A 56778-nucleotide genomic window follows, 5' to 3' on the forward strand; every position below is an offset into this window, starting at 1 on the left:
CCGTGTCAGTGGATGCGCATTATAGGGAACCGCTGATTTTGCGCAAGGGCTTTTTTGACAAAAACAGGCCTTTGGTGACCAACAGCCTAAACACCCAGCAAAAGCACAACTTAACCACAGAGTTACCCACAAAGGGGCCTCATTTCCCTCGCCAAATACGCTAACATGGCCGAATTAAGGTCTGCATTAAGGAAGAAACCATGACAACGCCACTCAAACACTACAACGGCATATACCCCACCCTTGGTAAAGGAGCCTTCGTAGAAGCCTCTGCCGTGCTGTACGGTGATATCACGCTGGGAAAAGACGCCAGCATCTGGCCGCTGGTTGCCGCCCGTGGTGACGTGAATACTATCCGTATTGGTGCCCGCAGCAATATTCAGGATGGTAGCGTGCTGCACGTCACCCGCAAGAGCGCTGCCCTGCCCGACGGGTTACCCTTGCTGATTGGCGACGATGTCACGGTCGGACACAAGGCAATGCTGCATGCCTGCGTTATCGGTAATAGGGTGCTGATTGGCATGGGTGCCATCCTGCTTGATGGCGCCGAAGTAGGCGATGATGTGATCATCGGCGCCGGCAGCCTGGTGCCGCCGGGGAAAAAACTTGAAGCCGGCTTTCTATATGTAGGCTCGCCAGTCAAACAGGTGCGCCCCCTTACACCAGCTGAGCGCGCCTTTTTGCCCGAGTCGGCGGCGAACTATGTGCGTCTTAAAAACGAGTACCTGCAACAATAGTGAGGAGTGAGGTGGAAGGCGTGAGGAGCACGGGAGAAAGGCCAGGCAGACCCGTCGACTTGTTTTAGTGACGGCATTGCACCTTGCACCTCATCCCTCACGCTTTTCCCTTCACTGTTTTACAGGTATAAGCCGCCGTCGGGCGCGAAGGCCTCTTCACCTATCAGCTCGGCGACCCGCTCTTCAATATCGAAACGCACCGCTTCAAATGCCAGCATGATATTGGCCTCATCTACCAGGCTCTGACCGGTCATGTGCTCGAGGTGGGCCAAAGCCAGAAAACAGTCGACTTTGCGGCCCTGCCAGTGAGCGGTAAAGGCGATGCCCTGTCGCTCGGGTTGCCAGTCGAGATCGTCGTCTACAATAATGTCCTGATTCATGTAGCTGCCTCCAGTTTGGCTCGCAATGATGTCAACACCGGCATAATGTCTGGCCGCACGCCACGCCAGAGATAAAAGCTTTCTGCTGCCTGCCCCACCAGCATGCCAAGACCATCATATCGATGCTCCAACCCAAGCCCTCTGGCCCAGGCGAGAAAGACGGTTTCTTCACGCCCATACATCATATCGTAGACTCGGGTCTCGGGATGGCCAACCGCCGCGTCCAGCGTTAGCGCCTCACCCTGCAGGCTGGCGGACGTGCTGTTGATGATGATATCGAAGCCGATGCCGGGCGCTGCCAGCGGGGCACTGACAATGTTACCCAGGTGACTAAAGCGCCGGGCCAGCTCATCGGCTCTCGCGGGAGTACGATTGGCGACCACCAGTTGCGTCGGCAGCTCTGCCAGCAGCGGAGCAATGGCACCACGGGCTGCGCCACCGGCACCCAGCAGTAATATTCTGGCACCCGCCAGTGTCACGCCCAGTCGCTTGAGATCCAGCACCAGGCCGGCGCCGTCGGTGTTATCTCCCAGCCAGCGTCCATCCGGTTGCAAACTCAAGGTATTAACGGCGCCAGCCAGCTCGGCACGCTCGGTCAAGACCGCCGCCAGCTCAAGAGCCTGGGTTTTAAACGGCACCGTAATATTACAACCCTTACCACCGTCGTCGGCAAAACGGTTAAGTGTGCCGGCAAAATCATCAAGCGGAGCGAGCAGGCGCCGATAATCAAGCTGCTCGCCGGTCTGTTCGGCAAAGTGGTGATGAATAAAAGGGGACTGGCTGTGTTTGATGGGATGACCGATGACGGCATATCTGTCCATGATGACGGCTCTCGTAGCGATGATGAAAAGTCGGGTAGGCGGCAATCATCATAATATTGCCACCGCCAACGCTTTTTTGGTTGCATTAATTGCTGAAACGAATAGATTTTGCGCTAACGAACAAAAATTTTGTGGCTAGCCTTGGATACTGAACTGTTAAAAACCTTTCTTGAAGTTTCTCGCACTCGCCACTTCGGCAAGGCGGCGGAGCACCTGTACCTGACTCCTTCTGCGGTCAGCTTTCGCATCCGCCAGCTCGAAAGCCAGCTGGGGGTCACGCTGTTTACCCGCTTGCGCAACAATATTCAGCTGACTTCTTCCGGTGATGCGCTGATCCCTCACGCCGAGTCCATGCTGCTGGCCTGGGCCCGGGCTCAGCACGAGGTAGCCTTGAGCGAACGCCAGACCCAGCAACTGGCGGTCGCGGGTACCGCCAACCTGTGGGATGCCTATCTGCAGGAAGGTCTGCACCGACTTTACTGTGAACTACCGGCGCTGTCGCTGCGGGCCGATATTCGCACTCCGGAGCAAATGACGCGGGCGCTGTTGGGTCGTACCCTGGATCTGGCGTTTCTGACCGATCCGGCTCGTATCGAAGGGGTTAGCCATGTCGCCATCCACACCATGGAGCTACAGCTGGTATCCAGTTACCAGAACCTGGATACCGCCAAAGCCATGGCGCAGGACTACATTCGTATCGACTGGGGAACCGCCTTCAATACCCAGCATGCCAAGCTGTTCAATACCGCGACCCCGCCTCTGCTGCACACCGGCTCGGTACGCATCGCCCTCGAATATCTGCTGCACCATGGCGGCAGCACCTTTCTGCCCAGCTCCATGATCAGCAACTACCAGCAGCAGGAGCAGCTGTTCATCGTGGCCGACACCCCCTCAATCAAGCGGGAAGTCTATGCCGCCTATCTGCCGGGCGGGGAACGCCAGGGGCTGATCGATCAGGTTATTACCCTGTTTGGCCCCCAGACCGTCGAAATTTAAACCCAGTCTCTCGGAACCAGAAAATCATTGAGTCGGGCTTCAGCCGTCCCCGGCTCCGGCTGCCAGTCATATTCCCAGCGCGCCAGCGGCGGCATCGACATCAAAATGGACTCGGTGCGACCGCCGGTTTGCAGGCCAAACAGGGTGCCCCTGTCATACACCAGGTTGAACTCCACGTAACGTCCGCGCCGATAGAGCTGGAATTGCCGCTCGGTATCACCAAACGCCGTGTCTTTGCGCCGCTCGATAATGGGGACATAGGCATCGAGATAGCCGCGACCCACGGCCTGCATGAACTCGAAGCATTGTTCGAAGGGCCACTGGTTCAAATCATCGAAAAAGAGTCCGCCCACACCTCGGGTTTCGTCTCTGTGCTTGAGGTAAAAGTAACGATCGCACCAGGCCTTGTATTCCGGATACACCTGCTCACCGAAAGGCGCGCACAAATCCCGGGATACCCGATGCCAGTGCTCGCAGTCCTCTTCCACCGGATAAAACGGCGTCAGATCGAAGCCACCGCCAAACCACCAGACCGGATCGGCACCCTCTTTTTCGGCAATGAAAAAGCGTACGTTGGCATGACTGGTGGGAACATGGGGGTTATGGGGGTGGATAACCAGTGAAACCCCCATCGCCTCGAAAGAGCGACCGGCCAGCTCGGGCCGGTGCGCCGTGGCCGAGGCCGGCATGGCGTCCCCATGAACATGAGAGAAATTGACACCCCCCTGCTCAATCACACTGCCGTTACGCATGACCCGGCTACGACCGCCGCCGCCTTCTGCACGGGTCCAGCTGTCTTCTTCAAAGCGGCCCTTGCCGTCCGCCTGTTCCAGCCTGGCACAAATGTCATCCTGCAACTGCAACAGGAAGGCTTTCACAGCCGTGATATCCGGTTTACCGCTCATGTCTTTTCCTCTGAGATTTATATTCAGGCCGGGCGTACCACGGCGCCGGTAATACCATCCCGGATCAACGACGGATTGGCTCGTCCATCCGTCTGCCCGGGCAATATATAGTCGAGCGCAGCACCCATGTGCTCCGCCAACTGCTGTTCGGTTCTTGCCGGCTGCTCGCCGGTTTTATTGGCACTGGTAGAGACCAGGGGCTTGCCGAACGCCAGGCACAAATCATGCACCTGCCGATGCGCCGTGACCCGAACCGCCAGCGAGCTGAACTGCCCCTTGAGCCAGGTTGGCACCTCGGGCCGGGCTGGCATGATCCAGGTATAGGGTCCGGGCCAGCTGTTGAGGATGACCTCGAGCCGCCCCTCCGGCAGCGCCGCCAGATCCAGATAAGGCAACAACTGGCTGAAATCGGCGGCAATCAATACCAGCCCCTTGTCGACCGGCCGCTGCTTTATTTCGAGCAACCGCCGTACGGCGTCCCCATTATCGGGATCGCAGCCCAGGCCAAACACCGCCTCGGTGGCATAACCGACGATACCGCCCTGACGTAATTGATCGAGCGCGACATTCAATGCTTGCGGATTCATTAACGGATGATTTCCTTCATAAAACGACTCAATGCTGGTAGCCACAACCCTTGTTGGGGCAATGCAGGCCACCCTTGCGCTCCACCAGGATGCCAAAGCCGCACTCGGGGCACGGCTCGGCCACCGGCCTGTCGTTAATCACATAACGACAGGCCGGATAATGGTTGCAGGCGAAGAAGCGTTTACCATAGCGGGAGGTTCTGGCCACCAACTGGCCCTTGCCACAACTGGGACATGGCGGATCAATCTGGCCCTGATCGTTGATATCGGCCACATGATGACAAGCGGGATAATGGGTACAACCGATAAAAAGGCCGTAGCGGCCTTTTTTGATGGCAAGAGGATATTCGCATAGCGGACACTGGCTGCCTTCCAGTACTTTTTCCACATCCTGATCATGTTCGATGAGCTTGAGTGGCCGCAGATAATCGCAGGCCGGGTAAGACGCACAACCGACAAAAGCGCCATGCTTGCCATGACGCAATTCCAGGGTACCGCCGCACCGCGGGCAGGGCTCATCGGCCCAATCGGGGCCATGATCCTGGGTGTTAAACAGACTGGAATCGATTTTCGACATACCGCGCCTCCGAATTCATTGACCGAATTCTACCAGCGCGGCCGCCTTCAGTGAACCGCCCCTTCCGGCTGTTCGAAAATCAGCTCTTCCAGTTGTTGATAGGCCGATTCACTGCCGGGCACATTGAACAGCACCATCATCACCACCCATTTGAGGTCATCCAGCTCGATTTCCGGTGGGTCCAGCTCCATCAGCCGATCGATGACAATCTCGCGGGTTTCGGCATTCAGCACCTTGATCTGCTCGAGGAACAACAGAAAACCACGCCCTTCGGCGTCGATCTTGTACAGCTCTTCCTGGGTGTAGATACGGAATGAATCCGGCGTAGAGCAAGCCCAGGACGGCGCGGCTTCTGCCTCCTGCAATTCGGCCAAACGCTCCAGCCAGGCCAGCGCCTTGAGGATTTCTTCCTTGTGAAAACCCGCCTGGGTTAATTCATCGGCGAGAGCATCCTGTTCCACCATGGCATCTACATCGGTATGGATGTAGGTTTCGAACAAGTACATAAGTACATCGAACATGCTCAGCTCCTTCTCGCTCTGACATAACCCCCGGGGACGGACTCCACCCAGCCGGCCAATTCCAGCTCGACCAACCGGGTAAGCACCTCCTGCACCGGCTGTTGACAACGGGACGCGATCAAATCTACCGCCGTTGTCTCTAAACCTACGTTATCCAACAACTCGGGATAAGGCAATAATTCCTCGGTGGCCGCTGGCCGAACTTTGATCGCCGCCACCGAAAATGCCACCAGTTCTTCGAGAATGTCATTGGCATTGGAAACCAGTTTGGCTCCTTGCTGGATCAGCCGGTTACAGCCACTCGCCTGCGGATTTTGCCGGGCACCGGGAATGGCAAAGACTTCCCGCCCCTGCTCCATGGCGTAACGGGCGGTAATGAGTGAGCCGCTGCGCTCGGCGGCCTCAACGATTAACACCCCCAGGCTCAAGCCACTGATAATGCGATTGCGACGAGGAAAATGATGCGCCAACGGTCCTTCCCAGGGGTAGCACTCGGACAACAGGGCGCCGCCGTTCTCGATAATCTCTGCAGCCAGGCGCAAATGACGCTTGGGGTAACATCGGTCCAGCCCCGAGCCCAGCACCGCCAGCGTGAGCCCACCGGCATTCAGTGTCGCCCGATGGCCGAGGCCATCGATCCCTATCGCCAGACCGGAAGTGATAACCGCCCCCGCCTCCACCAGCGGAGGCACCAGATTGTTGGTGTTTTCTCGACCGACATAAGAGGGATGGCGGCTGCCGACCACCGCAATTTGCGGCCGCGACAACATCGAAATATCTCCTTCCACAAACAGCAGCAGCGGCGCAGCGGACACGGCCCTGAGTAACTCCGGATAAGCGGGATCATCCCACGACAAAATATGACGATTAGGCGCCTGCTGCTGCCATTCCAGCAAGGGCTCCAGCACCGATGTGTGCGGTGTCTGCAGTTGCTCCTGCTGTTCTTCGCTCAGGCCTCGGGCATGCTGCAAAGAGTGGTACCACTGTTCGCCGAGTTGAGTACGCAGCCGAATGGCCCGCACCGGCCCTATGCCCCTGGTATGCTGCAGCGCCAGCCAGGGCAGCAGCGGATGCTGCTCAAGAGCCGAATTCGACATCTCTCACATGTCCCAGCGGATAATGGGTCTGCACCAGTTCGCTGTTGTCCAGTACCAGGGCGGCACTGGTTTGACTGTTCACCTTGAATACCATGATACGAGCTATCGCCTCTGCCGGCAGCTGCTCCGGCCGCCCGCTGGTACGCAGATAGGCACCCGCGCTGTCCGCATAGCGCAGCCTGCCGAAAGAGCCGGGAGTGACGTCGTAGACACCGGGCCCGGGTTTCATCACCGCATAAAGATCACCGGCACGAATCCCGTCCGCATGCCCCTTGTTGATAAAAACAACCCCATGGCGACCGGTAACGCTGCCCTCGGTACCCATGGCCAGAACATAACCCTGGTCGAGCGCCGGACCCGGTCGGGGGTAGTGAAAGGCGGCAATCCCCCCCGCCATGGTCAGGGGCAGTACCTTGTCGCCCTGACGCATCTCCTGCTTCATGCTGCTGACCCGGGCCTCGGTCACCTGATAGCCGCGTTGCTTTCCTGCCAGCAGGGTGCCGACCAGTGCCGCCTTCTGCCCAAGCTCGGCATGACTGAAGCGGTCGGTGAGCATTTTCCCCGGGCGATAAACCCCATAAACGGTGCCCGGGGTCAGCTGGCCACGAACATAGACCGACGAGTCTTTCACCATCGCCTCGCGACCTTGCTGGTCACCGAGAATGTAAGACGCCTGCTCAAATACCGCCGGTGACATGACGCTGTGGCTGTCGACGAAGTTCAGCATCGAAGCGAGCGGAATGGTCGCCACCGCGGAGTCGGTTCGTACCCGGGGGGAAAGGCGCACCACCTTGTCACTCTCTTCTTTCACCAACCGGGGCTGACCGTCCACCCAGATCAGCCGCAACACATCGCCCGGATAAATCAGGTGAGGATTGGCTATCTGTCGGTTGGCCTGCCACAGGGTTGGCCACAGCCAGGGAGATTTCAGGAAATGGGCGGAAATATCCCACAGGGTGTCACCCTTGCGCACCGTGTAACGCTCGGGGTAACTCTCGTTCAGCTCAAGGCCGCGGTTGTTCGGTTCAAGACTGTTGGCCTGCAGATTAAAACAACACCCCGCCAGCAACCCGAGTAAAAATCGACCTCTGCGTTTCATCACATCCGTGTCCTCAAGTTAACTCTGCTGTTTTTTATGCGCTTAAATGGCTAAAATACTATCAGTATCGATACAGTAACAAGCAAGGTAGTCATGGCAAAAGTCTTAGAAGTATTACGTTTTCCCGATGAGCGGCTGCGTACCGTCGCCAAACCCGTCACCGAGTTCACACCGGCATTACAGCAAATTGTAGATGATATGTTTGAAACCATGTACGCCGAAGAGGGCATAGGCCTGGCGGCGACTCAGGTCGACTTTCATCAGCAACTGATCGTCATGGATGTGTCTGAAGACCGGGAGCAACAGCTGGTGCTGATCAACCCGGAAATTATCGAGCGCAGCGGCAGCACCGGTATCGAAGAAGGTTGTCTGTCGGTGCCCGGCGCCCGCGCCCTGGTGGAAAGAGCCGAACGCGTCAAGGTTCGCGCTCAGGATCGTCATGGCCAGACCTTTGAACTGGAAGCCGACGAGCTGCTGGCCATCTGCATTCAGCATGAAATGGATCACCTGATCGGCAAGCTGTTTGTCGATTACCTGTCGCCGCTCAAGCGCCAGCGCATCCGCCAGAAAATGGAAAAGCTTGCCAAGCAAGAAGCACAATAATTCCAATAATAAAGGACGCCCCTTGAGCAAACTCAATATCATTTTTGCCGGTACGCCGGATTTCGCTGCCCGTCACCTGCAGGCACTGCTCGGCTCCGAGCACAATGTTGTTGCCGTTTACACCCAGCCGGACAGACCCGCCGGTCGCGGCAAGAAGCTGACCCCCAGCCCGGTCAAGGTTGCCGCCGAACAGGCCAGCATTCCGGTGTTTCAGCCCCAGAGCCTGCGCAACGAAGAAGCGCAGCAACAGCTTGACGCCCTCAACGCCGATATCATGGTGGTGGTCGCCTATGGTCTGATCCTGCCGCAGGTGGTGCTGGACGCACCGCGTCTGGGCTGCATCAATGTGCATGGCTCCCTGCTGCCTCGCTGGCGGGGTGCCGCCCCCATTCAGCGCGCCATCTGGGCCGGCGACCGGGAAACCGGCGTGACCATCATGCAGATGGACAAGGGGCTGGATACCGGCGACATGCTGCATCTGGCCCGCCTGCCGATCACCCCTGAAGATACCTCCGCCAGCCTGTATGACAAGCTGGCCAGTATAGGCCCACCAGCGCTGTTACAGGCTCTGACCCACATTGCCGATGGCAGCATCAACGCCGAGCCTCAGGACGACGCGTTAGCCAACTATGCGGAAAAACTGTCCAAGGAAGAGGCCCGCATCGACTGGCAGCTGCCGGCCGAGCAGCTCGAGCGCAACGTGCGCGCCTTCAATCCCTGGCCGGTCAGCTATTTCATGGTGGACGAGCACAACATCAAGGTCTGGCAGGCAGAAGTACTCGATGAAAGCAGCGACCAGGCGCCCGGTACCCTCATTCGTGCCGGCAAGGCCGGTATCGACGTCGCCACCGGCAAGGGTGTGCTGCGCCTGCTCAGCCTGCAACCGCCGGGCAAGAAAGCCATGACCTGTCAGGATCTGCTCAACGCCCGCAAGGACTGGTTCCAGCCCGGCAACCGCCTGGCGTGAACACACTCAACTTATTGGTAATCATATGAAAACCCGTGCCGCCGCGGCCAACATCCTTCATCAGGTACTCAACAAGGGCCAGTCGTTGTCTACCCTGCTGCCGCGTTATCAGCAGGAAGTAGCCGCCAAGGATCGCGCCCTGCTGCAGGAGCTGTGTTTCGGCACCCTGCGCTGGTACAGCCGACTCGACGCCATCGCCAAGCAGTTGCTGGACAAGCCGCTCAAGGGCAAGTATCAGCCGGTGCACTCGCTGCTGCTGGTAGGCATCTATCAGCTGCTTTATACCCGGATACCGGCTCACGCCGCCCTGGCAGAAACCGTCAACGCCTGCAAGCTGCTGAAAGCCGATCCCTTCAAGGGCATGGTCAACGGCGTACTGCGCAACGTACAGCGCCAACAGGACGAACTGACCGCGAAGGTCGACGCCCTGCCCCAGTTACGGCTGGCGCACCCCAACTGGCTGGTCAAGCGCCTGCAAAAGGCCTATCCCGAGCAGTGGCAGGACATTCTCGAGGCCAATAACCAGCATCCGCCGATGTGGATTCGGATCAATCAGAGCCATCACTCGCGTGAAGACTACCTGACACTGCTGCAACAAAATGGTCAGGAAGCCGAGTCCGACAACCTGGCCGACAGCGCTCTGCGCCTGGCCCGGCCGGTCGATGTGGCCACCCTGCCCGGTTTCGAGCTGGGCCACAGCTCGGTACAGGATGCGGCGGCACAAATGGCGGCTCAGCTACTGGACGCCGCCCCCGGCGAAACCGTGCTCGATGCCTGTGCCGCCCCCGGTGGCAAGACCGCCCATATTCTCGAGCGTCAGCCGGCGCTGGCCCAGCTGGTGGCCGTCGACATGGACGGAGAGCGTCTGAAGCGGGTGCACCAGAATCTGGAACGCATCGGGCTGCAGGCCACCGTGATTCAGGGCGATGCCGCCCAACCCGCCGACTGGTGGCAGGGCGAAGCCTTCGATCGCATCCTGCTCGACGCCCCCTGTTCGGCCACCGGCGTGATTCGCCGCCACCCGGACATCAAGTGGCTGCGCCGCCCGGACGATATTGCCCAGCTGGCCGCCCTGCAGGCGCAGATCCTGGACGCCCTCTGGCAGCAACTGAAGCCCGGCGGCACCCTGCTCTACGCCACCTGCTCCATACTGCCGGACGAGAACAGCGCCCAGATCCAGGCGTTTCTGCAACGCACCCCGAATGCCCGTCATCAGCCCCTGCACCCGGACGAGTCGGTCGAGCAACCGGGCTGGCAGTTGCTGCCGGGCGCCGAGCAGCGGGATGGCTTCTACTACGCCAAGCTGAGTAAATTGCCATGAAAATCATCATTCTGGGCGCCGGTCAGGTAGGCGGAACCCTGGCGGAAAACCTGGTGGGCGAGAATAACGACATCACCATCGTCGATACCGACGGCGAACGCTTGCGCGAGCTGCAGGACAAATACGATTTGCGGGTGGTCAACGGCCACGGTGCCTACCCCAACGTGCTGCGCGAAGCCGGTGCCCAGGATGCAGATATGCTGGTGGCGGTGACCAGCAGCGATGAAACCAACATGATTGCCTGTCAGGTGGCATATTCGCTGTTCAACACCCCCAACAAGGTGGCGCGTATCCGCTCGCCGGAGTTTCTGGCCGAGCGTGAACGGCTGTTTCTCAACGAGGCGTTGCCGGTCGACAACCTGATCGCCCCCGAGCAGCTGGTCACCGAGTACATCTATCGGCTGATCCAGTATCCGGGCGCGCTGCAGGTGGTCGACTTCGCCGAGGGCAAGGTGGGTCTGGTGGCGATCAAGGCCTATTACGGCGGCCCGCTGGTGGGCAATGCGCTGTCGACCCTGCGCGAACACATGCCCAACATCGACACCCGGGTGGCGGCCATCTTTCGTCAGGACCGGCCGATACGCCCCCAGGGAACCACCATCATCGAGGCCGACGACGAGGTATTCTTCGTCGCCGCCAGCGGCCATATTCGTGCCGTGATGTCGGAACTGCAACGACTGGAAAATGACTACAAGCGCATCATGATCGTCGGCGGCGGCAACATCGGTGCCGGTCTGGCCCGTCGGCTGGAGAAGAACTATTCGGTCAAGCTTATCGAGCATAATCCCAAACGCGCCGAGCAGCTGTCCGAGTTGCTGGAGAACACCATCGTCTTCTGCGGTGACGCCGCCGATCAGGAGCTGCTGGTAGAAGAGCATATCGATCAGGTCGATGTATTCATCGCCGTCACCAACAAGGACGAGGCCAACATCATGTCGGCCATGCTCGCCAAGAAACTGGGTGCCAGAAAGGTAATGGTACTGATCCAGCGCGGCGCCTACGTCGATCTGGTGCAGGGCGGCAGCATCGATGTGGCCATTTCGCCCCAGCAGGCCACCATTTCGGCGCTGCTGACCCACGTGCGCCGGGCCGACATCGTCAACGTCTACTCCCTGCGTCGCGGCGCGGCCGAGGCCATCGAGGCCATCGCCCACGGTGACAAATCCACCTCCAAGGTGGTCGGTCGCCAGGTGGGTGAACTCAAGCTGCCGCCGGGCACCACCATAGGTGCCATAGTGCGGGGCGACGAGGTACTGATCGCCCACGACAGAACCGTGATCGAGCAGAATGATCACGTGGTGCTGTTTCTGGTCGACAAGAAGTTTATTCCGGAAGTGGAACGGCTGTTCCAGCCCAGTCCCTTCTTCCTTTAATCGGCCGCCCGGCCGCCGGGCAGGGAATGCAGCGACCCTTCCTCGGCGGCGCGGGCCTGCAGGTGTTCGGGTAACGGCTTGGTGACTTCCACCCCCAGCTCGCGAAAGGCCTCGGCCTGGCGGATCAGGTTGCCACGACCGCTGCTCAGCTTCTTCATCGCCCGCTGATAGTTATCGTCGGCCCGCTGCAACGACTGGCCCACCGCCTCCATGTCTTCCGTGAACAGCCGCAGTTTTTCGTAGATCTTGCCCGCCGACTCGGCAATTTTGCGCGCATTCTGGTTTTGCCGTTCTACCCGCCACAGGTTCTCGATGGTACGCAGCGCCACCAGCAGATTGGTGGGGCTGACCAGCAGAATATTATGGTCGAGGGCATATTTTACCAGCCCCGGCTCCGCCTCCACCGCCACCAGAAAGGCCGGCTCGACCGCCACGAACATCAGCACATAGTCGAGGGTTCTCACCCCCTGCAGGTTCTGATAGTCCTTGCGCCCCAGCTCGCGAATATGGCCGCGTACCGAGGTCACGTGATCGCGCAGCGCCTGCTCGCGTTCGGCGGCATCGTCACCGTTGAAATAGCGCTCGTAGGCGGTGAGCGACACCTTGGCATCGATGATGATGTCTTTTTCCTGCGGCAGGTGCACCACCACATCCGGCTGGTAGCGCTTGCCCTCGGCGTTGTTCAGGCTGAGCTGGGTGCTGTATTCGTGGCCTTCGCGCAATCCCGACTCCGACAGCACCCTGGAAAGCACCACTTCGCCCCAGTTGCCCTGCTGTTTGCTGTCGCCCTTCAGCGCCCGGGTCAGGGCGGCGGTATCGACGCTCATCTGCTGGTGCAGCTCGGCCAACCGCTCAATCTCGAACTTCAGGCTGTGGCGCTGGCGGCTTTCATCGGCGTAGGTTTCCTGCATGCTGCGCCGAAAGCCTTCCAGCTGCTCGCGCAGCGGCGACAAGACACCGTCCAGGCTGTTCTGGTTCAATTCGCGGAAGTTGTGCGTTTTCTGCTCGAAGATACGCTGGGCCAGGTTTTCAAACTGCTGCCCCAGCCGGGTTTCACTGGCTTCGAACTGAGCCTGCTTTTCCGCCGCCCACTGCCGCTCCTGGCGCAACAGGGTCTCGTATTCCTTGAGCCGACCGTTCATTTTCAGCACCAGTTGCTGCTGCTGATCCAGCCGTTGACGAGTGTCCTGCAGCTCGCCGCCCCGCTCCTCCAGCTGCGCCTGCAACTGCCGGTTTTGCTGGGCCAGCAATTGCAGGCGAGTACCCAGGCCGAGCCGGGTCAGCCCCCAGCCGGCCAGCGCGGTTGCCGCCGCCAGCCAGTAAGGCCAGCTCGTTGCCAATAACGACGTCATCAGCGCCTCCGCTGTTCAAGCATGGCCAGCACGCGGCGGTTGAAGCGCAACCAGAGCAGCACATAAAGCAGGTACAACAGCATGATCAACCACTTGTGCTGATTCACGCCATTGTCGAATTCGGCCAGCGGCAGCCCCGTCAGCTGGCAGTACAACCACAGCAGCAACGGAAACATCAGCAATACCGACCAGCGCCAGCACTGGCCGAGCAAGGAAATAAGAAAGCCGTTATCCAAAATGTATTCCAACCGTCTGATAATCAGGCGCCAGCTTAACAGCGAGCGCGCGGGAAATCAGCCGCAGCGACGCAGATAACTCCTTAACTGCTCCGACGGAATCGAACTGCTGGAAGACAAGGTGTAGGCCGCCCACTGCCCGGCCTGGATCAAGGTTGCCGACATCGACAACCCGGATACCAGACCGTGGATCAGACCGCCGGCAAAGGCGTCACCGGCGCCGGTGGCATCCACCACCGACACCGGCCGGCTCGGCACCCGAATATGCTGTTCGGCCGAAAAGGCCTCGGCCCCCTGCTCGCCGTGGGTTACTACCAGCCATTGCAACCGCTCACCCGCCAGTTGCCGGGCGTGCTCCCAGAGATTGGGTTGCGGCGCCAGATCCGCCGCCGAGGCGATCATCACCTGACAGGGCCGGGCCCAGCGTCCGGCCTTGGGATACTGACTGACCACCAGGCTGTGCGACGCCATCTGCGTCATGTAATCGCCCACCTCACCGCCGTCATGATTCACATACAGGCAGTCCACCGGATCTATGGGCAGGTTGCCGGGCAAGGCCGGTCGCCGGTGCTGGCGCAATATGGTGCGTTCGCCCAGACTGTCCACCAGCACCAGCAGCTCACCGGTTTCACCGTCAAACTGCTCCACCTGCTTCACGTCCAGCCCCAGCTTGGCTGCCTGCCGGCACAGCCAGTCACCGGTGTCGTCGTTGCCTACCCGGGCGGCAATGCTCACCTGATGCCCGGCCCACAACAGTCCTACGCCGGTATTGGCGCCACCGCCGCCCAGCCGCCGCCCCTGATCCCGATACAACAGGCGGCCTCCGGCGGCCAGGGGGTCATTCAGCAGCAGCACATGATCACAATTCAGGTTGGCCAGCAGCCGTATTTTTGCCATTCAGGCTCCTCAATGAGAATGGCGCCCACGTCGGCGCCATCCTGGTAATCGATTGTCGATGATACGGGGATGATGAGTAAGCAGCTTACTCCACCGTCACTTGAATGAGTTCAGACATGATCGGTGGCTGATGCGGCGCATGTTGCGCATCGCCCACCACCAGTTGCAAACGATATTGTCCCGGCGGCAGACTGAGCCGGGTTTCGGTCTGACCACCACCAAAATGGCGCACCTGCTCGCTGGCCGGCAACGGCTGGGTCAGATCCGGCATGGGATCGGCGTTAATCAGCAGGTGATGGTGACCGGTGTTTTCCTTTTCCACCCCGGCCGGCGCCACGCCCATGCCTTCCAGGCCGAAGCGCACGGTAAACTCGCTACTCAGGGTGTCGCCATCGGCCGGACTGAGGAAATAGACCCGCGCGCCTTCCGGCGCCGGGGTGGCCGATACCGATAACGCCGCCAGCAGGGCGGCGGTACCGAACATGCTCGTTATTCTCATCATTGTCGGTCTCCGTGGGGATATCAGCCCCAAGCATAGCAGCGCTTTTGGGCTGATGGCGCATCTTGGCCAAGGCCGGACGCCGACACCATCTTCGATATCGATTTAAAAACCGGCATGGCAAATACACCTCATACGACTCCTTGTTGCCATGACAATTATCAATAAATTCACGATTTTAGGCGTATCGCTTTCCATATGGCGCTGATAATCTGATACAAGCTGGCGGCACTTTCGCATCATGCATTAGCCAGCCTGAATATAACAACACAAGCACGGGACGCTGCAACCTGATGTCTGGAACACCGGCACAGCCATGGCTGTTGTCGGCATCATCCAATGGTCACGGCTCATCCCCCACCCGGAATTCAACAGCAATAGCCAGTGGCGACCCGTCACTGGGAGGATGGACATGCAATTTCTGAATAATCTCAGTCTGCGTTACAAGCTGCTGGCCATGGTCGCCAGCCTGTTTATCGGCATTCTGCTGGTACAGGGTTCGGCCATGATCGGCCTGCGTCACGAGTTGCTGGATGCGCGCAAGGAAAAGGTACAAGAACAGGTAGAAACGGCGGCGTCACTGATCGGTTACTACTATGGCCAACGCCAGACGCTGGGCGAAGAGGAAAGCAAGCGCCTGGCCAAACAGGCGGTAGGGGCACTGCGCTATGGCAGTGACGGCTACATGTGGATCAACGACATGCAACATCGTCTGGTGCTGCACCCGATCAAACCCGACGCCGAAGGCAAGGACATGACCCAGGTGCAGGATGCCGATGGCCAGTACCATTGGCAGGCCATGGTGCAACGGGTCAAACAACAGCAGGCCGGTTTTGTCGAGTACAGCTACATAGGCCCCCAGTTCGACTCGCCGCAGCAGAAGGTGTCTTATGTGCAGGGCTTTACTCCCTGGGGCTGGGTCATCGGCAGCGGCGTTTACCTGAGTGACGTCAACACCCTGTTCTGGCAGCAAGCCACCAAATCGCTGCTGCTGATGGCGCTGGTCATGGTGCTGGCGCTGATTATCGTGGTATTGATCAGCCGCTCGCTGACCTTCTCGGTGGCACGGGTGCTGGAGGTGGTGCAGCAGTTCGGCAAGGGGGATTTGAGTGTTCGCACCGACTCGACCCGTGCCGATGAAATCGGTCAGCTGTCGCGTGGGGTCGATACCATGGGCGAACAGCTGTGTACCTTGCTGCAAAAGGTCCGCAACGCCTCGGCAACCCTCGATGATGAAGCGGAAGGACTGAGCGTCAAGAGTCAGCAAACTCGTGCCAGCATGCAGGCACAGTTTTCCGAGGTAGATCAGGTCGCCACCGCCATGAACGAAATGAACGCCACCGTGCACGAAGTGGCGCGCTACGCCAACGATGCCTCCCAGGCCGCCGATCACGCCAACAGCGAGGCCCGCATGGGGCACGACGACGTGGCCCGCAGTATCGATACCATGCTGCAGCTGGCCGAGTCGGTGACACAGGCCGACAACGCCATGCGCGAACTGGAAAGCCAGACCCAGAAGATTGGCTCCGTGGTCGAGGTCATCCGCACCATTTCCGAGCAAACCAACCTGCTGGCGCTGAACGCCGCCATCGAGGCCGCCCGGGCCGGTGACTCCGGCCGCGGTTTTGCCGTGGTAGCCGACGAGGTTCGTTCGCTGGCGCAACGCACTCAGGACTCGACCGGTGAAATTCAGCGCATGATCCAGCAGCTGCAGAGCCATGCCGGCACCGTGGTCGAGCATATGCAAAGCAGTCAGGAGCAGGCAGGGATCAGCGTCGATGTGGTACGCGCCGCCGGCAAGGATCTGGAAAAGATTCTGGACGAGGTGCAGCGTATCAACGACATGAACGCCCAGATCGCCACCGCCTCGGAAGAGCAGTCTGCCGTGGCCGAAGAGATCAACCGCAACCTGCTGCACATCAACGAAGGCTCGCAGGAAGCGCTGCAGGTGAGTGAGCTGATTTCACAAACCAGCCACCGGGTGCTGGGCGCCTCGCGCGATTTGCATCAGCAGATAGCGCATTTCCGGCTGCAGCAAACCAATGAGCACGGGATCGTGTTTGATGCCATCGAGGTCAAGACGCAACCCGCCTGATCCGGCACCAGCAACAACAAGGCCGCCCATTGGCGGCCTTGCTTTTATCACCCTATTGCATCACCAATCGTCAGCTCTGAGCTGTCTCGTCTGCCAGCACTATCTCCATGTTGTCCCACCCCGCCGTCACCCCGTTCGGCAAGGTGTGCTGTTGCAACCAGACATGAAAATCATGGCCGATATGGGTCAGGATCATCTGCTTCGGGCGCAGGCTGTCATGCAGTTCCAGCACCTGTTCCAGTGCGTTGTGGTTACGGCCCTGGCTGCCGGGAGGAAAGCTGCAGTCAATCACCACCGCATCCAGCGTTGGCTGGGCATGCAGCCAGCGGTTGCTGTGTTCCGGCAAGCCCAGAGTATCGGTGAGATACGCCACACGATGCTCGCCGAGACGGAAAACATAGCCCAGGGTAGGACGGGAGTGCACCAGATCGAGCGGCGTAATGCTCAGCTCGCCGAGCTGCCATTCCTGCCCGTGCTGCAGCGGCGGTTGAAAGTCCAGACAGCCGGGATGCTTGAGCAGATCGGCGCAACCGGACGAATCATCCGGGCACCACACGGGTATCGGCGCGCTCCGGCCCCAGCGCAGATGAAACAGCCCCTGCACATGATCGACATGAAAATGGGTCAGCAGAATGCCCTCCAGGCTGCCCGGCACAAAGCGCCGGTGCAGATCCATCAGGCCACCGTCGATCAGCAGCCGATTGCCCTGCCATTCCAGCAGGGCCGAGCACGGCGCCCGACCCAGCGCCGGTTCACGCTCGGCCTGCACACAGCTGTGGCAATCGCAGCCATACAGCGGCATGCCCCCGGCCGCCCCCGTGCCCAGCAGGGTCAGCCGCATCATGCCGGCAACGCCTGTCGATAGCGCCGAAACTGCCGCAGGGTATCGGTCAGGGCACCGCTGTTGTCCAGCCGCCATACGCCGTCCGGCAAACCGCGATTCAGGGCCGAGGCCCGCTCCAGCCGCCGGATGATGTCTGCTTCGCTTTCCCGCCCCCGGGCCCGCAGCCGCCTCTCCAGGGTCTTGGTATCGACGCTGATCATCACCGGCACCAGCCGCTCGGCAAACCTCACCCGGGCCTGTGGCAGATGCTCGCGAGAACCATTGACCATCACATCCAGGCCCGAGGCCAGCCAGCTTTCAATTTCTCGCCCCACCGCATAATGATGGCCGTTGGCGGCCCAGCTGAGGGCAAACAACCCCAGTTCCTGACGCGCACTGAATTCCGGCTCGGACAACTCGATATGGTTTTCTCCCCCCGCCGAGGCGGCCCGGGTGATGTAACGATGCGCCACCAGCAGGCCTTCGCCCCAGTGTTCGCGCACCGCCTGCATAAAGCTGTCTTTGCCGGCGCCCGACGGCCCCATCACATAAAACAGGCGTCCTGTTCCGCTGCTCATCCTCGCGCTCCTGTCAGTAGGCCAGCTCGCCCCGGCACCATACCCGGGTGGGATAAACCTGCCCCTGGTGGCGCTGCACCAGCACCAGATCGGCCCGGCGCCCTTCCGCCAGCACGCCCCGGTCGGTCAGCCCCAGAGAGCGGGCCGGATTGGCGGTGGCCAGCCGGGTGGCGGCGGCCAGCCCCAGCGCGTTGCGTTCGTCGTCGGCCAGCAGGAACACCGCTTCGAGCAGACTGCCCGGATAATAGTCGGACGACAGCACATCCAGCACGCCCAGCGCCGCCAGTTCATGGGCGGCAACATTACCGGAATGCGAGCCCCCGCGCACCACGTTGGGCGCACCCATCATCACCATCAGGCCATGCTGATGCGAGGCGGTGGCCGCCTCGACCGTGGTCGGGAATTCGGCAATCACCATGCCCAGCCGATGCGACTCCAGCACATGGGCCGAGGTGGCATCGTCATGGCTGGCGAGGGAAATATTTCGCTCCCGGCACTGGCGGGCTATTTCCGCCCGGTTGGGCGCCGACCAGCGGGCCGACAACGCCAGCTGACTCTGCTCGAATTCCTGCATCTGCCGATCGTTGAGCCGGTATTTGCCCTGATAGTATTCCCGGTATTTCACCATGTTGACAAACTGGCGCTGGCCGGGGGAATGATCCATCAGCGACACCAGCCGGACTTCCGGCAGCTCGAGGTAATGCTCGAACAGCGGCACAGTGGTGTCGTGGGGCAGCTCGCAGCGCAGGTGCAGCAAATGCTGGGCCCGGTTAAGGCCCTGTCGTTCGCTGTTGACCACCGTATGAATCATCTTGTCGAGATTGTCCTGGCGGGTGCCGCCGTCCCGCTCGTCGCCGATGGCCACCGCATCCAGTACCGTGGTAATGCCCGACGCCACTATCTGGGCATCGTGGGCGCGCATGGCGCCAAAGGGCGGCCAGCTGACCTTGGGCCGCGGCGTAAAATGCTTGTCCAGATTGTCGGTATGCAGCTCGACCAGGCCGGGCATCAGCCAGCCGCCGTTGCCGTCGATGGCGCCCGGCTGTTGGCTCGGGCTGTCGGCCAGGGCGCGGATCTCGCCATCGATCACCTCGACCGATCCCCGCACCACTTCATGCTCCAGAACCAGGTTCACATTGGTAATAATCATGCGGAATGCTCCTCGTGCGCAGTGGCCGGCTGTTGGTTGCTGTCGGGCTGGATTTCGTAGAGCTGGTCGGCGACCTGCTCACGCACGTCTTCATCATGAAAGATGCCGACGATGGCCGCACCCCGGGCCTTGGCTTCCCGAATCAGCTCCACCACCACCGCCCGGTTGGTGGCATCGAGCGAGGCGGTCGGCTCGTCGAGCAGCAGAATCGGATAGTCGGCAATAAAGCCCCGGGCGATGTTCACCCGCTGCTGCTCGCCGCCGGAGAAGGTCGCCGGCGCCAGCGCCCACAGGTGCTGCGGCACATTAAGCCGGGTCAGCAGCCGCTCGGCCCGGGCCTGAGCCTCGGCCCGGTTGCCGCCCTGCTCGATCATCGGCTGCATCACCACCTCCAGCGCGCTGATGCGGGGGATCACCCGCAGAAACTGGCTGACCCAGCCAATGGTGTGGCGGCGCACATTGACCAGGGTGCGCGGCGGCGCCTGGGTCATGTCCAGCAGCTGTCCCTGATGCTGTACCTCGATGCGACCGCTGTCGGTCAGGTAATTGCCGTACAGGGTACGCAGCAGAGTGGACTTGCCGGTGCCGGAGCGACCGTGCAGTACCACACACTCCCCCTGCCCGACCGAAAAGGAAGCCCCGGCCAATACCGGCAGCCGGATGCCATTCTGGTTGTGCAAGACGAAGGTCTTGCGAACATTCGAAACGTTTAATGCGAAGGTCATGACCGCTCCTAGCTTTGCAGTACAGAAGACACCAGTAACTGGGTATAGGGGTGCTGCGGATCGTCCAGCACCTGATCGGTGAGGCCGGTTTCCACCACCCTACTTTGCTTCATCACCATCAACCGGTGCGCCAGCAACCGGGCCACCGCCAGATCGTGAGTGACGATCACCACCGCCAGCCCCAGCTCGGACACCAGCCGGCGCAGCAAATCCAGCAGTCGCGCCTGCACCGACACATCCAGTCCGCCGGTGGGCTCGTCCATGAAAATCAGCTTGGGATGGGTCACCAGGTTGCGGGCAATCTGCAGCCGCTGCTGCATACCGCCGGAAAAGGTCACCGGCATGTCGTCGACACGGTCGACGGGAATTTCCACGTCCTGCAGCCACTGCAGCGCCTGCTCGCGAATGCTGCCGTAGTGGCGCTGGCCCACCGCCATCAGCCGTTCGCCGATGTTGCCCCCGGCCGACACCCGCGGCCGCAGGCCGTCGAGCGGGTGCTGATGTACCACGCCCCAGTCGGTGCGCAGCAGTTGCCGACGCTGGCTTTCCGCCATTCGATACAGGCTGACCACCTGCTGCAACTGGCTGTCGGCGCTGCCACGCAGATACAGCACCTCGCCCTCATCCGGGGCCAATCGACCGGAAATAGCCTGCAGCAGGGTGCTTTTACCGGAGCCGGACTCGCCGACGATGCCCAGCACTTCCCCCGGATAAAGGTCGAAGGAGACATCGGTAAAGCCCTTGCCCGGCGCGTAGAGTCGGGTCAGGTTCTGTACCGACAACAATGGCTGTTCCTGCCGCTTGGGGGTCATCTCCGGCGCGGCCGATGAGTCGGCCAGAGGAGTGGTTAACACGTGCTGATTCATGCCTGTTTCTCCTGCTGCTGGCGGCAATAATCGGTATCGGAGCAGATAAAGACCCGCCCACCCAGATCGTCGGTCACTACCTCGTCGAGGAAGCTGTCGGTGGAGCCGCAGATATCACAGGGCTCGTCCCACTGCTGGATCTCGAAGGGATGATCCTCGAAGTCGAGACTCTTGACCCGGGTATAGGGTGGAATGGCATAGATGCGCTTTTCCCGGCCGGCACCAAACAGCTGCAGGGCCGGCATCATGTCCATCTTGGGATTGTCGAACTTGGGAATCGGCGAGGGATCCATGATGTAGCGCTCGTTCACCTGCACCGGGTAGGCATAGGCGGTGGCAATATGGCCGTAACGGGCGATGTCTTCGTACAGCTTGACGTGCATGATGCCGTACTCTTCCAGTGCGTGCATTTTGCGGGTTTCGGTTTCGCGCGGCTCGATAAAGCGCAGCGGCTCGGGAATCGGCACCTGATACACCAGTATCTGATCCGGCCCGAGGGCGGTTTCCGGAATGCGGTGCCGGGTCTGGATCAGCGTGGCCTCGGTAGTCACCTCGGTGGTCTTCACCTGGGCCACCTGCTGGAAGAAGGAGCGAATGGACACCGCATTGGTGGTGTCGTCGGCGCCTTGGTCGATCACCTTGAGGGTATCGTCGCGGCCGATCACCGCCGCCGTCAGCTGCACGCCGCCGGTGCCCCAGCCGTAGGGCATGGGCATTTCCCGGCCGCCGAAGGGCACCTGATAGCCGGGTATGGCCACCGCTTTCAGCAGCGCCCGACGGATCATGCGTTTGGTCTGTTCGTCCAGATAGGCATAGTTGTAGCCGTGATGCTGTACATCTGTGGTGCTCTGGTGAGTCATTATACCTGCTCCCCTGCCTGGCCGACGGCCGGGCCATGCGTTTGTTCGTGTTCCCGCCGCATCTTGCGCAGCAGCTCCAGTTCGGCCTGAAAGTCCACGTAATGCGGCAACTTCAGGTGTGACACAAAGCCCGAAGCTTCGACGTTGTCCGCATGGGCCAGCACAAATTCCTCGTCCTGGGCCGGTCCGGCCACCTGCTCACCGTATTCCGGCGCCTGCAGCGCACGGTCTACCAGCGCCATCGACATCGCCTTGCGTTCGCCAAAGCCGAAGGTCAGGCCGTAGCCGCGGGTAAAGGCCGGCTTTTGCTGCTTGTCGCCGACAAAACCGTTGATCATCTGACACTCGGTCAGCTCGATATCACCGATATCGATGGCAAAACCCAGCTCTTCCGGCACCAATTCCAGGGTCACTTCACCGCAGCGGATTTCGCCGGCGAAGGGATGGTTGCGGCCATAGCCACGCTGGGTGGAATAACCCAGCGCCAACAGAAAGCCTTCGTCACCGCGCACCAGCTGCTGCAAACGGGCGGAGCGGTCGCAGGGGTACGTAGCCGGTGCCATGGTGATATCGGCCGGCGTTTCTCCGTTGTCGGTTTCCGTCACCATCAGCTCAAGCTGTTCGAGAATGCCTGCCACCTGGGGGCAGGCTTCTGGCTCGGCATCAACCGGCTCCGGCCCCGGGTGTTCGCCCTCGGCCAACAGGGTAAAGTCCAGCAAGCGGTGGGTATAGTCATAGGTCGGCCCCAACAACTGGCCGCCGGGCAGATCCTTGTAGGTCGCCGAGATACGGCGCGCAATGCGCATGTTGGCGGTATCGACCGGCTCGGTTGTCGCCAGCCGTGGCAAGGTGGTGCGATAGGCGCGCAGCAGAAAAATCGCCTCCACCAGATCGCCCCCCGCCTGCTTGACCGCCAGCGCTGCCAGCTCCTTGTCGTAGACACCGCCTTCGGTCATCACTCTGTCTACCGCGCCGGCCAGCTGTTCTTCTACCTGGGCCACGCTGATTTCGGGCCTTTCGGGATTGCCCCGTCGCTTTTTCGCCTGCAGCTGGTGTGCCGCGGCAATGGCTTTTTCGCCCCCTTTCACTGCTACATACATGCTTATCTCTCCACTCGGGTGGTACGTGGAATGGCAACCAGTTCCCGGTCACACACCAGTATCAGGTCGATACCCAGCGGGAAGGCCGCGTCCCGCTCACTCAAAAAGCGCACCAGCGCCTCGGGCACTCGTCCCAGACAAATACGGCGGCTGTCCGGAATGCCCGGGCCCGACAGGGTGACTTCGACGCCCCGATCCAGCGAATCGGTTTCGATCAGCAGGGTGGCGCCGTTATCCGGGTATTCTTCACTGCCCACCGGCAGGCGACTCAACAGCGCGTCGCAGTCGTCCAGGTCGGCACCGGCCAATACCGCAAAGTCGGCCTCGGCGGCGTCGCTACTCAGCGGCGCCGCCACATGAAAGCGAAGATTCTCGAGCACGGCGTCATCCTGCTGCAGCGCGTCGGACAGCCAGACGCGGGTGCCGCTGTCGGCCAACGTCAGCAGGGTCTGCACGCAACCGGCGCTCAGGTTGCCGAAGCCACCGGCGCGGTCCAGCTCGACCCGGGTGCCCGGCTCCGACATCGCCTTCAGCAGGCGGCGAAAACAGAGCTGGCTGTCGTGAATGGCATCCGAAAATGCCGTGGTGATCATGGTCATTCGTCTTCTCCCCGCACCATGGTAAAAAAGTCCACCTTGCTGGCCGCCGCTTCCCGGCGGGTGCATTCTTCCTGCTCCGCCTTCTGCGCCGCCAACGGAGCAATCAGCCCCTTGTCCAGCACTTCATGTCCGCTGCGGGTTTGCATCAGCGCATCAATCAGCGCCGCCAACTCCGCATGGGGTTTATTGCGACCGCGCAGATAGCTGTAACCCAGCTCGCCGCTGTTCAGCTTGACGACCGCCCGGGTGATGGTGACATCGCCGAGGTTGAACGGCCGGCCGGTGGCGCCCATGCGGGCCCGAACCTGGGCCAGGCCAATCTCGGGAGCCCGAATCAACTGGTACTCAGGGGTCAACTGCAAGGCTTGCCAGCCGCTTTGCAGTGCCGAAAATGATGTTCGGGCCAATACCGACATCCATTGTTTGCGTTGTGGTGTATTCATTTAGTGCTCCACGACATATTCAATTAAATCGGAACGTGCCGAACTCACGGAAAACTCCGCTATCTGTTCCGTTCCTTTAAGCAGGTTTTTGGTTTTAATCCGCATCACCGGAATGGACTTGTTGATCTGCAATAAACGACTTTCTTCACCGGAGGGTATTCTGGCCCCCAGGCGGGTCGACTTTCTTTTCAGCTCGATACCCAGCGTTCGCTTTAAAAACTCGTGCAGGGAACCTTGCTGAAATTGTTTTAATGCCGGCCACCACTCGGGATTACTCAAATAGTGATGAATCACCGAGCGAGGAATGTTTTCCGTTTTCCTGAGCGTCTGTATGTAAATAATCTTTTGCTCCTGCCCCAGCTGTAATTCATGCGCCAACCTGCTGGTGATCGGCATCAACCGGGAACGAATCACCTGGCAACTGGGAAACGAGCCCTGCTCCAGAAAGTTGCCGGTAAAATGGGCTCCATCGTGCAGCTTGTAGAGGTGTGGCTGGCGCAGAACCATGTTGCCCTTGCCCTGATGGCGCTGTATCAGGCCATTGGCTACCAGCTCGTCGATGGCTCGCCGTACCGTATGGCGATTGACCCCAAAGCGTTCGGCCAGCTGCATCTCTGGCGGAAGGTAATCACCCGCCTTGAAATACCGCTGAATATCCGCTTCCAGTTGTCGGTAAATAACCTGGTAGACGCGCATGCTTTTCCCTTTCCCTCTGGCCTGTTTATTCGCCGATCTTGTCTAGACAAGTCTGGCTAAATAAATCAGATATACCGTTTGCGAATGGACTGCGAGGCCACATCGAGCAGGCTCACGGTCACGATCACCACCAGCATGATGGCCGCCGTCTGTGCGAACTGAAAACTGCGAATCGCTTCCCACAGCAAGACCCCGACGCCGCCGGCACCCACCATGCCCACCACGGTGGCCGAGCGTACGTTGGACTCGAAACGGTAGAGCGAATAGGAGATCCACAGCGGAATCACCTGAGGCAGCACGCCGTAGAGAATTTCTTCCAGCTTGGTGGCGCCGGTGGCCCGCACCCCTTCGATGGGGCCCGGCTCTATCGCTTCCACCGCCTCGGAAAACAGCTTGGCCAATACGCCGGTGGTATGTACAAACAGCGCCAGCACCCCGGCAAAAGGCCCCAACCCGACCGCCACCACAAACAGCATGGCGAACACCATTTCATTGATGGCCCGGGCCGCATCCATCAGCCGGCGCATCGGCTGACACACCCACTGGGGAAACAGGTTGTCGGCACACAACAAACCGAAGGGAACCGCCAGCACGATGGCCAGCAGCGTGCCCCACAGCGCCACCTGCAGGGTGACCAGGGTTTCTTTCAGATACAGCTGCCAGTGGGTAAAGTCCGGTGGAAAAAAGTCGGCGGCCAGCTCGGCCATGTTGCCGGCATCCTGCACCAGCACCGCCGGGTTCATTTCGGCGCCCTGCCAGGCCCAGGCCAACACCAGCGCCAGCAGCATCCACTTGACCATTTGCCCCAGGCGCGATCCCGATTCAGGCCGGGTAATGACGTCAGTATTCATTTTCAGTCTCCGCTGACCTCACGGAGCCGGTCACGCCGGCTCCGGGTCGGTCTTTAGTTGGTCATGGCTTCCAGGGCAGACATCTGACGATTCAGCACCGCCAGTTCCATTTTTACCTGATTAATGTCGGCCGCATCGGCCTCGTTGTTTTCCAGTTCTTTCAGATCCTTGAACAGTTGCAGCTGACGGATGGGCAGCAGTTGCATGTCGCTGGAAGGAGAGAACGAGGCCCATTCAAGCTGTTCCAGAATCTTCTTCTGCTGCTTGTCACCGGACTGGCCGTATTGCATGAAGAAGTCGTACACCACCTGCTTGGTGGCTTCCGGCAGATTCTTGCGCCAGACGATGGGGTCGGCCGGGATCAGCGGTGACTTCCACAACACCTTGATGTTGCCCGCCTTTTCGGGACTGCGCTCGGCAAACCGTTCCAGGCTTTCAGTGTTGTTGGTGGCCACATCCACCTGCTTGTTGAGCACCGCGAACACATTCACCTCATGGCTGGAATTCACGGTACGCTTGAATTCCTGAGGGGAAACATCATTCTGGGCAAACACGTAATAGGAAGGCACCAGAAAACCGGAGGTAGAATTGGGATCGCCGTTACCGAATGTCAGCTCTTTACGCTGCGCCAGCACGTCGTCCACCGTGTTCAGCGGGCTGTCCTTGTGGGCGATCAGCAGGCTCCAGTAACCCGGCTGGCCATCGGCACGCACCGTCTGGGCAAAAATTTCGGCGCCGGCCCGGTCAACCGCTTCCATCGCCGACTTGTTGCCCAGCCAGGCAATATCGACCTTGTCGAAGCGCATGCCCTGAATGATGCCGGCGTAATCGGGTGCGAAGAAGGCTTCCACCTCCACGCCCAGCTGCTGTTCCATGTCGGCGAGGAAGGGTTCCCAGTGCTGCTTGAGATTCTGCTGGGATTCGGTGGAAATGATGCCGAAGTTGATGGTCGACAAGGGCGCGTCCTCGGCCTGTACCGGGGTAGCGATCATGGCGGCCAGTAACGAGGCACCACCGGCGAACTTTCTCAATGTGCGTATCATGACAGTTGTCCTTGAATGGAACGGGATGCAAAAGCAGGGTTGGGTCGTAGCGGCCGGATTGCCGGGGCCGGCATGGTGTCGGTGGTGGGTGCCTTGGTGTACAGCGCCGTCAACGCCTGTTCGCCAATGTCGGCCGCCGCGCCCTGATAGAAGACTTCACCTTCACGCAGGGCAACCAGTTGCTGGCAGTATTTCAGCGCGTAATCCACCTGATGCAGGGTCACGACAACGGGGATACCTTCCCGCTCGTTGATGTCCTTCAGCAGTTCCATCACGGTGCGCGCCGACTCGGGGTCGAGCGAAGCAATGGGTTCGTCGGCAAAGATAATGCGCGCCTTCTGCATCAGCGAACGGGCAATGGCCACCCGCTGTTGCTGACCACCGGACAGGGTGGAGACCCGCTGGTGGGCATAGTCCGCCATGCCCACCCGCTCCAGCGCCGCCATGGCCTGCTGCTGCTGCTCTTGAGTGAAACAGCCGGTCAGGGTGCGCCACTTGGCGGTGGAGCTCAGCGCCCCAATCAACACATTGGTCAGCACGCTCATGCGGTTCACCAGATTGAATTGCTGGAAGATGTAACCCGCACGGGCTCGACAGCGACGCACCTGTGGCGCCGCCTTGCCCCGGGATTGCACCAGCTCTCCCATCACCCTGACTTCGGTACCTTCACGGTGATCGGAAAATACCAGACCGCTCAGGTGACGCAGCAAGGTGGACTTGCCCGAGCCGGAGGGCCCCAGCAGCGCGGTGATCCCCGAGTGGGCAATCTCCAGACTGATCTCTTTCAGCGCTTTCTTATTGTCAAAGGTCTTGCTCAGACCTCTGACCTCAATGATCTTGTTCATTGCTAGCAGCCTCACGATAGGTTCGGGGGCCATACTGGTGGTCGAAGATGACGGTTTTATTGAAGAATTAAGTCAGCCAAATGTACGCCAGTCACTGTTGTAGCGAACGGAAGGCGTTCAAATCACTGCTATTAAAGGATTTATTGAGGAGAGCGGTATTATGCGGCGCACTTGTATAGACAAGGCTTTCAGAAAAGCTTCATCTTTCAATACGATGAGAAGGGCACTACCGTCGCTCAAAGAGAAGGAAATGGAAGGGGCGGCAATGACAACGAAAGGCGGCAGAAAATAAAGGCCCGTGGCGGGCGCCAGGGTAAAAACGGAGTGTCATGATTCAGAGCCGAAAACAACAAGGCCGCCCATCGGCGGCCTTGTTGTTATGTAGCTTGACGCTATTTGGCGATGCCGGGTGATTAGCCCTGCAGTACCTTGTTCAGCGCCTGCTCGAAGGTAGCGACGGTGCGATCCACATCCTGCAGCTTGTCGAGACCGAACAGACCGATACGGAAGGTCTGGAAATCGGCCGGCTCGTCGCACGCCAGCGGCACACCGGCGGCAATCTGCAGCCCTTCGGCGGCAAACTTGCTGCCGTTCTTGATCGCGGCATCGTTGGTATAGCAGACGATGACACCCGGTGCCGCAAAGCCGTCGGCCGCCACACTCTTGATGCCACGCGCGGCCAGCAGGGCACGCACCCGATCACCCAACTGCTGCTGACGCTGCTTCATTTCGGCAAAGCCCAGACCGCCGGTTTCCTTGATGGTATCGCGGAACTGCGCCAAGGCATCGGTCGGCATGGTGGCATGATAGGCGTGGCCACCCTGCTCGTAGGTTTCCATGATTTGCAGCCACTTCTTCAGATCACAGGCAAAGCTGGTGCTCTGGGTCTGCTCGATGCGTGCGCGGGCGCGCTCGCTCATCATCACCAGACCACAGCAGGGCGAGCTGCTCCAGCCTTTCTGCGGGGCGCTGAGCAGAATGTCGACGCCGCAGGCTTTCATGTCTACCCAGATGGTGCCGGAGGCAATGCAGTCGAGCACGAACAGACCGCCCACTTCGTGTACCGCATCGGCCACCGCCTTGATGTAATCATCCGGCAGCACCATGCCGGCGGCGGTTTCCACGTGCGCGGCAAACACCAGCCCTGGCTTGTTGGCCTTGATGGTGGCGACCACTTCCTCGATGGGCGCGGGAGCCAGCGCCGCCTGCGGGCCCTGCTCGATGGCACGGGCCTTGAGTACCGTCTCGGACGCCGGAATCTTTCCGGCCTCGAAAATCTGGCTCCAGCGATAGCTGAACCAGCCATTGCGAATGATCAGGCAATCCTGGTCGGTAGCAAACTGACGCGCCACCGCTTCCATGCCGAAGGTGCCGCTGCCGGGCACCACCACCACCGAGTGAGCCTGATACAGCTCCTTCAGGCTGGCGGAGATATCACGCATCACCTGCTGGAAACGCCGGGACATATGGTTCAGGGATCTATCGGTATAAACTACCGAGTATTCCAGCAGGCCATCGGGGTCGATATTGGGCAGTAATCCGGACATAATCACCTCTTGGTCAAATAACTGATACAAAACATGCCGCGTAAGACAGTGGCCAGCGCCGGCAAACAGACCTTTCTGCACCAAGAATGGCACAGGTGAACCCGCAGAGGCGAGCTCATAATGAGTCTGAACGGAGTCTGGCCGGTATTGCAAGCCGGGGTGGCGGTCTGGGCGCGATGCCGCAATGATGCCCAATATGTTGGTAGATGACAAAGATCTAATACACTCAACCCGGCATTTTGCCCATTTCCAGCACAGTCAGCTGCAGCGGCGGCAAAAATTCAATATTTAAAACTAGAACAAGGACTCGCAATGAACGAACAATTCAGTCTGGAAGGTCAGCCCTTCATTCCCCTGCACAACCTGCTGAAAGTGCTCGGCTGGTGTGACTCCGGCGCTGTGGCCAAGATGGTGATCGACGACGGACTGGTGCAGGTCAACGGCGAGATCGAGTTGCGCAAGCGCTGCAAGATAGTGGTCGGACAGACCGTCAGCTTTAACGGCCAGGAGGTCGAGGTTACCGAATAAGCGATAGCCGGGGCTCAAGGCGAGCCCCAAGCCGCAGCGTGCGCGTCGCATACGGCAGCAGAATGACGAAAAGCGGAAAACAAAAAGGGCTCATCATTTGATGAGCCCTTTTTGAGGATTTGGTCGGCATGAGAGGATTCGAACCTCCGACCCCTTCGTCCCGAACGAAGTGCGCTACCAAGCTGCGCTACATGCCGTCAACGGGGCGAGAATTTACCGAAATGACGGTATTGTTGCAAGCTCTTTTTAAGTAAAACCCCTATTTAGACCCATGCTGGCGCCCACCATGGAAAAACCGCCTGTTTCTTCATCAGAAAGAGCATAAAGAGCCTGGATATACCCTTGATCTCAACGTGTCCGCCACACCGTCAGCCAGGCCGCTTCTGCCGGATTTTCGGATTACGTCTATAACAAGGTATGAGTTCACTCATTTTCCGGGATCATCAGGAAACAACCGCCATGAAGAGATTACTGCTATCACTGCTTGCCCTGTTCAGCCTGTCTGCACAGGCAGCACTGACGGTCAGGATCCCCCAACCCGAGTCGCTTCCACCCCTGTATTCCTACTACCGGCAACTGCTGACCCTGGCGCTGGAAAAAAGCGGTGAGGAGTTTGTCATCAAGCAGGTAGCACTGAACGAGCCCCAACCGCAGCTGGCGCTGAAACTGCGTGATGGCAAGCCGATCAATCTGCTCTGGGCCGGCACCACCGGCGAATACGAGCGACAATTGCTGCCGGTGCGAATACCGCTGCTGCGCGGTCTGTCGGGATTTCGGCTGCTGCTGATCAACCAGACCCGGCAACAGGAATTCAGCCAAATACAGAATCTGGCCGAGCTGGCGTCCTTTACCGGCGTGCAGGGCATCGGCTGGAGCGATGTCGAAATTCTCAAACAGGCGGGGCTGAACATCAGTGCCGCCCCGAGCCATACCATTCTCGACATGCTGAATCGCAACCAGCAGGTGGATTATTACCCGCGCAGCCTGGTGGAAGCCCACGTCGAGCTGACTGTCGCCACCGCGCAGTACCCGCTGCTGATGGCCGAGCCCCGCTTGTTGCTGTATTACCCTTTCGCCATTTATTTTTTCGTCAGTCCCGAATACCCCGAACTGGCCGACGCCCTGACCCGAGGGCTGGATCGAGCTTACCGGGATGACAGTTTTATCGCCCTGTTTGAACAGTATCCGCCAATCCGCGCCAGCCTGCCGGTGCTGCAACAGCCGCGCTTGCGATTGGATCTCGCCAATCCGGATTTGACCGAATCCACCCGCGCGCTGCCGGATCATTACTGGTATCCCGGCACCCGGCCTTGAAAAAGCGTCACCGGCTGTTCACTATTCTTGAACCACCCTCGTTTCTGGAGTCACCACCGGTGAAAATCGCCTTTTTCAGCAGTCAACCTTACATGCAACAGCCCTTTACCGAGCACAATAAGGACTGTGGCTTCGATATCACCTGGTTCGAGGTACGACTGGAAGCGCACACGGCGTCACTTTGCCAGGGCTTCGATGCGGTATGCGTGTTTGTGAACGACAAGCTGGGCGCCGATGTCATACAGTCTCTGTCATCCGCCGGGGTGCGTTTCATCGCCCTGCGCTGCGCCGGCTACAACAACGTGGATCTGGAGGCCGCCAGGGCCGCCGGCATCAAGGTGGTGCGAGTACCGGCCTATTCGCCGGAAGCGGTGGCAGAGCACACGGTGGGGTTGATGCTGACCCTCAACCGTCATATCCACAAGGCCTACCAGCGCACCCGGGACGCAAACTTCTCGCTAAACGGTCTGGTCGGTTTCAACATGCACGGCAAGACCGCCGGCATCATAGGTACCGGCAAAATAGGCATGGCCACGCTGCGCATACTACAGGGGCTGGGCATGAAGCTGCTGGCACACGATCCGGTCGAAAATCCCGAGGCCCAGGCCATCGGGGCTCATTACGTTTCTCTAGAGCGGCTGTTTACCGAGGCCGACGTCATCACACTGCACTGCCCACTGCTACCGGAAAATTATCATCTGCTGCGGCGTGAGAGCTTCGAACAGATGAAAGACGGGGTGATGATCATCAACACCAGCCGGGGCGGCCTGCTCCACGCCCAGGATGCCATCGAGGCCATCAACAGCGGTAAAATCGGCAGCCTGGGGCTGGACGTCTATGAAGAGGAGGAAAACCTGTTCTTCAGCGACAAGTCCTGTGAAATCATCCATGATGACACCTTTCATCTACTGTCAACCTATCCCAACGTGCTTCTGACCGGCCACCAGGCGTTTCTGACCCGGGAGGCGCTCGCCGCCATCGCCCGGATCACCCTGGACAACCTGCAACAACTGTCCCGCAACGAAGCTTGTGATAATCAAATCAATTAAGGAATCTTTATGAAAACCACCCTCGTCATGAAAACAACCATTGCCGCCGCCACCGCCCTGCTGCTTAGCGCCTGTAGCGGCGGCCTCAAGGTGGTCGAGTCCGACCTGCAGCATCACCACTGGAATCTGACCGCCATCAACGGCGTGGCCGTCGACCCGGAGATCAAGTCGGATCTGGAAATTGCCGAGCACTTCACTATCAACGGCATGGCCGGCTGTAACCGCTTCTTCGGCAGCGCCACCCTGGAGCAGAACCGGCTGAAAGCCGATCCCCTGGCCAGTACCAAGATGGCCTGCGACCCGGTAGCGCAAAAAGTGGAAACCGCCGTATTGCAGACGCTGGGCGAGGGTGCCACCGTCAACAATCAGGGCCAGCAGCTGGAGCTGGTCGGCGAGCAATACACCCTCACCTATCAACTGGCCGACTGGATGAAATGATGAGCGACCACTTCCTGATCTGCCCCGCCTGTCAGGCCAAGAACCGGGTGCCCGGCGAGCGCCTGCAACAGGCACCGCAATGCGGTAAATGCAAGGCGCCCCTGCTGCCGTCCCAACCGCTGACGCTGGACGGCCCCCTGATGGACCGGCTGCTGGCAAACGAAACCCTGCCGCTGGTGGTCGACTTCTGGGCGCCCTGGTGCGGCCCCTGCCAGAGCATGGCACCGGTGTTTTCGGCCGCCGCCGGCGAGGTGGCCGGTCAACTGCGGCTGGCCAAGCTGGACACCGAGGCCCACCAGGCCGCCGCCTCCCGCTTCGGCATTCGCTCCATCCCGACCCTGATCGCCTTCAAAAATGGCAAGGAAATTGCCCGTCAGTCCGGTGCTCTCTCCGCCGGGCAACTCAGGCAGTGGCTGCAAAACCTGTCGGTATAAAGACGCCCTCGCAGAGTGCCGCCACCGTGCTCTGCGGCTTCATTCATATTTTTTGACCAAGTTCGGCGAATTTATCCGCTGTGATCCGTTGGTCGGTTTGCCCACACTAGACTCAGCATATTCATCCAGATGAGGAGAACGGTATGGGCAAGCTGGTTGAGGGCATCTGGCATGATGTCTGGTATGACACCGAGGAAAACAAGGGCCGCTTCAAGCGCAGCGAGAGTCAATTTCGCAACTGGATAACCACCGACGGAGCAGCCGGCCCCACCGGTAAGTCCGGCTTTGCTGCCGAGGCCGGGCGCTATCACCTGTATGTGTCGCTTGCCTGCCCCTGGGCGCACCGCACCCTGATGATGCGCAGCCTCAAGGGGCTGGAAGACATGATATCGGTCTCGGTAGTCCATCCGCTGATGGGCGAACACGGCTGGACCTTTAACACCGATTTCGAAGGCGCTACCGGCGATGCGCTTTACCGGCACGACTATCTGTATCAGCTGTACCTGAAGGCCGACGCCGGGTATTCCGGCCGGGTTACGGTGCCGGTGCTGTGGGACAAGCAACAGGAAACCATCGTCAGCAACGAGTCCGCCGATATCATCCGCATGCTGGGCGGCGCCTTCGATCATCTCGGTGCCAGGGCCGATGATTACTACCCCAGAGAGCTGCGGCTGCACATCGACGACATCAATGCCGAGGTATACGACACCATCAACAACGGCGTATACAAGGCCGGCTTCGCCACCCGTCAGCCCGCCTATGACGACGCCGTCAGCGCCCTGTTCACCGGACTGGATCGGCTGGAGCAACGACTGGACCAGCAGCGCTACCTTGTCGGTAACCGGCTGACCGAGGCCGATATCCGGCTGTGGACGACCCTGGTCCGCTTCGACGCCGTCTACCACACCCACTTCAAGTGCGATCACCGCAAAATAAGCGAATATCCCAACCTTTACGGTTTTTTACGCGACCTTTATCAGCACGCGGGCATCGCCGATACCCTGAACATGAGCCATATTCGCCATCATTATTTTTGCAGCCACCCGAGCATCAATCCCCATGGCATTATCTCCATCGGGCCGGCTCAGGACTGGTCAGCCGCTCACGACCGAGCGAGCCGCTTTGCGTAAGGAATTGAACATGAACAACAGAACAATAATGGCGCTATATCCGGCAAAGGCCACCAGCGACGGCGCCGGTGTCAAACTCAAACGCGCCCTGGGCCAGACCCAGCAGCAGCGTATGGACCCCTTTTTGATGATGGATAACTTCTCGTCGAATGAAGCCGACGACTACATTGCCGGCTTTCCCGACCATCCGCATAGGGGCTTTGAGACCATCACCTACATGCTCGACGGTCACATGCTGCACCGGGACCACATGGGTAATGAAGGCCATTTGCGGGCCGGCGATGTGCAGTGGATGAACGCCGGCCGGGGCGTGATTCATTCCGAGATGCCCCAGCAGGAATCCGGCCGTATGCGCGGCTTTCAGATCTGGCTCAACCTGCCTGCCGCCCTCAAGATGCAGCCGGCCCGCTATCGGGATATTCCCGCCGCCGAGCTGCCGAGAATGACGCTGGACGATGGCGGTGAGCTGGTGCTGCTGGCGGGCACGCTGAGCCTGAACGGGCGAACGCTGAAAGGGCCGATACAAAGCGAACACACTCGGCCGCTGATCGTGGATGTTCGGCTGGCGGCCGGTCAACGCCTGACGCTGCCGGTTCCCGCCGGTCTCAGTGCGCTGGTGTATGCCTTTGAAGGCAGCCTCACGCTTGGCGACACCGCCTTGCCCAACGAGAATACGGCGCTGCTCGGCGACGGCGACCAGCTGCCGTTACGGGCCGGTGATGCGGGCGGACGTCTGTTGCTGCTGGCAGGAAAGGCGCTGAATGAACCCATTGCGCAATACGGCCCCTTCGTCATGAATACAGAACAGCAAATTGAGCAGGCGATCATGGATTATCAGGCGGGCAAGCTGGTATAAGGAGGTTTTTACTCCTGTGGAATGCATGATGGATCAACTCGAACAACAGCGCCTGACGCACATCCTGAATCAGACGCGCAGCATTGCTCTGGTGGGCGCCTCCAACCGGCCGGAGCGAGCCAGTTACCAGGTAATGGAATACCTGCTGCAACATGGGTATCAGGTGCATCCGGTCAACCCGCAACTGGCCGGCGCCGTCATTCTCGGCCAGACCTGCGTTGCCGAACTGGACGAGCTGGATCAGCCGGTACAGCTGATCAACGTATTCCGTCGGGGCGAATATGCCGCCGACATCGCTATCGAAGCCATAGAGCATGAGGCCAAGTGCCTGTGGCTACAGGAAGGCGTGCAGAGTGTGGCGGCCGCCGAGTCGGCCGCCGAAGCCGAGCTGGAATATGTGGAAGGCCTCTGCATCAAGAAGGTGCATAGGCAACTGTTGAGCTAAAGCCGCCTGCATCAACAACAAAAAAGGAGCCTGGGGCTCCTTTTTTCGTTTATCCCTTTAAAGGATCAATGTCGGTTAATGCTGATCGTGGCCGTGGCCCTGCGCTTTGGCCGGCTCGGCATCCACCGCCACTTCCACTTCCAGGTCACCGGCCTCTTTGAAGTGCAACGTCAGCGGAAAGCGCTCGCCGGCCGCCGACACCTGCTTCAGGCCCATCAGCATCAGGTGATGACCACCCGGCGCCAGCGTCTGCTCGCCACCGGCCGGGATCACCAGCTCGTTCAGCTGGCGCATTTTCATCACGTCGCCGTCCTTGATGTGGGTATGAATTTCCACTTTCTCCGCGATCGGGCTATCGGCGCTCAGCAGTACGTCGTCGGTCTCGCCCTTGTTGGTGACCGTGAGATAGGCCACCCCTGTGGTGGCCACCGGCGGCAGGGGGCGACTCCAGGGGTGGGCAATATCCAGATCGCCGCCATGGTAGTCGTGGGCCGAGACTGCGGCAGAGCCCAGCAGCATGACCGAGGCAAACAAGATTCGTAGTGGTGCCATTATGTCATTCCTTTCAGATGATTAGGTTCGATCCATTGATAAGTAAGCTGATGGTAGTTTCCATCCGGTATTATGTCATTGGTACCTGTAAGAGAGGGGGATGTGCGCCTCGCATTCTACAGCAAGGCCAGATAGTCCGTAAGTGAATGACTGTCGGCGAAGAGAAACTGGCGTTTATTCAGGCGGTAATCGGCAGCTCAAGAAAGTCATCAACAGGCATGGGCTTATGGTATTTGAAGCCCTGCAGATAATCGCAGCCCTGGTGCTGCAGCCAGGCTTCCTGCTCACCGTGTTCCACCCCTTCGGCCACCACCTTCAGCCCCAGGCCTCTGGCCATGCCGAGAATAGACAGGGTAATGGCGCAATCATCCGGATCTCCGGGCAGATCCTGAATGAAGGATCGATCGATTTTCAGCTTGGTAAACGGCAGATTCTTGAGTCGTAACAGCGAGGAGTAACCGGTGCCAAAATCGTCGATAGACAAGGTGATCCCCATGCGCACCAGCTCTTCCAGCGTGCAGCGCAACACTGTTGAGTCACCCTTGATGGCGTCTTCGATCACCTCCAGTTCCAGCTGCGTGCCCAGCACCTGATAACGCTGCAGACTTTCCCAGACTTTATCCGCCAGCTGGGGATCCATTATCGAGTCGGCAGAAAGGTTCACCGCCACCGGCGGCATCGGCAAATCCTGTTCACGGGCCCGCTGTATATCCCGACATACCTGGTTCAGCACCCAGAGATCCAGCGCGGCGATTAAGCCGGTTTCGTAGGCCAGCGGCAGAAAATCGGCCGGCGACATAAAGCCCTGGGTCTCATGCTGCCAGCGCACCAGGGCTTCGGCACTGACCACAGCGCTGCCGTCAGCAGACATAATCGGCTGATAAAACACGCTCAGACCATGGTGGGCGATGGCGTCGGTGAGCTGGCTTTCCAGCAGAAACCGCGCCTTGGCCGTGGTTGAAATATCCTGATTGTAATATTGCGCCTGACGCCGGCCACAGGCCTTGGCATGGTACATGGCCGACTCACTGTGCCGAAGCAGGGTGGACACGTCGCCGCCATCACCGGGGAACAGAGAAATACCGATACTGGCACTGACCTGGACTTTCTGCTCCCCGACGCTGATGGGGTAGTTGACCGTTTCCAGAATGGTCGCCACCGTCTCGTCCATGGTCGCTTCCCCCGCTGGAAACCGGTAGATCATGGCAAACTCGTCTCCACCGACCCGCGCCACCATCTCCTTGCCCGGTAGCAGCATGCCGCGCAACCGGGCCGCCACCTCGCTCACCACGGCGTCACCGACCTGCTGCCCCATGCCGTTATTGATGGCATTGAGCCGGTCGATGTCGAACCACAGCAGGGCAAACGATACCGGCGTCTGCTGCTCAATCTGCTGCTGAATATGATTGCGCAGCGAGCGCAGGTTCAGCAGGCCGGTAAAATCATCATGATGGGTAATGTAGTCCAGCTCTTTGCGGCTGTTCAGCCAGGCCTCGTGGGTATTGATCAGGCTGATGGTATCGGCGATGGCAGTCACGCAGGCGATATCGGCCAGGCTCCACTGTCGTGATTGCCGGTGTTCCAGGCAGATGACACCACTCAGGCGATTGCCATCGAAGATAGGCGCATCCAGCATGGAGACCACTGGCCGGCTTGCATCCGGATAATACGGATGAAAAGAGCGAGTGCGCGGGTCGCTACATACCTCTTCGGCACAGATAATGTCGGCGGCATCCAGCGCCAGAAAATAAGCCGGGTGCCGATCGCGGCTCAGGCTGAACCCCGGATTCGGGTTCGTCGAAAGCGGGGGATAAAGCACCTCACGATCGAGGCGATGAGCACAGGGGCTCAGCGTCCAGATGCTGACGTTGTCGACCTTCAGCAGCTCACCACAGAGGGCGCTGAGAGCTTCCAGCTTCTTGCGCTTGTTCTGCCCGGTAAAGCCCCGACCGTGCAACAGCTGCGTCAGGGCCTTGTGATAACCGAAAAAGGTCTGAATTTGTTCCACAGATAGTCCGTTAGCCGTTGTGATACCAAACCATAATGGCAAACCCAATTGACACTGTCCATGCAGATTCCGGCTTCAATATGAAAACCGTCGTCCCCCGCAAGTTTTTATAAGGTTATGTTTTAAATAAGAATTATTGAATATTAATCTCATCGGCGAAACGACGGCTTAGCGCATGCCCGTCAAACAACATTCCCGTATCGGCAGGGGCCGACGCACTGGCGGTTACTCTTCACGCACTATGGTTACCTGACTGAAGCCCAGCTTGCGAAAGTATTCTTCACGAAAGTCCTTCATGGTCTTGCGGTCGTTGCGGCTGACATTGGCCACCTGACTTTCCATGCGGTGAAACTCGGTCAGATCCACCCCTTCCGCCGTGGCGATGGCGTCATAGACGCTGTGATGCTTGTCATTGGCGAAACCGATTTCTTTTTGCTGCTTGTGATAGTGGTAACTGATACGAAAGGCCATGGTGGTATGTATTCCCCGGAAAAATGCCATTGTCGCCGCAACCACGGTGCCGACTCAAGCCTTCCCTGCGAAGACAGATTCCCATCCGCCCCTCGGCAGCGCATAATCGGGGCATGAAACGAATGGACTCTTTTCCGGCTTCTGCTGCAATGCGCGAGCGCAGCCCGCTCATTCTGCTGCTGTTGCTGGGCATGGCGCTGCTCGCCTTCGTGCTGACCAGCTCGGCACGCATGCAAGCCATGGAGCAAATCCGCGAACAGGCCGATGCCAATCTCAGCCGTTATATCGTCAGCCTGCAGTATCAGCTCGACCGGCACCGGGATTTACCTCGCCTGCTGGCCAGCCAGCAGCAGCTGATCAGCCTGCTCGAACATCCCGGCAATGCGCAGAACATCGACACCGCCAACCGCTACCTGGCCTGGGTCAATGCCACCATGGGGGCCACCGACAGCTATGTGATCGGTACCGACGGCATCACCCTGGCGGCCAGCAACTGGGATCAACCCCACTCCTTTATCGGCAACGACTACAGTTTTCGCCCCTATTTCCAGCAGGCAATGGAAGGCGGTGCCGGTCGCTATTTCGCCCTGGGCAATACCTCCCGGGTACGGGGTTATTTCTTTTCCTACCCGGTGCTCCAGGCCGGTCAGATCATCGGGATCGTCGTGGTCAAGGTCGATCTGGAAGACATCGAAGCCGACTGGAGCGATCCTCTGCAGGATATTCTGGTGATGGACGAAGACGGCGTGATCTTCATTTCCACCCGGGCCTACTGGCGCTTTCGCACCCTCGGTTACTTGCCGGAAGTCGGCAGGCAGACACTTCGGCAGTCTTACGGTAATCATGAGTCACAACCCCGGGCAGGCCGCCCACCAGTCGGTCCGGCGGCGAGCCGGCTCACCGAAATGGATGTTGCCCGTATCAGCGCCAGTCGCCGTTACGGCCAGGCTCCGCTGCTGCCACTCGATATCATTCGTCGGGAAGTCACCGAACAGGGCGATCTGCTGCTGACGCTGGTCGATACCCCGGGCATTTCGTCCGACCGGCAATCCGGCCGAGCCGGCCATTACCTGCTGAGAAGCCGGCTACTGCCCGACGCCGGCATGCGGGTTGCGGTGCTGGCCAGCCTGCGTCCCTTGCAGAGCAGCCTTCTCAAGACCCTGGGCCTGGGCCTCACCTTCTACCTGATTCTGGCCGCGCTGGTGCTGTTTTTCAGCGCCCGCCACCGAATGAAGCAACAGCACCAGGCCGAGCTGCAGCAAGCGCACGAAGCGCTGGAGCTGCGCGTCAAACTGCGCACCCGGGAGCTGACCGATGCCAACCAGCGCCTGCAACAGGAAATGGAACAGCATCATCAGACCCAGAACCAGCTGATTCAGACCGCCAAGCTGGCCGTCCTCGGCCAGTTGTCTGCCGGCATCAACCATGAACTCAGCCAGCCGATCACCGCCATCCGCCATTTCGCCGACAACGGTCGCAAGCTGCTCACCCGGGGCAGAGCCGAGGCGGTAACCACCAATCTGGCCGAAATAGCCGGGCTGGCCGATCGCATGGCGGCCATTCTGCAGCCGCTCAGGGAGTTCGCCCGCCCACAGCAGGAGTCCGGGCGGAGCGTCAATCTGCAGCATCTGCGCCAGGGGGTCATGGTGATCATGGGCAGCCAGCTGGAGCAGCAACAGGTCGACATCAGCTGGCCAGAAGGACTGGAGCGGCTCTGGGTGACCGGCGACATCGGCCGGCTGGAACAGGTGCTGGTCAACCTGATCGGCAACGCCCTGCAGGCCATGATCGGACAGTCGTCTCCCCGCATCGAGATCACGCTCGACAGCCAACCCCAATGGGTACGGCTGAGCGTGCGCGATCGGGGGCCGGGCCTGCCCCCCGACGCCCTGACTCATGTATTCGAGCCTTTCTACACCACCAAGCCGACCGGTATGGGGCTGGGGCTGTCCATTTCCCACCGTATCGTCCATAGCCTTAACGGCAGACTGGAAGCCGCCAATCACCCGCAAGGTGGTGCCCTGTTCACCCTGACGTTGCCATCGTATTCACCTCAGGAGCATGCATGAACCATGACGCTACCGTCATCCTGGTCGATGACGATCCCCATGTCCGCCTGTCGGCCGGGCAAACCCTGGAGCTGGAAGACTACCAGGTGCTCGCACTGGCCGATGCCCGCCAGGCCCTGGCCCGGATCACCCCCGACTTTGCCGGCGTGGTGGTCACCGACATCAATATGCCGGGCATGAGCGGGCTGGAGCTGCTGCAACAGATCAAACAGCTGGACTCGGACATTCCGGTGATCCTGATCACCGGCTTCGGGGATATCTCGATGGCGGTCGGCGCCATCCGCAACGGCGCCTACGACTTCATCGAAAAACCCTTCTCCGCCGACCTGCTGCTCGATGTGGTGCATCGGGCGCTGGAAAAACGCACCCTGACCCTGGAAAATCGCACCCTGCGTCAGGAACTGCAGGCCCAGAGCGCCCCCGGGCCGCGCATCATCGGCAGCTCTCCCGCCATACTGCAACTGCGCCAGCTGGTACTGACCGTGGCCGACACCCCGGCCGATGTGCTGCTGATGGGGGAAACCGGTACCGGCAAGGATTTGCTGGCCCGCTATATCCACGAGCACAGTCCGCGCCGGGAGCGCAATTTTGTGGCCATCAACTGCGGCGGCGTACCCGAGACCCTGATCGAGTCGGAGCTGTTCGGCCACGAAAAAGGCGCCTTTACCGATGCCAGAGAACGACGCATCGGCAAGTTGGAGCATGCCAACGGCGGCACCCTGTTCCTGGATGAAATTGAAAGCATGCCGATGAGCCTGCAGATCAAACTGCTGCGGGTACTGGAAGAAAGAACCATAGAACGGCTGGGATCCAACACCCTGATCCCGCTCGATCTCAGGATCATCGCCGCCACCAAGGCCGATCTTCGTGCGCTGGCCGAGACCGGCGAGTTTCGCGAGGATCTCTATTACCGACTCAACGTGGTGCGCATCGACATTCCTCCCCTGCGGGCCCGCCCCCAGGACATTCCCATGCTGTTCCAGCATTTCGCCCTGCTCGCCTCCTCTTTGTACGAACGGGAGATTCCGCCGCTGTCGCCCGAGCGCATTCACCGCCTGATGAGCCACGACTGGCCCGGCAACGTGCGTGAACTGCGTAATCTGGCGGAGCGATATGTGCTGCTCGGCGAAGCCTGTACCTTCGACTTCGACGACAGGCCCATCACAGAGCCGGAGCCGGTGACCCAGGGGCTGGCCGCTCGGGTCGAACACTTCGAAAGAACCCTGATTCAGGCCGAACTCGCCCGCCACGGCGGCTCCATCAAACACACCCTGGAGAGTCTCCAGTTACCGCGCAAGACCCTGTACGACAAGATGAAAAAGCACGGTCTGGACAAGAATGACTATCGAGGAGAACCGGACTGATGGGGGGATTTCCCCCCATCGGCAGACCGTGCCCCACGCCGGCAGAGCGACCCAGGGCACGGCTTCACACTCCAATAACCTTCTTTTTCACCCGTTTCAGCACCAATGGGTGGAAATCCCCCCAGGCCTGAGCCAGGACCGGCGGCTTTCCACCCATTTTCTTTCTTCGCCCGCCTTTTCTACTGCGGACGATCCGTCGTCAGCCCCTGTCCCACGGGCCTCTGCCCCCACCCCACCAATTCTGGCCTCATTATTGCTACATGGCATTAACAACAACGCCACAGGGTTATCCGCACTCGGGAGACCCCCGGCAGGGAAAGCCAACCGGCCCAGAAGCCGGAGCAAATACAGAGGTCAAGATGTCAAACGACGAACAACAACTCGACAGCCTGAGTCCCGACGAGCAGAAAAAGCTCAAGGAACTGATGGAAAAAGATGTCAAGAGCGAGCGCAAGCTCACCGGGCCCTGGGCCTGGCTGACCGCCGGCCTGGCCGCGATCATGGTCGCCATCTACTTTTACGGCGCCGGCGTCGCCGCCCTCAGTACCCAGTACCATCTCGGCATCTATGTGCTGATCACCTTCGTGCTGGTTTTTCTGTTATACCCGGCGGGCAGCCGCGCCGCCCATGGCGGCCTGTCGTTGATCAGCGCCACCCTGCTGTCGTTGCTGGTCAGCTGCTTTCTGGTGTACGACTCGCCCACCGCCTTCTACCAGCAACTGACCCTGTTCCGGGAAACCTGGGACTACGACGGTCTCGGCATGGCGCTGGAGCAGGATCTGGACAAGCTGCACTACGGCCTGTGGCTGATCCTGCCCTTCGCCGCCATCCTGCTGCCGCTGGACCAGTGGCTGAACCGGCGTAATCACAACAGCCCCACCGCCAGCGATGTGATACTGGCCCTGATGACCGCCGGTACCGTGCTGTACTGGATCAGCCAGTTCGAGCTGCTCAACTACCGGGCCGGGGCAGAAAACGAAGTCGACATGCTGATCAGCATCGTCGGTCTGCTGCTGTCACTGGAAATCTGCCGCCGGGTGCTGGGCTGGTCCATCACCCTGATTGGGGTGGCGATGATCGCCTTCGCCCTGTTCGGCCCCTACCTGCCCGACCTGCTGGCCCACCGGGGCTTTCGTTTCGAACGTCTGGCCACCGCCCTGTTCCTCACCACCAACGGAGTGTTCGGGGTCATGGCCAGCGTGCTGGCGACCTATGTCATCCTGTTCATCTTCTTCGGGGCCTTCCTGCAGAAGTCCGGCGCCGGCAAGTTTTTCATCGATCTGCCGCTGGCTCTCGCCGGTCGCTCCACCGGCGGACCCGCCAAGGTCGCCGTTATCTCCTCCGCCCTGTTCGGCTCGGTGTCCGGTTCAGCCATCGCCAATACCGTGTCTTCCGGCGCCTTCACCATTCCCATGATGAAACGGGCCGGTTTCAGGCCCCATGTGGCCGGGGCCATCGAACCCGCCGCCTCCATCGGCGGCATGTTTCTGCCCCCCATCATGGGTGCCGGCGGCTTCCTGATGGCCGAACTGACCGGTACCCCCTATTCCACCATCATGATGCTGTCCATCGGCCCGGCGCTGCTCTACTTCCTGGCGGTGTACTGCATGGTGCACTTCGAAGCCAAGAAGCATGGCCTGGTCGGCGTACAGGGCGAAGAAATACCCCACTGGAAAACCGTGTTCAAGAGCGGCTGGTACTATGCCCTGCCGCTGGTGATCATCACGGTGCTGTTGCTCACCGGCCGTTCCGCCGGCAACTCGGCATTCTGGGCGACCCTGTCGTGTATCGCGGTCAGCTGGGTCGACAAGGAAACCCGTATGGGGCCCCGGGAAGTCTGGGATGCCATTCAGATCGGCGCGCGCAACACCCTGATCGTGGGCGCCACCATCGGCGTGATCGGCATCATCGTCGGCACCATTTCACTCACCGGCATGGGCCTCAAGTTCTCGGATCTGATCATCTCCATGGCCGGTGACAGCCTGCTGCTGGCGCTGATACTGGTGGCCATTGCCTCGCTGGTGCTGGGCATGGGGGTACCGGTGACCGCCGCCTATCTGATTGTGGCCGTGCTGGCGGTGCCTGCGCTGGGCGAATTCGGCGTCTCGGCCATTGCCGCCCACATGATCGTCTACTGGCTGTCTCAGGACTCCAACATCACGCCGCCGGTGTGCGTGGCCGCCTATGCGGGCGCCGCCATCGCCGGATCGGATCCCTGGAAAACCGGCTGGACCTCGTTCAAGTTCGCCAAGATGCTGTACGTGATGCCGCTGCTGTTCGCCTATGTGCCGGCCATGCTGCTCGACGGCAGCGTGCTGGAAATCATCACCGCCTTTGTATCGGCCACCCTGGGTACCATCGCCTTCGGCGCCTTCGCCATGGGGTACCTGCGCCGCAAGACCCGGCTGTTGGAATGGCTGCTGCTCGGTGCCGGTACCCTGTTGCTGTACTGGCCGACACTGATGTCCGATATCGGCGGTCTGGCACTGGTCGCCCTGGTGTGGTGGCTGCAACGGGAAAGCAATGCCACGCCGATGGCCGATATTCACCACTCCAATGCCAGTTAAGGATATTCCCATGGCCCAGATTAAGTTGATTGTATATGCCACCGACTTCTCCGCCAGCGCCGCCCGGGCGGCTGAGCTGGCCAGTCATCTGGCCCGGATGCACGGCGCCCGCCTGCACCTGCTGCACGTGATCACCGAGCTGGGCGACCGGCACCGGCGCAGCATTCCCGCCGGGGTAATGGACGCCTTCGTCAGGGAGGTCAACACCCAGGCAATGACCGACATGCATGACTTCAAACAACGGCTGTTCGGCCAGTTTCAGGGCGAGCTGACCACCGACGTGGTGATAGGGTCCGGCCCCGAGGCCCTGTTGTCCCAGGCCAAACATCTGGGGGCCGACCTCATCATCATGGGCAGCCATGGCCGTCATGGCCTGGAACAACGGCTGCTGGGCTCCACCACCGAGCGCGTTATTCGTCAATCATCGATTCCGGTATTAACGGTACCCGAGCGCGGCTGAACCGCCGCCTCCCCTTTCTCGAGGGAAGACAACGAGAAATACAACCATAAAGAGGAAACAACCATGATACTGAATAAAATGTGCAAGCCTGCCAGGACGCTGACATCCATCACCCTCGTTGCCGTGGCGACCGCCGGCATGGGCATGGCTCACGCCCAGACCGAGCGGTTGGCGTTTTCCGGTGGCCCGGACGGCGGCACCTTCCAGTATTTCTCCAACGGCATTGCCACCCGGCTGTCGCGCACCATGGAGGGCGTGGAAGTCTCCAACATGGCTTCCGCCGGCTCGGTAGAAAACCTGCGTCGGGTTAACTCCCGCGACGCCGACTTCGGTATCGTCTACTCCGGCGACATGTATCTGGGGCTGACCGGCAAGCTGACCAACGACAGCCGCAAGTATCACAATGTGCAGGCCATGTCCTATCTTTACGGCGCTCCGGCGCACCTGATAGTGCTGGACGGCTCCGGCATTACCGATGTAGCCCAGCTGGCAGGCAAGAACATCGCCGTGGGACCCGCCGGGTCCGGGGCGGCCGCCTCCGCCCAGCGCTTCTTCGAGGGGGTGGGGCTGTGGGACAAGATCACGCCCCAGTACATCGGCTACAACCAGGGCGCCTCGGCACTGGGCGACCGCCAGATCGACGCGCTCTGGGTATTTGCCGGCTTCCCCAATGCGTCGGTGATCCAGGCCGCTTCCAGCAACAAGATCCGCCTGCTGCAGGTGAACGAAGCTGCCGAAAAAGGCACCCTGTTCAATGACCACCCCTACTACGCCGCGGTCACCATTCCTGCCGGCACCTACGCCAACGTGGATTATGATGTGGTGACCATTCAGGACTCCGCCCTGTGGGTCGCAGGCCGTCATTTGTCCGAAGAAAAGGTGCGCGACAGCCTGCAGGAGATCTATTCATCCGACGGCCTGACGTTCATGTCCTCCGTCTCCCAGGCCGCCAAGTCCATGAGTATCGACAGCGGCATCATGGGTATCGTGACCCCGATGCACGACGGCGCCAAGGGATTCTGGACCGAACAGGGCAAGACGCTCACCGAAGCTCAGCAATAATCCCTTCACCTTCAGTTAGTTAAACCCCGCACTAGCGGGGTTTTTTATCACTAGACTGGCCGCTCAGGCTGTTTATCCTCCCTCTTTACTGCAATTTAATATATTGTTATTGCTGTTGTTTTTGTTGGAGTATCCCGATTTTTGATCAGCGTTGAGCGTAAAGATGGCTTCGCCCTCAAGGTATCCCGCATTCTGCGGGAGGCAACCGAGCATCGGCTGGATATGTACCTCTTTATTCCCGGCGAACTGGGGCTGAACACCAATGTGGTGCCGGAAGAAGAGTTTTACCACAGCGCCATTCAGGTACAGCGCACCTATTTCAGTGACCAGCCTCTGCTGCCACTGGTACACAGCCGACTGGCCCGCCGGGGCAAACTCACCACCGAGCAATACCGCCTCAGCCTCAGCCTCTATGCCTATCAGTACGTGGTGGGGCTGGAGCAGTCCTGTCACAAGCTGCGTAACGAAAAAGACGGCGCCAGCCAGGAGGCGATAGAAGAGGTGATCGCCCTGGCCCAGGATATTCTGCGCCGTCTGCGCCGCAATGTGCCCACGGACCAAACCCTGCTCAAGTACTACGCCAACATCGACAACTATCTGTCCTGGTTTACCGAGCAGCGGCTGTTGTCGCTGGTGGCTCACCTGCCCCGCAACGGCGATTACAAGACCACCAAGTCACTGCTGCTGGAAGTGTGTGATATCGAACACCGGCATCGTGAACGGCAGCAATATAATTCCAGCCACACCACGGAGGCGTTGTCGCGCATTTCCAACAAGATGCGGCTGCTGCGCAGATTGATCGAATATCCGGTAACGCTCAAGGAGAAAACCCGGGAGCTGGGTGGCGGCGAGCAGAAGCTGCTCAAGGCCGGGGTCACCGCCGTGGTGATGACCTCGGTATCGCTGGCCGCCTACGAGGTGCGCGAAACCCTGGGCGGCATTTCGCTGATGGTGATTTTTGCCCTGGCTCTGCTTTATGCTCTGCGTGAACTGTTCAAGGACGACTTGCGCAACACCCTGTGGCGCTGGCTGCGCAAGGGGCGCCCCAAATGGCGACGACAGTATTTTGATGTGCACAGCAGCCAACTGGTGGGCCGCCAGCTCGAGTGGTTCGACTACCGGCGCAGCTCGCGACTGGATGACGATATTCTGGCCGCCCGGCGCGCCACCATCAGCCAGCGGGAAGAGGTGATCATGCACTATGGCAGCCACTCCCGCATGTTGCCCACCCGTTTTCTGAGTGGCTACGAGCAGACACGCGAAGTACTGCAGCTGGACTTGAGTCTGCTGTCCAAGCTGATGGAAAAGGGCTCGCATCATGTCTATCAGTTGAACGAGGGGCAGGTGTCCCGCCAATCGGTGGAAAAACGCTATCTGATCAACCTGGTCACCCGCGAAATACAGGGCCAGAAGCCGCCGGTTATTCAGCGCTGGAAGGTGGTGATGAGCCGCTCCAAAATCGTGGAAATAGAGGAAATTCCGCAACGAAAACCCGCCGGCTCTTCTCCGCAAGCATAACCATATCCCCTTGCCCGCTTCGTCCGACAGCGTGCACCGGGCGACTCAATCATCCTGACTCGACTATTGGCCCTTACACTTTGGCATGATTAATGCTGGTTATTTTATGTGAGCGACATCACAAGATGCCTCGCACTATTCTGGCCAGGCAACAAGGGCATTGCACCATAGTAATGCAACACCTGCACCACCACGGAGCATGAAGGAGAAGAGATTCATGGACAGTATCAGTACCGCCATCGACACCCTGGCACAGAGTGCCAACACCCTGTTTATTCTGATGGGATCCGTGATGGTGTTTGCCATGCACGCCGGCTTCGCCTTTCTGGAAGTAGGCACGGTGCGCCACAAGAATCAGGTCAACGCCCTGGCCAAGATCATGACCGACTTCGGCTTTTCCGCCGTCGCCTACTTCTTTGTCGGCTACTGGGTTGCCTATGGGGTGACCTTCTTTCAGGACGCCGAAACCCTGTCTGCGGGTCAGGGCTATGAGCTGGTCAAGTTCTTCTTTCTGATGACCTTTGCCGCCGCCATTCCCGCCATCGTTTCCGGCGGTATCGCCGAGCGGGCCAAATTCTGGCCCATTCTGTGCGCGTCATCGCTGTCGGTGGCCTTCGTTTATCCGTTTTTCGAAGGCATCGCCTGGAACGGCAACTTCGGCCTGCAAGCCTGGCTGGAAAGCACCTTCGGCGCGCCCTTTCATGACTTTGCCGGCTCTGTGGTGGTGCATGGCGTTGGCGGCTGGATAGCCCTGGTGGCGGTATTGCTGCTGGGTGTACGCCGGGGTCGTTACCGCAACGGTAAACTGGTGGCCTTTCCGCCGTCCAACATTCCCTTTCTGGCCCTCGGCGCCTGGATACTGTCCATTGGCTGGTTCGGTTTCAACGTGATGTCGGCCCAGACGCTGGACGGCATTTCCGGCCTGGTGGCACTGAACTCCATGATGGCCATGGTCGGTGGCATTATCGCCGCGCTGATCCTGGGCAAGAATGACCCGGGCTTCATCCATAACGGCCCGCTGGCCGGTCTGGTGGCGGTATGTGCCGGCTCGGATCTGATGCACCCCATCGGCGCTCTGGTGGTGGGCATGATCGCCGGTGGCCTGTTCGTGTGGCTGTTTACCCTGCAGCAAAACAAGTTGAAGATCGACGATGTGCTGGGTGTCTGGCCGCTGCACGGCATCTGCGGCGCCTGGGGTGGCATTGCCGCCGGTATTTTCGGCCAGCAGGCACTGGGTGGCCTGGGCGGCGTCAGCATTCTCTCTCAGCTGCTGGGCACCGCCGCCGGTATCCTGGTGGCCCTGCTGGGCGGCCTGTTGGTGTACGGCAGCATCAAGCTGCTGGTGGGAATTCGTCTGACCGATGAGCAGGAATTCAACGGTGCCGATCTCAGCATCCACAAGATTGCCGCCACCTTCAACGACTGAGTCATACCAAATTGAGATGACAATCAAACAGATCGACTGGTTAATGGAGTAAGACCATCACGTCTTTCACAGCAGGCGCTACCTTGATGTAAAGGTGGCGCCTGTTGCGATTCGGGTCATCAGCATGATCTAACACAAAGTTTGACTTCAGTAGTAAAAAAGAGAATCAGTGAGCACCAACAAAGCAGAAAACTTCACGCCAAGACAAAAAAATGGCATTCTGCGCGCCGCTCCGCCACACCCGACCTGCTCGGTGTGACGAATCAGAGGCTCCAAACCTCACCTCAGGGCATCCTTGATGCCACCGTTTTGCTCCCTTATATCGGATAAGGAGAATCCATCTGATGACTACCGACAAGAAAAAAATGTCGCTGACCGGCAAGGTCCTGCTGGGCATGAGCCTGGGTATTGTGGCCGGCTTTATCTTCCGTACCCTGCTGGCCGACGTCACCTTCGTGCAGGAATATATCGTCAATGGTCTGCTGCAGGTGGGTGGCGAAATCTTTATCGCCAGCCTCAAGATGCTGGTGGTACCCTTGATTTTCGTGTCGCTGGTCTGCGGCACCAGCTCACTGAAAGACCTTTCCACCCTGGGACGCCTCGGGGGCAAGACACTGGCGTTCTATCTGGTCACCACCGCCATCGCCATCACCCTGGCGCTGTTGATGGGCAACCTGTTCAAACCCGGTGACGGCGTCGACCTGACCAGCGCCACCACCTTCGCCGCCAAGGAAGCGCCCAGCCTGGGCCAGGTGATTGTCGGCATGTTCCCCACCAACCCCATCAATTCGATGGCCGAGGGCAACACCCTGCAGATCATCGTGTTTGCGGTACTGTTCGGCATCGCCATCAGCCTGGCCGGCAAACCGGGCGAGCGCATTGCCGCCCTGTTCAATGACTTCAACGAGGTCATCATGAAGCTGGTGACGCTGCTGATGAACGTGGCGCCCTACGGCGTCTTCTGCCTGATGGCCCAGCTGTTTACCAGTCTGGGACTGGATGCCATCGTCAACCTGCTGGAGTATTTCCTGGTGCTGGCCGGTACCCTGCTGCTGCATGGTCTGGTGACCTACTCCGTCATGTTCCGGGTCTTTACCGGCCTGAATCCGCTGACCTTCCTCAAGAAAATGGAAGATGCGGTGATGTTCGCCTTTTCCACCGCCTCCTCCAACGCCACCATTCCGGTGACCATGGAGACCGCGACCCGCCGCATGGGGGTAGACAACAAGGTGGCCGCCTTTACCGTGCCGCTGGGTGCCACCATCAACATGGATGGCACCGCCATCATGCAGGGCGTGGCCACCGCCTTTATCGCCCAGGCGTTCAACATCGACCTGAGCTTCAACGACTACCTGATGGTGATCATGACCGCGACCCTGGCTTCCGTTGGCACCGCCGGTGTACCCGGTGTCGGCCTGATCATGCTGGCCATGGTACTGAACCAGGTGGGCCTGCCGGTAGAAGGCATAGCACTGATCATCGGCGTCGACCGTCTGCTGGACATGATCCGCACCGCGGTCAACATTACCGGCGACTCGGTAGTGACCTGCATCGTGGGTAAAAGCGAAGGTGCCATGGATGTGGCGCGCTTCAACAACCCCGACGCCGGCAAGAAAGAAGAAGAAATTCACTTTCCGCACCAGGCCCCGTCGCAAGCCAAAACCGAGGCCTGACCGCCGTTTTCAACCTGCACCACGCCCGGGCCTCGCCCGGGCTTTTTTTATCCGCCAGCTCCCCATGCCAATCGTATTTCTGCGCGCCGACCAGCACAATGACACAGACAAGCATTGCTCCGGCCTGTCTAACGTCGCATTATGGACTCATGCATCACCGCCTGAGGACAGGGATGAATTCAGTATTGATACTTGCTTTAGGCGGGCTAACGTCAATGTTTCACCGCTTATCCGGTTATCGCCTGCTGTCGGGTGTATGGCTGTTGCTTGCCTCCGCCACCCTGTGGGCAAATGATTCCCGAGTGCCACTCAGCGTCACCCAGCAAGTCTATCTCAATGCCCACCCAACCCTGTCGATGTGTGTGGATCCGGATTGGCTACCGTTTGAAGCGATAGACAAAAACAACCAGCATGTGGGCATTGCCGCCGATCTCATCGCCCTGGTCGCCGCCAAAACCGGATTACGAATACAGCTGTATCCCACCTCCGGCTGGGAAGAGAGCCTGGTCGCCTCCCGTAACGGAGACTGCGTGGCGCTGAGTTTGCTCAACCAGACCCCGGAGCGCGAACAGTGGCTGATCTTTACCGACCCGCTGCTGGACGACCCCAATGTGCTGATCACCCGCGAAGAGCACCCCTTTATCTCCGATGTCGCCGGCCTGACCGACAAGACCATCGCCCTGCAGCGGGGCACCGCCATGGCCGAATTCTTCGCCCGGGACTTTCCCAACCTGACCATTATCGACACCGATACCGAAACCGAAGCCCTGCAACTGGTCTCGGATGGCAAAGCCGATCTGACCCTGAGATCGCTGGTGGTGGCCGCCCATACCATCAAGCAGCAGGGTTGGTACAACCTCAAGATTTCGGGACAGATTCCCGGTTACGAAAACCGGCTGCGCATGGGGGTATTGCAGTCGGAACATACCCTGCGCGATATTCTCAACCAGGGTATCAATGCCATTACCGCGCAGGAACGGCAAAAAGTGATGGATCGTCATCTGTCATTGCAGATGGTGTCGGAGGTGATTACCGATTACACCCTGGCCTACGGGCTGGGATTGCTGCTGATTGCCGTTATCGGCACCAGCCTGTTCTGGGCGCGTCGCCTGCGGGCACTGAACCGGCAGCTCGAGTTGACGGCACAGACCGACTCCCTGACCCGCTTGCCCAACCGCCACGGCCTGAATGCAACGCTGGAAAAAGACCTGCAACGCGCCCTGCGTTACCATCATCCACTGGCGGTGATCATGATCGACATCGATCACTTCAAGCATGTCAACGATCAATACGGCCATCTGGTTGGCGACAAGGTGCTGGTTCAATTTGGCGAGCTGTTAAAAACGCATCTGCGCGAAGCCGACTCCATCTGCCGCTGGGGCGGAGAAGAGTTTCTTATTCTCTGCTTTGATACCGACCTCGAGCACAGCCGGCAACTGGCCGAACGGCTGCTGCACAGCATACGCCGGCATCGCTTTCCCGGTCAGGAACACATTACCGCCAGCGCCGGCCTCGCTACACTGGCACCCGGTGATACCGTGGATACCCTGATACAACGAGCCGACGATGCCCTTTACCAGGCCAAGCACCAGGGCCGGGATCAGGCCTGTGCAGCGCAGACCAACGACCACGGCGATAGCGCCGAAAAGTCCTGAACACCGGCCTGCCTGACGAGCAATTCGGCACGACCAGACCCTCTTTAATCGAGTGACGCCACAGAATTCACTCAAGCCCCTTAAGTCCGAGGGGCGATATGTCATACAATGCCGGTCGGAAATTCAATCCAGCGGCGTTGGCCAGCGCCAGCGCCAGCCAAAAGTTGGTGCCACGCTGAGCCGTTGAACCCCCATCTATCAAGCAGGGACAGAGCGAAATAATGACCACCAAAACACCTACCATCGTATATACCTTGACCGACGAGGCTCCCGCCTTAGCCACCTATTCTTTGCTTCCCATCGTACGTACCTTTGCCAGCTCCGCCGGCATTAACGTGACCCTGAGCGACATCTCGCTGGCCGGCCGTATTCTGGCCGCCTTTCCCGAGCGCCTGAGCGAAGCACAACGGGTGGCCGACGGCCTGAGCGAACTGGGCGAACTGACCCAGGATCCGCATGCCAACATCATCAAGCTGCCCAACATCAGCGCCTCTGTGCCCCAACTGCGCGCCTGTATCAAAGAACTGCAGGCTCAGGGTTTCGATGTTCCCGACCTGCCGGAAGAAGCCAGAACCGACGAAGAGAAATCCGCCGCCGAGCGCTATTCCAAAATCCTCGGCAGCGCGGTCAACCCGGTGCTGCGCCAGGGTAACTCGGATCGTCGTGCCCCGGCCGCGGTCAAGGCGTTCGTCCGCAAGTATCCCCATTCCATGGGTGCCTGGAGCAAGGCTTCCCGCTCTCACGCCGACTACATGAACGGCGGCGACTTCTTCTCCAGCGAGCAGTCGGTCACCATGGACACCGCCCAGACAGTGCGCATCGAGTTCATCGACAAGGCCGGCAAGGTCGAGCTGAAGAAAGAACTGCCGCTGCAGCAAGGCGAAGTGCTGGACGGCATGTTCATGAGCGCCAAGGCGCTGGAAAGCTTCTTCGAGCAGACCCTGCAGGACTGTAAAGAGACCGGCGTGATGTGGTCACTGCACGTCAAGGCCACCATGATGAAGGTGTCACACCCCATCGTATTCGGCCATGCGGTCAAGGTGTTCTATCGCGAAGTATTCGAAAAATACGGCGAGCTGTTCGACGAGCTGGGCGTCAATGCCAACAACGGCATGAACAGCGTACTGGAGAAGATCAAGGCCCTGCCCCAGTCCACCCAGGATGAAATCGAGCAGGCCATTCACGACTGTTACGAGCACCGCCCGGAAATGGCGATGGTCGACTCCGTTAAAGGCATCACCAACCTGCATGTGCCCAGCGACGTGATCGTGGATGCCTCCATGCCCGCCATGATCCGCAGCTCCGGCAAGATGTGGGGCCGTGACGGCAAGCTGAAAGACACCAAGGCGGTGATGCCGGAAAGCACCTATGCCCGCATCTATCAGGAAGTGATCAACTTCTGCAAGACCAACGGCGCCTTCGATCCGCGTACCATGGGTACCGTGCCCAACGTGGGCCTGATGGCGATGAAGGCCGAAGAATACGGCTCGCACGACAAAACCTTCGAGCTGCGCGAAGACGGCACCATGCGCGTGGTCGATGCCAACGGCCAGGTGCTGATGCAGCACGACGTGGAAAAAGGCGATATCTGGCGCGCCTGCCAGACCAAGGACGCGGCCATTCGCGACTGGGTCAAGCTGGCTGTTACCCGTGCCCGTCAATCCAGCACTCCGGCGGTATTCTGGCTGGATGCCGAACGCGCCCACGACAATGAGCTGCGCAAAAAGGTGGAAGCCTGCCTGCAGGATCACGATCTGACCGGCCTGGACATCCACATCATGTCCTACAACGAAGCCATTCGTTTCTCGATGGAGCGCATGATGCGCGGCCAGGACACCATTTCCGTGACCGGCAACGTGCTGCGTGACTACCTGACCGACCTGTTCCCGATCATGGAGCTGGGCACCTCGGCCAAGATGCTGTCTATCGTACCCATGCTGGCCGGTGGCGGCATGTACGAAACCGGTGCCGGCGGCTCCGCGCCCAAGCACGTACAACAGCTGATGGAAGAAAACCACCTGCGCTGGGACTCACTGGGTGAATTCCTGGCCCTGGCGGTGTCGCTGGAAGAGCTGGGCATCAAGGAAGGTAACGCCCGCGCCAAACTCCTGGCCAAGTGCCTGGACAAGGCCACCGAGCTGCTGCTGGACAACGGCAAGTCGCCGTCGCGCAAAGCCGGCGAACTGGACAACCGCGGCAGCCACTTCTACCTGAGCCTGTACTGGGCCCAGCAAGTAGCCGCCCAGACCGACGATGCCGAACTGGCCGCCCACTTTGCGCCGCTGGCCAAGGCCCTGGCCGACAACGAACAGCAGATCGTCGCCGAGCTGAATGCGGTGCAAGGTCAGTCTGCCGGCTTGACCGGTTACTACCACGTCGATCAGGCGGCGGTAGAAAAGGTGATGCGCCCCAGCGCTACCCTCAACCAGGCACTGGCAACACTGAACGCCTGAAACTGACCGTCTGAATCGGTTCGGTTAAACAAAACCCCGGCACGCCATGCCGGGGTTTTTTATTGGCTGCAACGAAAGATTGAAGCGCGCCCCCCTGCGCTTGGTATCGGTATACCCATCATGGGCGATGCCATACCGCCATTCGTCGGTCACCCCATCAGACTCATGCTACACTGCCACAAGATCAGGTTCTGCTGATATACGTCGTTTTCGGCCCGTTAACAGTGGGCCTACAGACCTGATTCAAGACAAGCAGATACTCGCCCTGAATCTTTCAGGCTTGCCAGGGAACGGCCGTGACTTATTAATGATCAAAGATAACAAGAGGATAGCCATTTTTATGTCTCGTTCATTTCTTTACTCTCTCGCCACCCTGGCCCCGCTGCTGGCAGCGCCGGCCCAGGCCCAGTACACCTGGAGCGGCAGCCTGGGCGCCTCTGCCGTCATGGCGCCCGACTACCTGGGCAGTGACGATTACAAAGCCCGGGTATTACCGGATCTTAATATTAAATATGGTGACCTTTTCTACCTGAACTGGCGTGATGGTCTGGGCTGGAACCTGATTCAGCAGCAGAGCTGGTCGCTGTCACCCTTTATCGGCTATCACCCGGGCCGCGACAACACCGGCGATTTGAGCCGCTTCGACCAGGTGGATGGCGGCCTCACCGGCGGTGTCAGAGTCAGCTATCAACCGGGCTCCTGGCGCTACAGTCTGCAGGCCGAAACCCCGCTGACCGGCGATGTGGATGGCTACCAGCTGACCGCACGCGCCGGCTGGCGCGAAAAAGTAGCCCCCAACTTGCGTGCGAGCTTTGGTCCCAGTCTGGTTTACAGCAGTAAGGAATGGACCCAGGACATGTTCGGGGTTTCCGCCGCCGATGCCACCCGCAGCGGCCTGTCTCGCTATCGTCCCGACCAGGGTTATCTGCGCCTGGGCCTGAGTGGCAGTCTCAACTACCGTTTTGCGCCCGACTGGAGCATTACCGGCCTGGCCGGTATCACTCGGCTCACCGGTGATGCAAAAGACAGCCCCATCGTTCGTCAGGCGGGTGAGGCCACCCAGGCCCTGGCCGGCGCGGTACTCAGCTACCACTTCTAAGCGGACTTTCCGGTCGTCCATCGACTGGCGGCATACAGAGGCAACCGGGTTGCCTCTTTCATGCTTCCGGAGTCATAATGCGGTAAATACCACCAGCTTGTTTACCGCCGCCCACCGGTCAAATTCATTAGTAATGGAACCATATTGCACCACTCGTCACCCGCATTATTCCAAGCGTGGTCACTTTCGCCGAACAGACCACCTCTGCTAGCCTCCCAGTCAAAAAACATACAAACACCCTTAAAAACACCAATTAAATATAAAATAAAGAATAATAATCTGCTTTATCAGACACTTCTTCAGCCACCACCGTCCCGCAACATACACTTGCATGCGTCGACTCCTTGCGTCCTGCCTCGTCTTTTGCCAGTCTATAATGGCCTCAAATGAAATTAGAACTCGAAACGAAGGAGTGCATGGAATGAACAAGCAAAAAGGACTCAAGCTGGCGACCGGGCTGTCGGCGCTGGCGCTGTTCACCTGTAGTGCCGTCCAGGCAGACAACTGGCGCTATGCCCACGAGGAATACGAAGGCGACGTACAGGATGTATACGCGCAAAAATTCAAGGAATACATAGAGGAGCACTCGGATCATACGCTGCAAATCTATCGTTTCGGTGAGCTGGGCGAGTCTGATGACATCATGGAGCAAACCCAGGCCGGCATTCTCAACTTCGTGAACCAGTCACCCGGCTTCACCGGCTCCCTGATCCCCGAAGCCCAGATTTTCTTCATTCCCTACCTGATGCCTACCGACATGAAGACGGTGGTGAGCTTCTTTCGCGAGAGCAAGGCCATCAACGAGGACTTTCCCGAGCTTTACGCGCAAAAAGGTCTGGAACTGCTGAAAATGTATCCCGAAGGCGAAATGGTCATCACCCTGGATGAAAAAGCCACCACGCCGGAAGAGCTGAACAACAAGAAAATTCGGGTCATGACCAACCCGCTGCTGTCGGAAACCTATTCCGCCTTCGGCGCCACGCCGACCCCCCTGCCCTGGGGTGAAGTCTATGGCGCC

At 59.6% G+C, this 56778-nt stretch carries 56 protein-coding genes and 1 tRNA gene (1 of these 57 only partly in view); 27 read left to right on the top strand and 30 right to left on the bottom strand.

Annotated features, from left to right (window positions below; genetic code table 11):
- Positions 1–200: 200 nt before the first annotated feature.
- Positions 201–737, top strand: coding sequence for a gamma carbonic anhydrase family protein (locus Q0753_RS09370; protein ID WP_298719809.1), 537 nt, complete (start codon positions 201–203; stop codon positions 735–737).
- 119 nt (positions 738–856) lie between these two features.
- Here the strand turns inward: Q0753_RS09370 and Q0753_RS09375 are convergent, their stop codons facing one another.
- Both Q0753_RS09375 and aroE read right to left on the bottom strand, forming a co-directional pair.
- Entirely contained in the window at positions 857–1117 is a 261-nt protein-coding gene (locus Q0753_RS09375) for a DUF1488 domain-containing protein (RefSeq protein WP_298719811.1), read from the bottom strand.
- Positions 1114–1938, bottom strand: coding sequence for a shikimate dehydrogenase (gene aroE / locus Q0753_RS09380; protein ID WP_298719813.1), 825 nt, complete (start codon positions 1936–1938; stop codon positions 1114–1116). Before aroE ends, Q0753_RS09375 begins: the two co-directional genes overlap by 4 nt.
- A gap of 141 nt (positions 1939–2079) precedes the next feature.
- On the opposite strand from aroE, the gene hdfR reads away from it, so the two are divergent.
- Positions 2080–2934, top strand: a complete 855-nt coding sequence (gene hdfR, locus Q0753_RS09385) for an HTH-type transcriptional regulator HdfR (protein ID WP_298719815.1) — start codon at positions 2080–2082, stop codon at positions 2932–2934.
- Here hdfR and hemF read toward each other — a convergent pair.
- Genes hemF through Q0753_RS09415 form a run of 6 tightly spaced genes read right to left on the bottom strand, consistent with a single transcriptional unit; the run spans position 2931 to position 7720 of the window.
- Positions 2931–3839: an oxygen-dependent coproporphyrinogen oxidase gene (hemF, locus tag Q0753_RS09390; RefSeq protein WP_298719817.1), complete on the bottom strand. Its 909-nt coding sequence runs from the start codon at positions 3837–3839 to the stop codon at positions 2931–2933. The two genes, hdfR and hemF, sit on opposite strands and share 4 nt — an antisense overlap.
- Before the next feature lie 23 nt (positions 3840–3862).
- Entirely contained in the window at positions 3863–4426 is a 564-nt protein-coding gene (locus tag Q0753_RS09395) for a Sua5/YciO/YrdC/YwlC family protein (RefSeq protein WP_298719819.1), read from the bottom strand.
- A 28-nt stretch (positions 4427–4454) separates the two neighbouring features.
- The gene (locus Q0753_RS09400) at positions 4455–5003 is read right to left on the bottom strand and encodes a topoisomerase DNA-binding C4 zinc finger domain-containing protein (protein ID WP_298719821.1); all 549 of its coding nucleotides are present in this window, start codon (positions 5001–5003) and stop codon (positions 4455–4457) included.
- Positions 5004–5050: 47 nt separating this feature from the next.
- Positions 5051–5524 carry a DUF494 family protein gene (locus tag Q0753_RS09405; RefSeq protein WP_298719823.1) on the bottom strand — a complete coding sequence of 158 codons (474 nt, stop codon included), beginning with the start codon at positions 5522–5524 and terminating at the stop codon, positions 5051–5053.
- Positions 5525–5526: 2 nt separating this feature from the next.
- Positions 5527–6621, bottom strand: coding sequence for a DNA-processing protein DprA (dprA, locus tag Q0753_RS09410; RefSeq protein ID WP_298719825.1), 1095 nt, complete (start codon positions 6619–6621; stop codon positions 5527–5529).
- Positions 6602–7720: a LysM peptidoglycan-binding domain-containing protein gene (locus Q0753_RS09415; protein WP_298720012.1), complete on the bottom strand. Its 1119-nt coding sequence runs from the start codon at positions 7718–7720 to the stop codon at positions 6602–6604. Before Q0753_RS09415 ends, dprA begins: the two co-directional genes overlap by 20 nt.
- Positions 7721–7813: 93 nt before the next feature.
- On the opposite strand from Q0753_RS09415, the gene def reads away from it, so the two are divergent.
- The 4 genes from def to trkA are packed head-to-tail and all read left to right on the top strand — an operon-like array spanning position 7814 to position 11984.
- A complete protein-coding gene (gene def / locus Q0753_RS09420) occupies positions 7814–8323 on the top strand; it encodes a peptide deformylase (protein ID WP_298719827.1) in 510 nt (169 codons plus the stop codon).
- A 22-nt stretch (positions 8324–8345) separates the two neighbouring features.
- A complete protein-coding gene (gene fmt, locus Q0753_RS09425; RefSeq protein ID WP_298719830.1) occupies positions 8346–9290 on the top strand; it encodes a methionyl-tRNA formyltransferase in 945 nt (314 codons plus the stop codon).
- A 25-nt stretch (positions 9291–9315) separates the two neighbouring features.
- A complete protein-coding gene (gene rsmB, locus Q0753_RS09430; RefSeq protein ID WP_298719833.1) occupies positions 9316–10611 on the top strand; it encodes a 16S rRNA (cytosine(967)-C(5))-methyltransferase RsmB in 1296 nt (431 codons plus the stop codon).
- Positions 10608–11984 (top strand): Trk system potassium transporter TrkA, encoded by a 1377-nt coding sequence (gene trkA / locus Q0753_RS09435; RefSeq protein WP_298719835.1) that lies wholly within the window; start codon positions 10608–10610, stop codon positions 11982–11984. Before rsmB ends, trkA begins: the two co-directional genes overlap by 4 nt.
- On the opposite strand, the gene rmuC is transcribed toward trkA, so the two are convergent.
- The 4 genes from rmuC to Q0753_RS09455 form a co-directional block, all read right to left on the bottom strand.
- Positions 11981–13336: a DNA recombination protein RmuC gene (gene rmuC, locus Q0753_RS09440; protein ID WP_298719837.1), complete on the bottom strand. Its 1356-nt coding sequence runs from the start codon at positions 13334–13336 to the stop codon at positions 11981–11983. The two genes, trkA and rmuC, sit on opposite strands and share 4 nt — an antisense overlap.
- The gene (locus tag Q0753_RS09445) at positions 13336–13572 is read right to left on the bottom strand and encodes a hypothetical protein (RefSeq protein ID WP_298720021.1); all 237 of its coding nucleotides are present in this window, start codon (positions 13570–13572) and stop codon (positions 13336–13338) included. Before Q0753_RS09445 ends, rmuC begins: the two co-directional genes overlap by 1 nt.
- Before the next feature lie 57 nt (positions 13573–13629).
- Complete coding sequence (locus tag Q0753_RS09450; RefSeq protein WP_298719839.1) at positions 13630–14469, bottom strand: PfkB family carbohydrate kinase; 840 nt, start codon at positions 14467–14469, stop codon at positions 13630–13632.
- Between the two features lie 85 nt (positions 14470–14554).
- A complete protein-coding gene (locus Q0753_RS09455) occupies positions 14555–14971 on the bottom strand; it encodes a DUF4399 domain-containing protein (protein WP_298719840.1) in 417 nt (138 codons plus the stop codon).
- Between the two features lie 409 nt (positions 14972–15380).
- Here Q0753_RS09455 and Q0753_RS09460 point away from each other — a divergent pair, with 409 nt between their 5' ends.
- The gene (locus Q0753_RS09460) at positions 15381–17063 is read left to right on the top strand and encodes a methyl-accepting chemotaxis protein (protein WP_298719841.1); all 1683 of its coding nucleotides are present in this window, start codon (positions 15381–15383) and stop codon (positions 17061–17063) included.
- Between the two features lie 70 nt (positions 17064–17133).
- On the opposite strand, the gene phnP is transcribed toward Q0753_RS09460, so the two are convergent.
- From phnP to Q0753_RS09530, 14 genes are all read right to left on the bottom strand, one after another.
- Positions 17134–17907: a phosphonate metabolism protein PhnP gene (gene phnP / locus Q0753_RS09465; protein ID WP_298719842.1), complete on the bottom strand. Its 774-nt coding sequence runs from the start codon at positions 17905–17907 to the stop codon at positions 17134–17136.
- On the bottom strand, positions 17904–18464 hold the full coding sequence (gene phnN, locus Q0753_RS09470; protein WP_298719843.1) for a ribose 1,5-bisphosphokinase: 561 nt from the start codon (positions 18462–18464) through the stop codon (positions 17904–17906). The genes phnP and phnN overlap by 4 nt, the downstream gene beginning before the upstream one ends.
- Before the next feature lie 13 nt (positions 18465–18477).
- Positions 18478–19614 (bottom strand): alpha-D-ribose 1-methylphosphonate 5-triphosphate diphosphatase, encoded by a 1137-nt coding sequence (gene phnM / locus Q0753_RS09475; RefSeq protein ID WP_298719844.1) that lies wholly within the window; start codon positions 19612–19614, stop codon positions 18478–18480.
- Positions 19611–20339: a phosphonate C-P lyase system protein PhnL gene (gene phnL / locus Q0753_RS09480; protein ID WP_298719845.1), complete on the bottom strand. Its 729-nt coding sequence runs from the start codon at positions 20337–20339 to the stop codon at positions 19611–19613. Before phnL ends, phnM begins: the two co-directional genes overlap by 4 nt.
- A gap of 8 nt (positions 20340–20347) precedes the next feature.
- Positions 20348–21205, bottom strand: coding sequence for a phosphonate C-P lyase system protein PhnK (gene phnK / locus Q0753_RS09485; protein WP_298719847.1), 858 nt, complete (start codon positions 21203–21205; stop codon positions 20348–20350).
- Positions 21202–22065 carry an alpha-D-ribose 1-methylphosphonate 5-phosphate C-P-lyase PhnJ gene (locus tag Q0753_RS09490; protein ID WP_298719848.1) on the bottom strand — a complete coding sequence of 288 codons (864 nt, stop codon included), beginning with the start codon at positions 22063–22065 and terminating at the stop codon, positions 21202–21204. The genes phnK and Q0753_RS09490 overlap by 4 nt, the downstream gene beginning before the upstream one ends.
- Positions 22065–23165: a carbon-phosphorus lyase complex subunit PhnI gene (locus Q0753_RS09495; protein WP_298719849.1), complete on the bottom strand. Its 1101-nt coding sequence runs from the start codon at positions 23163–23165 to the stop codon at positions 22065–22067. The genes Q0753_RS09490 and Q0753_RS09495 overlap by 1 nt, the downstream gene beginning before the upstream one ends.
- 2 nt (positions 23166–23167) lie before the next feature.
- On the bottom strand, positions 23168–23764 hold the full coding sequence (gene phnH, locus Q0753_RS09500; protein ID WP_298719850.1) for a phosphonate C-P lyase system protein PhnH: 597 nt from the start codon (positions 23762–23764) through the stop codon (positions 23168–23170).
- Positions 23761–24207, bottom strand: coding sequence for a phosphonate C-P lyase system protein PhnG (gene phnG / locus Q0753_RS09505; protein WP_298719851.1), 447 nt, complete (start codon positions 24205–24207; stop codon positions 23761–23763). Before phnG ends, phnH begins: the two co-directional genes overlap by 4 nt.
- Positions 24208–24903, bottom strand: coding sequence for a phosphonate metabolism transcriptional regulator PhnF (phnF, locus tag Q0753_RS09510; protein ID WP_298719852.1), 696 nt, complete (start codon positions 24901–24903; stop codon positions 24208–24210). It lies immediately after the preceding gene.
- Positions 24904–24968: 65 nt separating this feature from the next.
- A complete protein-coding gene (phnE, locus tag Q0753_RS09515) occupies positions 24969–25754 on the bottom strand; it encodes a phosphonate ABC transporter, permease protein PhnE (protein WP_298719853.1) in 786 nt (261 codons plus the stop codon).
- Positions 25755–25807: 53 nt separating this feature from the next.
- Positions 25808–26797: a phosphonate ABC transporter substrate-binding protein gene (gene phnD / locus Q0753_RS09520; protein WP_298719854.1), complete on the bottom strand. Its 990-nt coding sequence runs from the start codon at positions 26795–26797 to the stop codon at positions 25808–25810.
- Positions 26794–27642: a phosphonate ABC transporter ATP-binding protein gene (phnC, locus tag Q0753_RS09525; protein WP_298719855.1), complete on the bottom strand. Its 849-nt coding sequence runs from the start codon at positions 27640–27642 to the stop codon at positions 26794–26796. The genes phnD and phnC overlap by 4 nt, the downstream gene beginning before the upstream one ends.
- Before the next feature lie 413 nt (positions 27643–28055).
- The gene (locus Q0753_RS09530) at positions 28056–29189 is read right to left on the bottom strand and encodes an aminotransferase class V-fold PLP-dependent enzyme (protein ID WP_298719856.1); all 1134 of its coding nucleotides are present in this window, start codon (positions 29187–29189) and stop codon (positions 28056–28058) included.
- Positions 29190–29501: 312 nt separating this feature from the next.
- Between Q0753_RS09530 and Q0753_RS09535 the strand changes: the two genes are divergently transcribed.
- Positions 29502–29717, top strand: a complete 216-nt coding sequence (locus Q0753_RS09535; protein WP_298719857.1) for an RNA-binding S4 domain-containing protein — start codon at positions 29502–29504, stop codon at positions 29715–29717.
- A 120-nt stretch (positions 29718–29837) separates the two neighbouring features.
- On the opposite strand, the gene Q0753_RS09540 is transcribed toward Q0753_RS09535, so the two are convergent.
- Positions 29838–29914: transfer RNA gene (locus tag Q0753_RS09540), tRNA-Pro, on the bottom strand.
- A 262-nt stretch (positions 29915–30176) separates the two neighbouring features.
- Here Q0753_RS09540 and Q0753_RS09545 point away from each other — a divergent pair.
- The 7 genes from Q0753_RS09545 (at position 30177) to Q0753_RS09575 (ending at position 35383) form a co-directional block, all read left to right on the top strand.
- A complete protein-coding gene (locus Q0753_RS09545) occupies positions 30177–31031 on the top strand; it encodes a hypothetical protein (protein ID WP_298719858.1) in 855 nt (284 codons plus the stop codon).
- A gap of 59 nt (positions 31032–31090) precedes the next feature.
- Positions 31091–32080 carry a 2-hydroxyacid dehydrogenase gene (locus tag Q0753_RS09550; RefSeq protein WP_298720014.1) on the top strand — a complete coding sequence of 330 codons (990 nt, stop codon included), beginning with the start codon at positions 31091–31093 and terminating at the stop codon, positions 32078–32080.
- Between the two features lie 9 nt (positions 32081–32089).
- The gene (locus Q0753_RS09555) at positions 32090–32518 is read left to right on the top strand and encodes an META domain-containing protein (protein ID WP_298719859.1); all 429 of its coding nucleotides are present in this window, start codon (positions 32090–32092) and stop codon (positions 32516–32518) included.
- Positions 32518–32952, top strand: coding sequence for a thioredoxin TrxC (gene trxC, locus Q0753_RS09560; protein ID WP_298719860.1), 435 nt, complete (start codon positions 32518–32520; stop codon positions 32950–32952). The genes Q0753_RS09555 and trxC overlap by 1 nt, the downstream gene beginning before the upstream one ends.
- A gap of 143 nt (positions 32953–33095) precedes the next feature.
- On the top strand, positions 33096–34082 hold the full coding sequence (locus Q0753_RS09565) for a glutathione S-transferase family protein (protein WP_298719861.1): 987 nt from the start codon (positions 33096–33098) through the stop codon (positions 34080–34082).
- A gap of 10 nt (positions 34083–34092) precedes the next feature.
- Complete coding sequence (locus Q0753_RS09570) at positions 34093–34938, top strand: pirin family protein (RefSeq protein ID WP_298719862.1); 846 nt, start codon at positions 34093–34095, stop codon at positions 34936–34938.
- Between the two features lie 25 nt (positions 34939–34963).
- Positions 34964–35383: a CoA-binding protein gene (locus Q0753_RS09575; RefSeq protein WP_298719863.1), complete on the top strand. Its 420-nt coding sequence runs from the start codon at positions 34964–34966 to the stop codon at positions 35381–35383.
- A 75-nt stretch (positions 35384–35458) separates the two neighbouring features.
- Here the strand turns inward: Q0753_RS09575 and Q0753_RS09580 are convergent, their stop codons facing one another.
- From Q0753_RS09580 to Q0753_RS09590, 3 genes are all read right to left on the bottom strand, one after another.
- Complete coding sequence (locus Q0753_RS09580) at positions 35459–35935, bottom strand: copper chaperone PCu(A)C (RefSeq protein WP_298719865.1); 477 nt, start codon at positions 35933–35935, stop codon at positions 35459–35461.
- 178 nt (positions 35936–36113) lie between these two features.
- Positions 36114–37943, bottom strand: coding sequence for a sensor domain-containing phosphodiesterase (locus tag Q0753_RS09585; RefSeq protein WP_298719867.1), 1830 nt, complete (start codon positions 37941–37943; stop codon positions 36114–36116).
- A 225-nt stretch (positions 37944–38168) separates the two neighbouring features.
- The gene (locus Q0753_RS09590; protein ID WP_298719869.1) at positions 38169–38414 is read right to left on the bottom strand and encodes a DUF2960 domain-containing protein; all 246 of its coding nucleotides are present in this window, start codon (positions 38412–38414) and stop codon (positions 38169–38171) included.
- A gap of 122 nt (positions 38415–38536) precedes the next feature.
- Between Q0753_RS09590 and Q0753_RS09595 the strand changes: the two genes are divergently transcribed.
- The 12 genes from Q0753_RS09595 to dctP all read left to right on the top strand — a co-directional run.
- Complete coding sequence (locus Q0753_RS09595) at positions 38537–40483, top strand: ATP-binding protein (protein ID WP_298719871.1); 1947 nt, start codon at positions 38537–38539, stop codon at positions 40481–40483.
- Complete coding sequence (locus Q0753_RS09600; protein WP_298719873.1) at positions 40480–41847, top strand: sigma-54 dependent transcriptional regulator; 1368 nt, start codon at positions 40480–40482, stop codon at positions 41845–41847. Before Q0753_RS09595 ends, Q0753_RS09600 begins: the two co-directional genes overlap by 4 nt.
- Positions 41848–42206: 359 nt before the next feature.
- On the top strand, positions 42207–44414 hold the full coding sequence (locus tag Q0753_RS09605) for a TRAP transporter permease (RefSeq protein ID WP_298719875.1): 2208 nt from the start codon (positions 42207–42209) through the stop codon (positions 44412–44414).
- A 10-nt stretch (positions 44415–44424) separates the two neighbouring features.
- Positions 44425–44874, top strand: a complete 450-nt coding sequence (locus tag Q0753_RS09610; RefSeq protein WP_298719877.1) for a universal stress protein — start codon at positions 44425–44427, stop codon at positions 44872–44874.
- Positions 44875–44937: 63 nt separating this feature from the next.
- Positions 44938–45936: a TAXI family TRAP transporter solute-binding subunit gene (locus Q0753_RS09615; RefSeq protein ID WP_298719879.1), complete on the top strand. Its 999-nt coding sequence runs from the start codon at positions 44938–44940 to the stop codon at positions 45934–45936.
- Between the two features lie 141 nt (positions 45937–46077).
- Positions 46078–47454 carry a hypothetical protein gene (locus Q0753_RS09620; protein ID WP_298719881.1) on the top strand — a complete coding sequence of 459 codons (1377 nt, stop codon included), beginning with the start codon at positions 46078–46080 and terminating at the stop codon, positions 47452–47454.
- Positions 47455–47671: 217 nt separating this feature from the next.
- Positions 47672–48880, top strand: a complete 1209-nt coding sequence (locus tag Q0753_RS09625) for an ammonium transporter (RefSeq protein WP_298719883.1) — start codon at positions 47672–47674, stop codon at positions 48878–48880.
- Positions 48881–49224: 344 nt separating this feature from the next.
- Positions 49225–50553 carry a dicarboxylate/amino acid:cation symporter gene (locus Q0753_RS09630; protein WP_298719884.1) on the top strand — a complete coding sequence of 443 codons (1329 nt, stop codon included), beginning with the start codon at positions 49225–49227 and terminating at the stop codon, positions 50551–50553.
- 215 nt (positions 50554–50768) lie between these two features.
- Positions 50769–52208: a diguanylate cyclase gene (locus Q0753_RS09635; RefSeq protein ID WP_298719886.1), complete on the top strand. Its 1440-nt coding sequence runs from the start codon at positions 50769–50771 to the stop codon at positions 52206–52208.
- A gap of 221 nt (positions 52209–52429) precedes the next feature.
- Positions 52430–54661 carry an NADP-dependent isocitrate dehydrogenase gene (locus tag Q0753_RS09640; RefSeq protein ID WP_298719888.1) on the top strand — a complete coding sequence of 744 codons (2232 nt, stop codon included), beginning with the start codon at positions 52430–52432 and terminating at the stop codon, positions 54659–54661.
- 340 nt (positions 54662–55001) lie between these two features.
- Entirely contained in the window at positions 55002–55760 is a 759-nt protein-coding gene (locus Q0753_RS09645; RefSeq protein WP_298719890.1) for a MipA/OmpV family protein, read from the top strand.
- A gap of 421 nt (positions 55761–56181) precedes the next feature.
- Positions 56182–56778: the 5' portion of a TRAP transporter substrate-binding protein DctP gene (dctP, locus tag Q0753_RS09650; RefSeq protein WP_298719892.1), read on the top strand. Its footprint extends 423 nt past the window's final position; only the first 597 of its 1020 coding nucleotides appear in the window; the start codon lies at positions 56182–56184; the stop codon falls past the right edge of the window.

The organism is uncultured Oceanisphaera sp. (assembly GCF_947495715.1).
Taxonomy (GTDB): Bacteria; Pseudomonadota; Gammaproteobacteria; order Enterobacterales; family Aeromonadaceae; genus Oceanimonas; species Oceanimonas sediminis.

What these genes read in the sequence shown, in the direction of transcription:
- aroE (WP_298719813.1), bottom strand. Translation starts at nt 1,938, where the DNA reads ATGGACAGATATGCCGTCATCGGTCATCCCATCAAACACAGCCAGTCC.
- rmuC (WP_298719837.1), bottom strand. Translation starts at nt 13,336, where the DNA reads ATGACGTCGTTATTGGCAACGAGCTGGCCTTACTGGCTGGCGGCGGCA.
- Q0753_RS09530 (WP_298719856.1), bottom strand. Translation starts at nt 29,189, where the DNA reads ATGTCCGGATTACTGCCCAATATCGACCCCGATGGCCTGCTGGAATAC.
- Q0753_RS09570 (WP_298719862.1), top strand. Translation starts at nt 34,093, where the DNA reads ATGAACAACAGAACAATAATGGCGCTATATCCGGCAAAGGCCACCAGC.
- Q0753_RS09415 (WP_298720012.1), bottom strand. Translation starts at nt 7,720, where the DNA reads ATGAAACGCAGAGGTCGATTTTTACTCGGGTTGCTGGCGGGGTGTTGT.
- Q0753_RS09580 (WP_298719865.1), bottom strand. Translation starts at nt 35,935, where the DNA reads ATGGCACCACTACGAATCTTGTTTGCCTCGGTCATGCTGCTGGGCTCT.
- Q0753_RS09375 (WP_298719811.1), bottom strand. Translation starts at nt 1,117, where the DNA reads ATGAATCAGGACATTATTGTAGACGACGATCTCGACTGGCAACCCGAG.
- Q0753_RS09590 (WP_298719869.1), bottom strand. Translation starts at nt 38,414, where the DNA reads ATGGCCTTTCGTATCAGTTACCACTATCACAAGCAGCAAAAAGAAATC.
- Q0753_RS09575 (WP_298719863.1), top strand. Translation starts at nt 34,964, where the DNA reads ATGATGGATCAACTCGAACAACAGCGCCTGACGCACATCCTGAATCAG.
- Q0753_RS09370 (WP_298719809.1), top strand. Translation starts at nt 201, where the DNA reads ATGACAACGCCACTCAAACACTACAACGGCATATACCCCACCCTTGGT.
- Q0753_RS09460 (WP_298719841.1), top strand. Translation starts at nt 15,381, where the DNA reads ATGCAATTTCTGAATAATCTCAGTCTGCGTTACAAGCTGCTGGCCATG.
- phnD (WP_298719854.1), bottom strand. Translation starts at nt 26,797, where the DNA reads ATGATACGCACATTGAGAAAGTTCGCCGGTGGTGCCTCGTTACTGGCC.
- trkA (WP_298719835.1), top strand. Translation starts at nt 10,608, where the DNA reads ATGAAAATCATCATTCTGGGCGCCGGTCAGGTAGGCGGAACCCTGGCG.
- def (WP_298719827.1), top strand. Translation starts at nt 7,814, where the DNA reads ATGGCAAAAGTCTTAGAAGTATTACGTTTTCCCGATGAGCGGCTGCGT.
- phnL (WP_298719845.1), bottom strand. Translation starts at nt 20,339, where the DNA reads ATGACCTTCGCATTAAACGTTTCGAATGTTCGCAAGACCTTCGTCTTG.
- Q0753_RS09555 (WP_298719859.1), top strand. Translation starts at nt 32,090, where the DNA reads ATGAAAACCACCCTCGTCATGAAAACAACCATTGCCGCCGCCACCGCC.
- phnN (WP_298719843.1), bottom strand. Translation starts at nt 18,464, where the DNA reads ATGAGCAGCGGAACAGGACGCCTGTTTTATGTGATGGGGCCGTCGGGC.
- Q0753_RS09490 (WP_298719848.1), bottom strand. Translation starts at nt 22,065, where the DNA reads ATGACTCACCAGAGCACCACAGATGTACAGCATCACGGCTACAACTAT.
- Q0753_RS09535 (WP_298719857.1), top strand. Translation starts at nt 29,502, where the DNA reads ATGAACGAACAATTCAGTCTGGAAGGTCAGCCCTTCATTCCCCTGCAC.
- phnC (WP_298719855.1), bottom strand. Translation starts at nt 27,642, where the DNA reads ATGAACAAGATCATTGAGGTCAGAGGTCTGAGCAAGACCTTTGACAAT.
- Q0753_RS09645 (WP_298719890.1), top strand. Translation starts at nt 55,002, where the DNA reads ATGTCTCGTTCATTTCTTTACTCTCTCGCCACCCTGGCCCCGCTGCTG.
- phnK (WP_298719847.1), bottom strand. Translation starts at nt 21,205, where the DNA reads ATGAATCAGCACGTGTTAACCACTCCTCTGGCCGACTCATCGGCCGCG.
- hemF (WP_298719817.1), bottom strand. Translation starts at nt 3,839, where the DNA reads ATGAGCGGTAAACCGGATATCACGGCTGTGAAAGCCTTCCTGTTGCAG.
- Q0753_RS09495 (WP_298719849.1), bottom strand. Translation starts at nt 23,165, where the DNA reads ATGTATGTAGCAGTGAAAGGGGGCGAAAAAGCCATTGCCGCGGCACAC.
- Q0753_RS09545 (WP_298719858.1), top strand. Translation starts at nt 30,177, where the DNA reads ATGAAGAGATTACTGCTATCACTGCTTGCCCTGTTCAGCCTGTCTGCA.
- Q0753_RS09400 (WP_298719821.1), bottom strand. Translation starts at nt 5,003, where the DNA reads ATGTCGAAAATCGATTCCAGTCTGTTTAACACCCAGGATCATGGCCCC.
- phnG (WP_298719851.1), bottom strand. Translation starts at nt 24,207, where the DNA reads ATGAATACACCACAACGCAAACAATGGATGTCGGTATTGGCCCGAACA.
- Q0753_RS09595 (WP_298719871.1), top strand. Translation starts at nt 38,537, where the DNA reads ATGGACTCTTTTCCGGCTTCTGCTGCAATGCGCGAGCGCAGCCCGCTC.
- Q0753_RS09395 (WP_298719819.1), bottom strand. Translation starts at nt 4,426, where the DNA reads ATGAATCCGCAAGCATTGAATGTCGCGCTCGATCAATTACGTCAGGGC.
- phnF (WP_298719852.1), bottom strand. Translation starts at nt 24,903, where the DNA reads ATGCGCGTCTACCAGGTTATTTACCGACAACTGGAAGCGGATATTCAG.
- Q0753_RS09450 (WP_298719839.1), bottom strand. Translation starts at nt 14,469, where the DNA reads ATGGCAAAAATACGGCTGCTGGCCAACCTGAATTGTGATCATGTGCTG.
- Q0753_RS09565 (WP_298719861.1), top strand. Translation starts at nt 33,096, where the DNA reads ATGGGCAAGCTGGTTGAGGGCATCTGGCATGATGTCTGGTATGACACC.
- phnH (WP_298719850.1), bottom strand. Translation starts at nt 23,764, where the DNA reads ATGACCATGATCACCACGGCATTTTCGGATGCCATTCACGACAGCCAG.
- phnP (WP_298719842.1), bottom strand. Translation starts at nt 17,907, where the DNA reads ATGATGCGGCTGACCCTGCTGGGCACGGGGGCGGCCGGGGGCATGCCG.
- trxC (WP_298719860.1), top strand. Translation starts at nt 32,518, where the DNA reads ATGAGCGACCACTTCCTGATCTGCCCCGCCTGTCAGGCCAAGAACCGG.
- Q0753_RS09625 (WP_298719883.1), top strand. Translation starts at nt 47,672, where the DNA reads ATGGACAGTATCAGTACCGCCATCGACACCCTGGCACAGAGTGCCAAC.
- Q0753_RS09405 (WP_298719823.1), bottom strand. Translation starts at nt 5,524, where the DNA reads ATGTTCGATGTACTTATGTACTTGTTCGAAACCTACATCCATACCGAT.
- Q0753_RS09455 (WP_298719840.1), bottom strand. Translation starts at nt 14,971, where the DNA reads ATGATGAGAATAACGAGCATGTTCGGTACCGCCGCCCTGCTGGCGGCG.
- Q0753_RS09640 (WP_298719888.1), top strand. Translation starts at nt 52,430, where the DNA reads ATGACCACCAAAACACCTACCATCGTATATACCTTGACCGACGAGGCT.
- phnE (WP_298719853.1), bottom strand. Translation starts at nt 25,754, where the DNA reads ATGAATACTGACGTCATTACCCGGCCTGAATCGGGATCGCGCCTGGGG.
- Q0753_RS09610 (WP_298719877.1), top strand. Translation starts at nt 44,425, where the DNA reads ATGGCCCAGATTAAGTTGATTGTATATGCCACCGACTTCTCCGCCAGC.
- Q0753_RS09615 (WP_298719879.1), top strand. Translation starts at nt 44,938, where the DNA reads ATGATACTGAATAAAATGTGCAAGCCTGCCAGGACGCTGACATCCATC.
- Q0753_RS09635 (WP_298719886.1), top strand. Translation starts at nt 50,769, where the DNA reads ATGTTTCACCGCTTATCCGGTTATCGCCTGCTGTCGGGTGTATGGCTG.
- rsmB (WP_298719833.1), top strand. Translation starts at nt 9,316, where the DNA reads ATGAAAACCCGTGCCGCCGCGGCCAACATCCTTCATCAGGTACTCAAC.
- Q0753_RS09600 (WP_298719873.1), top strand. Translation starts at nt 40,480, where the DNA reads ATGAACCATGACGCTACCGTCATCCTGGTCGATGACGATCCCCATGTC.
- phnM (WP_298719844.1), bottom strand. Translation starts at nt 19,614, where the DNA reads ATGATTATTACCAATGTGAACCTGGTTCTGGAGCATGAAGTGGTGCGG.
- Q0753_RS09630 (WP_298719884.1), top strand. Translation starts at nt 49,225, where the DNA reads ATGACTACCGACAAGAAAAAAATGTCGCTGACCGGCAAGGTCCTGCTG.
- dprA (WP_298719825.1), bottom strand. Translation starts at nt 6,621, where the DNA reads ATGTCGAATTCGGCTCTTGAGCAGCATCCGCTGCTGCCCTGGCTGGCG.
- Q0753_RS09605 (WP_298719875.1), top strand. Translation starts at nt 42,207, where the DNA reads ATGTCAAACGACGAACAACAACTCGACAGCCTGAGTCCCGACGAGCAG.